Source organism: Streptomyces sp. NPDC047049 (genome assembly GCF_040643995.1).
In the GTDB taxonomy this organism is placed as follows: Bacteria; Actinomycetota; Actinomycetes; order Streptomycetales; family Streptomycetaceae; genus Streptomyces; species Streptomyces mooreae.
In genome coordinates this window covers 225,722-283,109 of the sequence record NZ_JBEYVM010000004.1, presented here as the reverse complement: position 1 = coordinate 283,109, position 57,388 = coordinate 225,722, and the positions used below count along the sequence as shown (strand labels likewise).

The following is a 57,388-nucleotide window of genomic DNA, read 5'->3' as shown; positions in this document are numbered from 1 at the left end:
CGCGGCTGATGGACGCCCCCGTCCTGGTCGTCGTCCAGGCGGGCCTGGGCACCCTCAATGCCACCGCGCTGACCGCGCTGGCGCTCCGCTCGTACGGGCTCGACTCCCCGGGCGTCGTCGTCGGCAGCTGGCCGGCCGAGCCCGACCTGGCATCCCGCTGCAACCTGGCGGATCTCCCCGACGCCGCGGGCGCACCGCTCCTCGGCCTGGTACCGGAGGGGTCGGGCGGGCTCTCGCCGCGGGACTTCCGTGCCGCGGCCCCCGGCTGGCTGGCGCCGGTGCTCGGCGGATCGGGTGCGTTCCGCATTCCTACCTGACGACGGAGGGCGTCCGGAGGGAGTGCGGAGGGAAACGCGGCGCTGCCGGGGCGCCCTTCGCTCCCGACGCCGGCCCGTACAGATTTCCGGACTCCGACCGAGGCGGCTCTTTGCGGCTCCCGGCCCGCGCAGTGGGGAGACTGACAGCGGGAGCGGGCATCGTCGGCGAAAGGGTCCGTCATGTGGCAGGGCAGGAGAGTTCCGCACGTTCCACGGGTTCCGCGAGTATCGAGGGTTCCGCAAGGCAGCGTTCATCACCCGGTGTTCGCCCGCTTCTACGCGAGCTGCTGCGGTCCGGCCGCGGACGCGCGGGCAGGGGTCGCCACGCTCCGGAAGGAGTTGCTGGCGGGCGCCACCGGCCGGGTCATCGAGGTCGGCGCGGGGAGCGGGCTGAACTTCGCGCACTATCCGGGCACGGTCTCGGAAGTGGTGGCGATCGAGCCGGAGGCCACTCTGCGGGAGGTGGCCAGGTCGGCGGCGGCGCGTGCCGAGGTCCCGGTGGATCTGGTGCCCGGAGTGGCGGAGGCCCTGCCGGTCAAGAGCGAGGCATTCGATACGGCGGTGGCATCGCTGGTGCTGTGTTCCGTCCGCGAGGTGCAGCGCGCCCTGACGGAGCTGCGGCGGGTCCTGCGTCCAGGCGGTGAACTGCGGTTCTTCGAGCACGGGCGGGCCGCGGGGCGCGGGCTGGCGGCCGTGCAGTGGTCGCTGGACCGGACGGTCTGGCCCCTGCTGATGGGCGGCTGTCACACCGGCCGGGATCCGCTGGGCGAGATCCGGACGGCCGGGTTCGAGGTGCTGCGGGTGCGCCGGCTGAAGGTGCCGGAGCGCGGACCGACACTGCCCACGTCGCCGGCGGTGCTGGGCACGGCGCGGCGGCCGGGCGGCTGATGGTCCCGGGGTGGGCGGGCGGCTGATGGTCCCTACGGGCGGAATGCCGACCGGGCGGCCCCCATGGCGGGGCGGGCGGCTGACCCCAGCCGCCCGGCGAGCTCCCGGCGGCCTTCGGGCGCCCTCCGGCAGGCGGCGCTCACACCGTCCAGGTGCGCAGCTCGTCCGCGATGGTGCGGACGTCGGCCGTGCCCTCCTTGACGAGGCGGGCGAGGTCACGCACCTGCTCGGGCGAGATGGTGATCTTCAGCCCGCTGGCGACGAGGTAGCCATAGGCGACGGCGGTCGCGAACATGGCGTTCGAACGCTCCAGCGCCGGTACCTGGAGCAGGAGTTGCAGGAGGGAGGCGGCACGGTCCTGGGGTGCGGTGTAGACGGGCACACCGAATATCTCGGCTTCATGGCGGCTGACGGCAGCCACCAGCGCGCCCCAGTCGGTGACCTGGGGGTCTCCGGGTGTGTGCTGTTCGGCGATCAGAAGGAGCCAGGAGAGGTCGATGCGCAGCGTCACGTGGTGCCCGGCAGTCCTTCGTGGTGGGTGGCGGTCGCGACGCCGTCGGCGCCGCCCGGTTCCAGGCCGAATTCCTCGGCGAAGACGCGCTCGTACTGCTTCATGAAGTCGGAGGCGGCCTCGACGAAGGTCTGGCCGACCTCACCGGCGTCCTTGAGGACGAGCTCTTCGATATAGCGGTTCATGCTCACTCCCCGCTGCAGGGCGCGCTCCCGCGCCGCTTCGGCGGTGGCCTCATCCACACGGACGTTCAGCTGTGTCTTCGCCACCCCTCCAAGCTAGCGCGCATCCGCTAGCAGCGGCAAGCACGGGTCGGCCCGGGGCAAGTACTGGATGGTCCGGAGGGCGGGAAGGAGGGGGACGGCAGGGAGGGGAAAGCGGCGGATCCGCCGGAGACGAACGGGGCGCGCGGGAGACCGGCGGAGCGCACGGGAGACCAGCGACGTACCGGAAGATCGCCTTCAGGACGGCCGGACCGGGGCCGGCGACGCGGCCTTCACCCCGGCCGCCCCTCGCGCACCAGGCACCGCCCACCGGATGCCGTGCAGCGCGGTCATCAGGCGGGCGGCGCCCCGCGGGCCGGCGTTTTACTTGTAGCCGAAGTCCTGGGTCCAGTAGGCCCGGAGCTTGCCGCCCAGGGCGACGCCTATGCCGGTGCCCTTGGAGTGGCAGCTGAGGATGTTGGCGCGGTGGCCGGGGCTGTGCATCCAGGCGTCGAACGCGCCCTGGGGAGTCCTCGGCCAGGCGTCGATGTTCTCCCCGGAGGCGTCGTCGTAACCCTGTGCCTCCATTCGCTCCTTGGGGCCCTTGCCGTCGGGGCCGGTGTGCGCATAGAAGCCGTGGGCCGCCATGTCCTGGCTGTGCAGCCGGGCGGCCTTGTCCATACGCGGGTCGCGGTGCAGTGGCTCGCAACCGTGCTTCTTCCGGGCGTCGTTGACGAGCCGGTTGATTTCCGCCTCGTAGCGGTCGACCTTGCCGGTGCCCCGCTCGGTGGCGGCCGGCGCGGACGCGGGAGCGGAAGGCCGCTCGCCCGGGGTGGCCGTGGCGGCACCTGAGGGCGCGGCCGGCGGGAAGGCCTCGCTGGCCTTCGCGTTGCCCTGGGAGTGGAAAACGGCCAGCGATCCGCCAAGAACGCCGACTGTGGCCACGATACCGAGCGGAATCATCCTGGCCCTGCGCCGGTGTGCACCGCGCGACTCACGCTTCGGCGAAGAGAATTTCACGTTCAACTAAATCTTCTCCATGGGGGATACGGAAGGCAAGGGGACGGGCACACGGAAGGCACCCATTCTCCCTCGCAGGCTCGCCCGGTGAACCGAACTGCCCTTCCGAGAGCGGGATTACCGTAACAAAGCAATTACCCCCCTGGACTCCCGGCCAGCGTTGTGTGACTCCCTGCCCGGTCCGGCCGTAATGCGGGAACACGCCCGCTTTTCACCACACTTCGAAGGCCTGACGCTTCCCCCTCCCCGACCCGGCCATCTGCCTGGAAGACGTCAACAACACCTTTGCACGGGCGAGTTCACCGACTACGCCGCCTTGGTTGCCCGATATGCACAAGTAGGCCCGTGGGTTCATCGCCGAAAGACCGCCGCCACTACGCCCTTACGCGAAAGATCTGGCACCCCCCGTGCCTCCGGTCCGAGAAATCCAACCACCGAGAAGCTGCCTCCCCCTCGCCAGGGAAAGGAAATTGCGGCCCAGCCACAGAAAACCTACGCCTGGGGGCAGCGCGGGACCCCGCGCGGATATCGGGGTCTGCTCTCTGGTATTCCGGAGGCTATTTTTCGGCGCGCCGCCGCCCGTCGGGGCCGTTGACGGCAGGCCGCATCAGCCGGGCCCGCACCAGCCGGGCCCGGGCCGGCACGTGCGGGGTCCTCATGCGCCTGGCACCCGGGGAGGTGCAGTCAGTGCGGTGTTGGCGGTGTCATAGCCGCTGCGATGCCCGCGCCCCGGCTCCCCGGCCCGCCCCGCTACCCGAAGGCCTTCAGGGCGTCCTCCCCCTGGGTCCACCGGACACCGAGCCTCTGGCGCGTCAGGAGCCAGCCGTCGGGGCCCCGCCTGAACTCCCAGTCGTACGGTCCTCCCATCGCGTAGGGGGAGGAGGTCTTCGCGGCTTCGGTGACGGCGACGAACCACATGTAGCCGATGCCGGTCGCCCGGTCACCGTCGATGTCGAAGTGCATGTTCAGGAGGTGATGCTGCATGCTCGGATACGGCGATTCCGCTGCTTCCACCGTCGCCCGGATCGCGTCCCTCCCGTGGATTTCCTCCCACGGCCCGAACTCCAGCACCGCGTCGTCGGTCCAGCAGGCGATCCAGGTCCGCCAGTCCTTGCGGTCGAGCGCCCGCCACCCCTGGATCATGAGGGCGCGCAGGGCTTCTTTGTCCTCCAGGTCCCGCAGTCTTCGTACCAGGCTGTCGTAGTCGGCGGCAGTGGGTGGCATACCCGCTCCTTTCCTTTCGGGGTGGGTCACTGGGCACTTGCGGTGGGACGGACGACGATCTCGTTCACGTCGACCTGCGGCGGCTGTGCAAGGGCGTAGGCAATGGCCTCCGCGATGGCCGATGCGGGCAGTGCCACGGCGCGGTAGGTCTTCATCGCCTCTTTGGCCGCGGGGTCGGAGATGCTGTCCGCGAGTTCGGACTCGGTCACGCCGGGAGAGACGAGGGTGACCCGGATGTCCCCTGCCGACTCCTGGCGCAGCCCTTCGGAAATCGCGCGGACGGCGAATTTGGTGGCGCAGTAGACGGCGGCGGTGGGCGAGACCTCGTACGCGCCGACGGAGGCGATGTTCACGAAGTGCCCGCCGCCCTGTGTGCGCATCGCGGGGAGGGCGGCGGCGATGCCGTGCAGGACTCCCCGCACGTTCACGTCGATCATGCGGTCCCACTCATCGGTCTTGAGCGCTTCCAGCGGGGAGAGGGGCATCACCCCCGCGTTGTTCACCAGGGCATCGATCCGGCCGTACCGGCGCAGCGCCGCCTCGACGAACGCGCGCATGTCTGCCGCGTCGGTGACATCCAGCTCGGCGAAGGCGGCGGTGCCACCCTCCTTCGTGATCTCTTCGACCAGGCGCTCCAGCCGGCCGGTGCGGCGCGCGCCGAGAAAGACCCGGTGTCCGTCCGCCGCCAGACGGCGCGCGGTCGCCTCACCGATACCGCTGCTCGCGCCGGTGATCGCGACGACCTTGGGGGGTGTGGGCATGTCGTTGGCTCCTTGTAGAGAACGGGCGGGTGGTCCGCTCTCCGGAGCCTGGACGCCAGTGGAAGGAGCAACCAGGACAGGCTGTTCCTGGGTACCGCGCACCCAGGAACACTCCCGGCCGGTCCGTCTGCCTGTTTGCTTGCCTGTCTGTCTGTCTGTCTGTCTGAGGCGTTCTATGACCGTCGCCGTGTGAACCTCGCACGCGCCGCGTCGTGGGCCTCGTGCAGAAGCCGCACCACCGTGTCCGTGGTCCGCTCCCCCGCGTTGACGACAGCGAGCCAGCCGAGTGGCCCGTACACCGGGTGCGGCATCACGCTGTCGGTGGCTGCGTAGTCGCGAGGCCGGGTGAGACGGCGTGGCTCCTCCCCGGTGAGCTCCCGGAACGTCGCTGGGCCGACGTGGATGTTCACGCGCCACCGGTCCGGAGCGTCAAGGGCGGAAGCGGCGTCGTCGGGGTAGTTCTTGACGACGATCGTGCCGTAGGGCTGGACGTTCTGCGGCAGCTGACCGCCGGGGGCGAAAGAGAAGAAGGCACTCCCCCACGTGAACTCGGGGAAGTCGCCGCCGGGCTCCGGGCTGACCACGAGCGCGCCGTCGAAGCCCCGTACGGCCGTGAGGATCTGTTCCATACTCATGGGTCAAGCATCACCTTCAAGTGCTTATGTGGGGTTGGCCGATGGGCAAGCCGGCGAGCGGTGCGCCGCGGGTACTGCTGCGGACCGTCGACGTGGCCAGGGAGTCGGGGTACTCGGTGCAACAGGTGCGCGACCTGGAACGGCTGGGGGTCATTCCCGCAGCCGCCCGATCGGGCAACGGCTACCGCTCCTACACACCGCTTCACGTGCATGCTCTGCGGGCCTACCGGGGACTCGCGGGTGCCATGGGGCCTGCCGCAGCCCGGCAGATGCTCACACGGCTGCGAACGGAGACGGTCGCGGAGGCGGCCTCGGCGATCAATGCGGTCCATGTCCGGCTCGCTCGGGAACGTGAGGAGGCGCTGCGCGCCCAACAGGCGTTGCGGGCGATCCAGGCCGAAGCGGAGGCAACCGCGTTCGAGCACGAGAGCGACGCGATGACGATCACGGAACTCGCCGAAGCGCTCCGCGTACGCCCCTCGACCCTGCGGTTCTGGGAGCAGGAAGGGCTTGTCGCCCCTGAGCGGGTGACATCTCTGCGCGCACGTCGCTACGGCCTGTCGGCCATCGGAGCAGCGCGCATCGTGACCGCTCTCCGCAGCGCCGGCTACGGCATTCCCGCCGTGCGCGAGGCCATGGACTCCCTGGGGCAACTCGACGGCCCGGGAGAGGCCCAACGCATCCTGCAGCAGCGTCTGGAGCAGATCGCCGCACGCACCGTGGCGCTCCTCCGAGCGGGCGCCGACCTGGCCGTCGTCGTCGAGTCGGCCGGGGGATAAGAGCGCATCCGGGATATCGCTTCCCCCTTCCCTCTTCCTGTTCCCCGCATCCCCGCTTCCTACGTCCCGTCACGGCGTTCCAGGAAGGTGTCGTTCCCGCAGGTCAGATGGTGTACGAGCGTTCCGGCGTCCCGTTTTCGGCGTCGGCCGTGGCGCCCGGGACAGAGGGCGCCGCAAGCTGAGGCCGGCAAGCAACCACGGCCGCATGCCGCATAGCTCAGGCCTCCACGGGCCTCTGGTCTCAGGCCGTCCGTATGCCGCATACCGAAGGGAGACACCGTGCGGACACGCTTCCGACTCCGCCGGCTCGGCGGTGCCGACATCACCGACGCGGTAGCTGTCGCCGTGTTCGTCGCATCGGCTGCGACCGTCTTCCTCCTGCTCGTCGACCGTCTCTGACGGCACGCATTCCGACCCCACGCAACCGAACAGAAGGCATCCACTCACCATGCGCACCACCCGTCGCGCCACCCAGCTCGTCGCCGCTACCGCCGTCCTGACGGCAAGCCTGGCGCTGACCGCCTGCCAGAACGACACCACCAAGAACAACGGCAGTCAGGCCCCGACCGCGTCCTCCCGGCCCCTGAACGGCGGCCAGGATGCTCAGTCCCCATCGGGCGGCGACGGCGACAGCAATGGCAAGGACAGCGGCCCCGCCAAGAGCGGTCACGCGTCCAAGGCCGCCCTGTCGTCGGGCGCCTCCGGCGGCGGGAACACCGGTAAGAACGGCTCCGGTCAGACCGCCGGACAGGCCAACGGCAGCCGGGTGACGACCGCCGCCTGCACCGGCGCGCACGTCAAGGTCACCGTGACCAAGGTCCGTCGCCCCGTCAACCACATGCTGCTGACGGCCACCAACACCGGCTCCGTGCCCTGCAACGCCTACGGCGCGCCCTACCTCCGCTGGGACGACGGGCAGGCCGCCACCATGTTCCTCGAAGCCTCCAAGCCGCAGGCCGTGGTGACCCTTGCGCCGGGCGAGTCGGCGTACGCGGGAATCATGTACGAGTCCGCTGACGGCTCGGGCAGCGAGGGCCACACCGCCCGTACCCTGGGCGTCCTGTTCGGCAACCGGGCGGGCGATGGATCCACCGGCCCGTCCGTGCGCCTCACGCTGCCCAACGGAGGGGTCCACACCGACAGTTCGGCATGGGTCACCTACTGGCAGTCCCGTTCCGAGGACGCGCTGACCTGGTGAGCGAGCGCCGCTGATCCGGTCGGAGGCGCCCGGCCCGGTAACCGGTCGCGGCCCGCGGCCGGCAGCGGTCGGGGCGCCGCGGCCGGGCTCAGCCGTCCTCCTTCGGGGCGGGGATCCATTTGCTGCCGCCCAGCGGGTAGTCGTACTGCGGCCGGCCCTCCATTCCACTGGTGTGGAACGGCTCCCCGTTGTCGTCGATGCGGAGCGTGCCGTGCCGGTTTCCGCTGGACCACTCCAGTTCCAGGTACCAGCGCACCGCGCGGACCCCGGCGTGCGCGGTGATCTTGAAGACCTCGGGGTCCCGCTCGCTCACCTTGTAGGGGAAGTCCCGCTGTCCGCCCTGCGGCGCGATGCTGGGCTGCGGCGCGTCCAGGGAAACCCCGAACGTCTTGGGGGTGATGCCGCCGCCGCAGCCCACGCCCATGCTGTAGGCATTCCAGGCGGGCGGCGCGGCACTGCTCACCACCCGCACCCGCAGCCCGTGCAACACCACGGTCTTGTCCCCCGTGCCCTGCACCGAGACCTCCACCAGCTGGCTGTCCGCCGAGACCGCGCCCAGCGACGAAATCCAGCCCCGGGCGTCCTGTTCGGAGGGCGGCGGACCCATCGTGCCGGGGTCCCGGTCGACCAAGTAGCGCTGGCTGCACGGGCTCTCCCAGCGGTACGGGCGGACATCCACACTCACCGGGAGCCCGGCCCGGTCGTCCGTGTCCGGCCCGTTCGCCTCTCCGCCGCCGGCCGTACGGGACGGGGAGAGGGAGAGGAACGGGGAGGGGGACGGGGACGGGCCCGTGCTCCCCGTAGCGGGCGGCTGCGCGGACGCCGAGGGCAACCGGCCGCCCTCGGCCCCCACCGCCCCGTTGCCGCTCTCCGCACTTGCGGTCCGCTCGGCCGCCGCCTCGCGGCCGTGCCTGTCCTCGCCGGCGACCAGTCCGGCGGCAAGCGCGGCGGAGACGGCTACGGCGGCCACGGCAATCCCGGCCGTCAGTGCGATACGCCGGCGGCGGCCCCCGGGCACCGCCTGGGTCACGGGCCGCCCCGCGACGCTGATCTCGGCGACCCGGGCGGAGGCGGAGGCTGCCGCGGGGTGAGCCGGTGGTGGCACGGCCGCGGCGCCGGAACCGGCCCCGCGGCCGGCCCCGGGCTCGGTTGCGATTTCCGTTCGGGACTCGGTTTGGGGCTCGGTATCGGTATCGGGCTCGGATTCGGGCCCTGCCCCAGCCCCACCCCCGTCCTCAGCCCCGGCCCCAGCCCCCGCCCCACCAACCGTCTCCCCCTCCACGGCAACAACCGCCGTGGCCCTGCCTGCTTGTTTGCGGTCTCGCTCCCGGCGTCGCGCCTCGTCCGCCAGGATCCAGCGCCGGTGCAGCTCCACCAGTTCGTCCGGCGTCGCCCGGCACAGTCGTGCCAGCCGCTCCAGCGGTGCGTACTCCGTCGGCACCGCATCGCCGTTGCAGTAGCGGTGCAGCGTCGACGTACTCATGTGCAGCCGCTTGGCGAGCGCCCCGTAGCTGTGCCCGGAGTGGTCCTTCAACTCCTTGAGCAGTGCCGCGACCCCGGATGTTTCCTCGACCGCCCCCACTGTCACTCCCTCCCCGCCGGCGCACTCCGCGCACGGACCGTTCACCCAACACGGCCGCCCGAGCCGGACCGCCCCGCCCCACCCCGCACCGACATCGCCAATTCCTCTGCCGGTACCGGATTCCCGGTACTGGATTCTGCAGGGCGCCGGCCCACTTTGCGCGCCGACACGGTCATCGGCACCGGTTCGGCGGAGCTCAAGGCCGGTCCGTCCAGTACCGCTTGAATACTTCCAGTTGCAAGGAGCACTCCAGGGAGGTGACTTCCTCGCTGCCCTCGAAGCCGCCGGTGAGGAAGTCGGCAAGGTGCTCCTCGTCGCGGTAGACGCCTCCGTAGGTGAAGACCGAAGAGGCCGCTGTAAGGGCGAGGAATCGCGTCGCGGGGTGATCCGCGAGGGAGGCGGCGAGGCGCTGTACGGCGGCCGGGCGGCAGCCGAGGCTCAGCACCACCTCGACCGCGTAGCCGATGTCCCGTGGATCCACCTCGACGCGGGGACGCAACAGGCCTGATGCGAGCAAGGCGGCGACGGTGCGGCGGGCGCGGGACTCGGTGATGCCGAGGGTGCGGGCCAGGGTGGAGAAGGGCATCCGGGCGTCGTGGCGGAGTGCGGCGACGGTGTCGCGTTCCAGGCCGCTCAGCGGTGTGTCGCGTGGGCGGGCGACAGACTGGACGGTGTTCTGTCCGGTGAGCGCGGCGGTTTGATCGGACGTCAGGCGAGGCAGTCGCCAGGCCGAAGTGCTGGTGAGCCGGCGCAGCATCCACTCGGTACGCAGCGTGCGGATCCCCGGCAGCGCGGGCAGCGCGGTGGTCAGGGCCCGGGTCGTATCGGCCCGGGTGGGGCCGTGCAGCATGCAGAAGACGTCTGCCGCTCCGGACGCGAGCGACACGAAGGGGGTGTCGGCGCGCGCGGCGAGGGCGCGTGCCACCTCGGGGGCCCGTCCGGGGTCGGTCCCGATCCACACCGTGGCGGGCAGGCCTTCGGCCAGCAGCGACCACTCGATTTCGCAGATCACCCGCATCAGCCCTTCGTCGACGAGGCGGGCGTAGCGGCGGGCGACGGTCCGGGACGAGCTGTCAAGGACGCGGGCCAGTACGTCGAAGGACGCCCGGGGGGCGGTCTGCAGTGCGGCGATCAGATCGAGATCGATGTCGTCGATCACGGTGTCCTCCCTCGTGCGCTCCTGGCGCAGCGTCGTCCACGGCCGTCGCCCGTCCTGACCGGCCGTGCAGCCCCTCGCCACCCGTCGCTGGGCCTGCCGAGCCACACCGACTGCCTTCGACTGTCGACCCTAGCCGAGCGACTGCCGGAATCCGGCACCGGGAGGAATGTTGCGCGGGGATACGGCATCGATGCAGCGATCACTGCTGGATCACGCCACACTTCCGCCCGCATCGCGCAGACTGCGTGCTAGCGTGAAGGAATACGGCGCATACCGCACGCTGCACGCATGAAAACAGCACGCCGCGCCTGCCCCGCTCGCACCCGCCGCCCCCCCCGCCCCTGAGGAGAACCCATGAATCCGATCGCCCTTGGACACGTATCGGTGCTGCGGACGGTGGAGTACGAGGGCACGACCCGACCGCCGGAGGAGATGTTCGGCGACCTCCCCCGTGAGGCCTGGGAATCTCACCGGAACTGGCTCGCCCCCGATTTCCTGGATGCGCGAACGGGACTGCTGAAGACGTGTGTGCAGACCTGGGTGCTGCGCAGCGCCGGCCGGACGATCCTGATCGACACCGGGGTGGGCGACGCCAAGGAACGCCCCGCCCTGCCGGCCTTCCACCGCCTGAAGACCGGCTTCCTCGCGCGGCTCGCGGCGGCCGGGGTGGCACCGGAGGATGTCGACGTCGTCGTCAACACCCATCTCCACGCCGACCACGTCGGCTGGAACACCCGCCTGGTGGACGGGGAGTGGGTGCCCACCTTCCCGAACGCCCGCTACCTCATCCCGCGTGCCGACCACGACTTCTGGAACCCCGCCAACCACCACACCCGCCGCATGGAAGAGGCCAACCGCAACGTCTTCGAGGACAGCGTCGAACCGGTCGTCCGCGCCGGCCTGGCGACACTGTGGGAGGACTCGTTCGTGATCGACGAGAATCTGACCCTGGCCCCGGCGCCCGGCCACACCCCGGGCTCGTGCGTGGTGCTGCTCTCCTCCGGCCAGGACCGTGCCGTCTTCACGGGAGACCTGCTGCACAATCCGGTGCAGGTGGTGGAGCCCCGGTGCAACAGCTGCTTCTGCGAGGACCCTGCGGGCGCACGCGACTCGCGCCACCGGGTCCTCGGCGAGGCGGCCGACACGGGGCGGATCGTCTTCCCGGCCCATCTGCCCGGTGGGCGGCCGGGGATGCGGGTCGAACGGTCCGGCAGCCGGTTCGCCATCCGCTCCTGGGCGTCGCTGGAGGCCACGGTATGACCGGCAGCGACGGCATGACCGGCGGCCGCGGCACGACAGAGGGTCACGGCACGACGGGGAGCCAGGGTGCGCCTGGGGACCACGGCATGACCGGGGCCCCTCGCGTCACCTACCGGCCGGAGCCGACCCGCCGGGGCACAGCACCAGCGCCCGACGCACAGCGTGGTCCCGTCGTGCGCACGACCGGCGGACGGGTACGCGGCCTGCACCGGGACGGGGTGCAGGTGTTCCACGGAATCCCGTATGCCGCCACACCCGTCGGCGCGGCCCGCTTCGCCGCGCCGGCCCCCGCCCCCACCTGGCACGGTGTCCGGGACGCCACCCGGCCCGGCCCCACCGCTCCGGCCCCGCTCCGCAGGGGTTTCGGAGGAACGGACCTCACCCCGATCACCGGCCCACCACCGACACCGATATCGACACCGACCCCGACCCCCATGGCGGGCGACGCCTACCTCACCGTCACCGTGACCACACCGGACCCGGGTGCGGGCGGGCTGCCCGTGCTGGTCTTCGTCCACGGCGGCGGCTTCCTCTCCGGCACCGGCCAGGCGGCCGTGTACGACGGAAGGCCGTTCGCACGCAACGGAGTGGTGCTGGTCACCCTCAACTACCGCCTGGGCATACCGGGTTGGCTCAGCCTGCCCGGCGCTCCGGAGAACCGCGGCCTGCTCGACGTCATCGCCGCACTGCGCTGGGTCGCGGACAACGCCCCGGCCTTCGGCGGCGATCCGCAGCGCGTGACGGTGGCGGGCCAGTCCGCCGGCGCGATGATCGTCGCCGCCCTCCTGGCCGCTCCGCCGGCCACCGGACTGTTCCGCCGGGCCATCAGTCAGAGCGGCAACGGCCTGTGCGCCGTCCCGGCCGGCCACAGCCTCGCGGTCACGCGCCAGGTGTGTGCGACGCTCGGACTGCCGCCCCGCGCCGAGGCGTTCCACGGTGTGGACGACGCCCGGCTGACCGCCGCGTTGCACGCCGTGCCGCCCACCGGTCCCGACCTCACCGGCCACCTCGATCCGTCCCTGGGCACCAGCCCCTTCAAACCCGTGATCGACGGCGTCCTGCTGTCACAACAGCCCGCACGCGTTCTCCGTACGGCGGGCCCTGACGGCCCGGGGCCCGTGACGGCACGAGAACTCCTGATCGGCACCACCACGGACGAGGCCGCGCTCTACACCGTCCCCAGCGGTGCGATCAGCTCGATGACCACCCGCACGCTGGACGCCATCGCGGCACGGCGCTCGGCCCGGCCCCGGGCTCTGCTGGCCCGCTACCGCACCCGGCTCCCCGGTGCCGGGCCGGGCGAGTTGGCAACCCGCCTGATGACCGACCTGTACGCCGCCGGCAGCCGCGCGCTCGCGGACGCCCACAGCACGCTCCCGGGCACCCGGACCTTCGCGTACACCTTCGGCTGGCGGTCCGCGGCCTTCGACGGCCGCCTCGGCGCCTGCCACTGCGTCGAGCTGCCCTTCGTCTTCGACCGCACAGACCTCCCCGCGCTGTACGGCGAACACGCCCTTCTCGGCCCCGGCCTGCCGGACCGGGAGGTCGCGGACCTAGCGGCCCGCACCCACGCCGCCTGGGTCGCCTTCGCCACCCACGGCGACCCCGGCTGGCAGCCCTACGACACCGACCAGCACGCCACCATGCACATCGACCGCAGCTGGCGCCTGCACCACGAAACCCCCGCCTCGGCCACCACAGGAGAACCGGCATGACCCGGACCTCCCGCCCCGGCACGGACTCCCCGACCTCCCCTTGACCTCCCCTCCCCCGCTGCGGCACGGCAGGGAAGCCGCAGGTCAGGCGCCCGTGTCACATTCTGCCGCGCTGTTTCGTCATCAGGGTGCAAGCACCGATAACGAACGCAAGTGCCACAACGCCAGAGGAGATCACCATGAGTGCCCGACTTAACGCCTTCGGCAGCCCGACCATGAGCAAGGTCTTCAAGCACATCATCGCGGCAGGCAAGGTGCTGGATGACTCGACGCTGCCGGCCGCGACGCAGGAACTGGTGAAGCTCCGAGCCAGCCAGATCAACGGATGCGGTGCGTGCACCGACATGCACAGCAAAGATGCTGCCGCGGCCGGTGAGACCTCGGTACGCCTCAACCTGGTCGCGGTGTGGCGGGAAGCGACGGTCTTCACCGAGGCCGAACGGGCCGCGCTGGAACTGACGGAGCAGGGCACCCGCATCGCGGATGCGGCCGGTGGGGTCACGGACGAGGCCTGGGCGAACGCCGCCAAGCACTACGACGAGGAGCAGTTGGCCGCCCTGGTGTGCACGATCACCCTCATCAACGCCTTCAACCGGGCGAACGTCCTCATCCAGCAGCCCGCCGGCGACTACCGGCCCGGCCAGTTCGCATAACCCGGGGCCCGGGAGCACGACACGCCCCTCGCCGCCCTCATGAAGAGGAGGGTCCCGCACCGAAGAGACGGCGAAGCCGTGCCCACCGGGGGGCCTCCGGGGTGTTCCCAGGGCCTTGGCCTTGGCCTTGTCCATGGCCCTGGGCTTGGCCCTGGGCTTGGCCCTGGCCGTGAGGGCGCCGGGCATCTTCGTGGCTGGGTGGTGTCGGTCAGCGTGCCTTGCTGGAAGTACGGACGCCACCCTGCCGCACTCCGAGAGTGGATCTCGGCGAAGACCGGTCATGTCTACCGGGAGAGTGCGATCTGGCGCGTCGTCAGGGGTCACGGGCCGGAGCCGTTGTCCCCTCGGCATCGGGAAACCGCGCCATCAGCGCGTTGCAGATGGAAAGCTGGGGACATTCACATCTGCGTAACGGGGAGCATTCTCGGCATGGCTGTCATCCACCACACCCGCCTCGTACCGACCAAGTTGGAGCTCCTGGCGTCCTGGCTCCCCTCCCGTCCGTGGTACGGCGACGGCAGTACGGGGGAGCCGGAGTTGGCCAACGCGGGTGGCTTCCGGCTGGACGACCCGCAAGGCGAGGTCGGGATCGAGTTCATCGTGGTCACCGACGCCCGCGGCGCTCTCCCGGCCGCCTACCTCGTTCCCCTCACCTATCGCGGCGCCCCGCTCGACGGGGCCGGGCACGCGCTCGTCGGCACCATGGAGCACGGAGTGCTGGGGCGGCGCTGGGTCTACGACGGCTGCCACGATCCGGTGCTGATCGGCCAGTTGCCGGCTCTCATCGAGGGCCGGGCACAAGCCCAGGACCAGAACACCACGGGCACCCCGGCCCGGGGCATCACCTGCGCCTATACCGGCGACGGCCCCCTCCCCACGGACTTCGCCACGGCTGCCACCGACACCCGGGAGAACACGGAACTGCCCACGCTGAACGGCATGGTCCTCCGACTGCACCGGGTACTTCGGCCCACTCCGGAGGCGTCTTCCCTCGCCCCGCGGGGAACGGCCGGCCACATCGCCGGCTCCTGGCGCATGCCGGACGGCAGCCGCGCCGCGGGACTGTTCGCCACCTTGCACACCGGCCTTCGAAGCTGAGGCCTGCTTTCAACGGCCCGTCGTTCGCCCGCAGGAAGGCACAGGGCGGGCAGACAGGCGCGCAGGAGATCATCCACGGGTTGCCGTCGGATTCAGCCCCGTCCCGGCCGGTATTCTCTGCGGTCCTGATCCGGCGTGCGTCGCGAACTTCCCACCGGGGCGGCCGGCTTCGTCCGGAAGCGTCCCGGGCGGGCCTTCGTGGCGGACAGGTGAGCGGCCTGCCGGTCGTCGGTCCACCGGTGGTGAAACCGTTCGCCGGAGAGGCCGATGTTCTGTTTGGCTCGTCGCATGAACGATCTACAGATCCGCTGCGCCGGTCTCTCGGACATCGACACCGTGTTGCAGTTCTGGCGCGAGGCCGCGGAAGGAACGAGCATCAGCGACGACCGCGACGGAGTGGCCCGGCTTGTCACCCGGGATCCCGAAGCGCTGCTCCTGGCGGAGCGCGACGGCGTCCTCGCGGGGACCGTGATAGCCGGCTTCGACGGATGGCGCTGCCACCTCTACCGGCTGGCCGTGCATCCCGGGCACCGCAGGCAGGGCATCGGCGGTGCGCTGCTGGCGGCCGCCGAGGAGCGGTTCCGTGCGCTGGGCGGGCGGCGCGGCGATGCGATGGTGCTGGACCGCAATGAAACGGCGCAGCATGCGTGGCGCGCGGCGGATTACGCACCCGAGCCGCAGTGGAGCCGCTGGGTCAAGCATCTCGACGGCTGAGCGCCCGCCCCCCGACGCACCGACGCACCGACGCACCGACGCACCGACGCACCGACGCACCGACGCACCGACGCACCGACGCACCGACGCACCGACGCACCGACGCACAAAGAGCCCGGCCCGGCCCCGGTACGGGGCGGGCTCGCGCTCGACCGGCTACTTTGCTGATCCTTTACCATGGAGTCTCCTCCTCCCCCGAGTGAAAGGTGTGTGAGCGTCCGGCCATGGACGAGCCTCCCAGTTGCCGATCATCCATTCGACAGAGCGCGAACCTCCCGATCCTGTTCGATCATGGGACGGAGGTGACTCGATGACCGACCTGCTCTTTCTGGGCGTGGCACTCCTTCTGACCCTGGCCTGCGGGGTCTTCGTCGCCGCCGAGTTCTCCCTGACGACCGTCGAGCGCAGCGACCTCGAACGCGCCGCCGAGCGCGGCGACCGGGGCGCGGACAGCGGGCTGAAGGCGGTCCGCAGCCTCACCTTCCAGCTCTCCGGCGCGCAGCTCGGCATCACCGTCACCGGCCTGGTCATCGGCATGCTGTCCAAGCCGGCGATCGCCACCCTGCTGGCGGGACCGCTGGACGCGATGGGCCTGCCGCATTCGGTGGCGGAATCGGCCGCCCTGGTGCTCGGCACGGCGATCTCGACGGTCGTGCTGATGGTCGTCGGCGAGCTGGTGCCGAAGAACTGGGCCATCTCCGACCCGCTGGCCATCGCGAAGCGGGTGGCCACCGCCCAGCGCGGCTTCAGTGCCGCCTTCAAACCGCTGATCCGGCATCTCAACAATGCCGCGAACCACATGGTCCGCCGGATGGGGCTGGAGCCCGCCGAGGAACTGGCCTCGGCCCGCGGTCCGCAGGAGCTGGTGGCGCTGGCGCGGCACTCCGCCAGGGAAGGCGCGCTGGAGCCCGACACCGCCGAGCTGTTCGTCCGCACCCTCAACCTCGCCGATCTGACCGCGGAGAACGTCATGACCCCGCGGGTGCAGGTGATCGCGCTGGAGGTGCAGTCCACCGCGGAGGACGTGGCCAACGCGACCCGGGCGACCGGACTGTCCCGCTTCCCCGTCTACCGCGGCAGTCTGGACAGCGTCGTCGGGGTGGCGCACATCAAGGACGTCCTCGCCGTCCCGGCCGAACGCCGGCCGCGGCACCCGGTGTCCGAGCTGGTGCGCGAGCCGCTGCTGGTGCCCACGACGCTGACCGTCGACCGGCTGCTGGACCGGCTCTCCGGCAGGCGCACGATGGCCGTGGTCATCGACGAGTACGGCGGCACGGCCGGCGTGGTGACGCTGGAGGACATCGTCGAGGAGGTGGTCGGCGAGGTCCGCGACGAACACGATCCGATGGAGACCCCCGACCTGGCGCCGGCCGGCACCGACGCCGAGGGCCGCAGGGTCTACCAGGCCGACGGCTCCGCCCGCACCGACCAGCTGCAGCGGATCGGCCTGTGGCTGCCCGAGGGCCCGTACGAAACCCTCGCCGGACTGGTCGCCACCGAACTCGGCCGGATACCGGTCGCCGGCGACACCCTGGAGGTGGCCGGCTGGCGGATGGATGTGCTGGACGCCGCCGGTCATCGTGCCGCGCGGGTGCTGTTGCACGCCCCGCTCCCGGGCAGCCATGACGAGCAGGACGCGGAGGCCCGCCGATGATCGGGTTGCAGCTTTTCGTGGGCCTGCTGACGCTGGTCGTCAACGCCTTCTTCGTGGGGGCCGAATTCGCGCTGATCTCGGTGCGCCGCAGCCAGATCGAGCCGTACGCGGAGCGCGGTGACCGCCGGGCGACCAGCGTGCTGTGGGGGCTGCAGCATGTCTCGGCCCTGCTGGCGGCCGCCCAGCTGGGCATCACGCTGTGCACCCTGGTGCTGGGCGCGGTCGCCGAGCCGGCCATCGCGCACCTCCTGGAGCCGGTGTTCCACGCGGTGGGGATCTCGGACACGCTGATCCACCCGATCTCGTTCGTGATCGCGCTGTCGCTGGCCACCTACCTGCACATGCTTTTCGGCGAGATGGTGCCGAAGAACGTCGCACTGGCCGAACCGGTCCGCAGCGCCCTGATGCTCGGGCCGCCGCTGGTCGCGCTGACCCGGGCGCTGCGCCCGGTGATCTACGCGATCAATGCGCTCGCCAACGCGCTGCTCAAGCTGCTGCGGGTGGAGACCAGGGACGAGGTCGCCGCGACCTTCTCGGACGACCAGCTGGCGAAGATGGTCGAGGATTCGCGGGCGGCCGGGCTGCTCGACGAACGCGCACAGGAGCGGCTGCGGGACGCCCTGGAGCTGGGCCGCCGCCCGGTCAGGGATGTGGTGCTGCCGGCCGAGAAGGTCGTCTCCGCGCGGATGGGGGCCACGCCCGAAGAGCTGGAGCAGCTGGCCGCCGAGTCCGGCTTCTCCCGCTTCCCCGTCGTCGACGACACCCGCCGCATCCTCGGCTATCTGCACGTCAAGGACGCGCTGGACGCCGCCCCGCGCGATGTGCCCTTCCCGGTGTCCGCGCTGCGCCCGATCGCCCGGGTCAAGGCCTCGACGCTGCTGGACGACGTGCTGGCGGCGATGCGCGGATCCCGTACGCATCTGGCCGCGGTGATCGGCGAGGACGGGCGGCTGGCCGGGCTGGTGACGATGGAGGACGTGCTCCGGGAGCTGGTGCTGCAGCGGCCCGGGGCCTGACGAGGGGCGGCAGCCCGAGCGTCTGACCGATCGGTTAGATTGTTGACCGATCGGTCAGACGCGTGCGCGCTCAGCCGTACTGCGCACTCAGTCGTGTGCGCGCCCGCACCGGTCGCCATCGCATCCGACGCGACGAGGGGGCAGGGGCATGGATCGCACCAGGTGCTGCATAGCGGGCGGGGGACCCGCCGGGATGATGCTCGGACTGCTGCTGGCCAGGGCCGGCGTCGAGGTGACCGTCCTGGAGAAGCACGGCGACTTCCTGCGGGACTTCCGCGGGGACACCGTTCATCCGTCGACCCTGCGGCTGCTGGACGAACTGGGCCTCGGCGAGGCGTTCGCCCGGCTGCCGTTCACCAAGCTGGAGGAGATGCGGGCGCAGGTGGGCACCACCACGGTGGTACTGGGACAGATGCGGCACCTCCCGGGCCGGCACAAGTACATCGCCATGGTCCCGCAGTGGGACTTCCTCGATCTGCTCGCGAGGGCGGCCGCCGAGGAGCCGCGCTTCACCCTGCGGATGCACACCGAGGTGAGCGGACTGCTGACCGAGAACGGGCGCGTCACGGGGGTGAGCTTCCGCGACGAGCACGGAAAACCCGGCGAGCTGACCGCGGATCTGACGGTCGCGTGCGACGGCCGGGACTCGCGGGTGCGGCAGGCGGCCGGGCTCCGGCAGCGGCTGTTCGAGGTTCCGATGGACGTCTGGCAGGTACGGGTGGACGCTCCCCCAAGCTCTCCACTGCTCGCCCACTCCCGGCTTCGCCCGAGCGGGGGGACCCCCATGCGCAGGGGGGACTCCCCTCCCGGCGACCTCAAGAGCGGCCGGGTCTTCGCGCGCTTCGGCGGCGGCCAGGCGGCGGTCACCATGGACCGCGGCACGTACTACCAGACGTCCTATCTGATCAAGAAGGGCCGGGACGCGGAGCTGCGCGCCCACGACATCCAGTGGCTGCGTGACCGGCTCGGGGCGCTGTTCGACTGGGACGACGAGGTGACCGGCGCCATCGGTTCGTGGGACGACGTCAAGCTGCTGGAGGTGACCTTCGGGCGGCTGCGGCGCTGGTACCGGGACGGCCTGCTGTGCATCGGGGACGCGGCGCACACCATGTCGCCGGTCGGGGGCGTGGGGGTCAATCTGGCGCTGCAGGACGCGGTCGCGGCGGCCCGGATCCTGGCGGCGCCGCTGCGCCGCGGCACGGTCGGCGTGGCCGATCTGGCGCGCGTCCAGAAGCGGCGGCACCTGCCGATGGCCGTGGTGCAGAAGTCCCAGCAGGCCGAGCACACGATGATCCGGTCCGCGCTGGACGGCACGCTCGACGCGGACCGGCTGCCGGTGCCGATGCGGCTGTTGCGGCGGGTGCCGCCGCTGCGGACGGTGGCCGGCTATCTGGGCGGGTTCGGGGTCCGCCCCGAGCGGGCTCCCGCCTTCGCCCGGGTCATGCCCGGGGCTCGATCGCGCTGAGGGTGAACTCCTCCAGCTCCGCGGCCGCGGCGTCCAGGTCGAGGTCCGGGTGGACCAGCCAGTGCGCGATCACCCCGTCGATCGCCCCGCCGATCGCCAGGGCAACGACCTGGACATCGAACTCCCGGAAGGCACCCGCCTCCTGACCTCCCGTCAGCAAAGCGGCGAGGGCCTGCCAGCGGCCGTGGGTGTCGTGCGAGCCGGGCGTCTTGAGCCGGGTGCCTCCCTCGTCGTCGAGCAGCATCTCGGTGATCACGCGCACCTGGCGGCGGTGGGCCTGCTGGTAGCCGATCATCGCCCGCACGTAGGCGACGATCGCGTCCCGCGGGCCGGCCGCCCGCGCCACTCGTTCGCCGACGTGCGCGCGGAACTGCTCCATCACCTGCTCCAGCGCCGCCCGGGTCAGGTTGTCCTTCGAGGAGAAGTGGTAGAGCACCGCGGCCTTGGACAGCCCGGCGCGCTCGGCGATCGCCGACAGCGAGGTGGCGGGGTAACCGCGGGTGGAGATCAGGTCGATGGTGGCCTCGATGAGCTGTTGGCGGCGGCCCCGTTCGGTGAAGGTCAGCGCGTCGGGTCCGGCCTCCCGGCGAGCAGTCATCGCGTTTCCACCTGCACCTTTCCTCGCCCTGACGACGACTTCAGACCGTACACCGCAGGTGCCGGGCGCACCGCCGCGAACCTCGCCATACCGCGCGGTATGGCGAGCGGTAGGATCACCGCGCCATGGGAATGAATGCTCACTACACCAGTTTCGTCGCGGTCGGCGACAGCTTCACCGAGGGGATGTCGGACGGGCTGCCGGACGGCTCGTACCGCGGCTGGGCCGATCTGCTCGCCGCCCGGCTGGCGGCCGCCTCGCCCGGCTTCCGGTACGCCAATCTCGCGGTGCGCGGCAAGCTCATCGGGCAGATCGCCGACGAGCAGTGCGGGCCGGCCGCCTCGATGGGCGCCGATCTGGTCACGCTGGTCGGCGGGCTCAATGACGTTCTGCGGCCGCGGTGCGACGTGGACCGGGTGTGCGCGCGGTTCGAGGAGGCCGCGGCCCTGCTGGCGCGGGGCGGCGGGCGGCTGGTGCTGATGCGCAGTCCGGGACGGCAGGGGCCGGTGCTGGAGCGCTACCGGCCGCGGATGGAGCAGTTGTTCGCACGGATCGACGCGACGGCCGCGCGGCACGGTGCGGTGGTCGTCGACCTGTATGCGTCGCGGGCGCTGTCCGACCCGCGGATGTGGGCCGAGGACCGGCTGCACCTGAACGCCGAGGGGCACCTCCGGGTGGCGGAGGCCGTCTGGCAGGCGCTCGGGCTGCCCGCCACGTCGGACTGGGACGCACCGCTGCCGGCCGCCCCACCGCCGGGCTGGGGTGCGCGGCGGGCCGGGGACCTGCGCTTCGCGCGCGAGCATCTGGTGCCGTGGATAGGCCGGCGGCTGACCGGCCGCTCGTCGGGCGACGGCCGCCCGGCCAAGCGCCCCGAGCTGCTGCCGTACGAGGGCTGAGCTCCCGCTCCCGGCCGGGAAGCCGGGTACCGCACCCGGCGTCCCGGCCCGGGGAATGCCCGGGAGAATGCTTGGAGGAACGTACAGCCGGGACCGGGCCGCCGGCCTGCGCAAACCGCCAGTAGACTCTCACCACGTGACTGCTGTGTCTGCGAAGCCTCGCATCCCCAATGTCCTGGCCGGCCGCTACGCCTCCGCGGAGCTGGCCGTGCTGTGGTCCCCCGAGTACAAGGTCAAGCTGGAGCGGAAGCTGTGGCTCGCCGTGCTGCGCGCGCAGAAGGACCTGGGGGTGAAGGTCCCCGAGCAGGCGCTCGCCGACTACGAGCGGGTCCTGGAGACCGTCGACCTGGCCTCCATCGCCGAGCGCGAGAAGGTCACCCGGCACGACGTCAAGGCCCGCATCGAGGAGTTCAACGCCCTCGCCGGCCATGAGCAGGTCCACAAGGGCATGACCTCCCGCGACCTGACCGAGAACGTCGAGCAGCTGCAGGTGCGGCTGTCCCTGGAGCTGATGCGGGACCGTACGGTCGCCGTGCTGGCGCGCCTGGGCTCGCTGGCCGGCCAGCACGCCGAACTGGTGCTGGCGGGCCGCTCGCACAATGTCGCCGCGCAGACCACGACGCTGGGCAAGCGCTTCGCAACCGCTGCCGATGAGCTGCTGGTGGCGTACGGCCGCCTGGAGGACCTGCTCTCCCGCTACCCGCTGCGCGGTATCAAGGGCCCGGTCGGCACCGCTCAGGACATGCTCGACCTGCTCGGCGGTGACGCCGCCAAGCTCGCCGATCTGGAGCAGCGGATCGCCGCGCACCTCGGCTTCGGCCAGGCCTTCACCTCCGTCGGCCAGGTCTACCCGCGCTCGCTCGACTACGACGTGGTCACCTCGCTGGTGCAGCTGGCCGCCGCCCCGTCCTCGCTGGCCAAGACCATCCGGCTGATGGCCGGGCACGAGCTGGTCACCGAGGGCTTCAAGCCCGGCCAGGTCGGCTCCTCGGCGATGCCGCACAAGATGAACACCCGCTCCTGCGAGCGCGTCAACGGTCTGATGGTGATCCTGCGCGGCTACGCCTCGATGACCGGTGAGCTCTCCGGTGACCAGTGGAACGAGGGCGACGTGTCCTGCTCGGTGGTGCGCCGGGTCGCGCTGCCGGACGCGTTCTTCGCGCTGGACGGCCTGCTGGAGACGTTCCTGACCGTGCTCGACGAGTTCGGCGCCTTCCCCGCCGTCATCGCCCGCGAGCTGGACCGCTACCTGCCCTTCCTCGCCACCACCAAGGTGCTGATGGGTGCCGTACGCGCCGGGGTGGGCCGCGAGGAGGCACACGAGGCGATCAAGGAGAACGCGGTCGCATCGGCGCTGGCGATGCGCGAGCAGGGCGCGGAGCGCAACGAGCTGCTGGACAAGCTGGCCGCGGACGCGCGGATCCCGCTGGACAAGGCGCAGTTGGACGCCCTGATGGCGGACAAGCTCTCCTTCACCGGCGCGGCGGCCGACCAGGTGGCGTCCGTCGTCGCCCGGATCGAGGAGATCGCCAAGCAGCACCCGGAGGCCGCGGCCTACACGCCCGGCTCGATCCTCTGACCCGAGGACCCGTGCGCTTCACCCCCGAAGAGCTGGAAGCCGCTCGCGACCGCCTCGTCCCCGACGTGGCCGCGAGCGGCCTTCGCGTGCTCTTCTGCGGAATCAATCCCGGGCTGATGACGGCGGCCACCGGCCACCACTTCGCCCGCCCCGGCAACCGCTTCTGGCCGGCCCTGTACGCCGCCGGATTCACTCCGCGCCAGTTCCGGCCCGCCGAGCAGGAGGAACTGCTCGCCCACGGCCTCGGCATCACCAATGTCGTGGCCCGGGCGACCGCCAGGGCCGATGAGCTGACCGCCCGGGAGTACCGCGAGGGCGGCCGGCTGCTGGCCGAGAAGGTGGCCCGGCTGCGTCCGCGCTGGCTCGCCGTGGCCGGTGTCACGGCCTATCGCGTCGCCTTCGACGACAAGCACGCGAAGATCGGCCCGCAGGAGCGCACCCTCGGCGACACCCGCATCTGGGCACTGCCCAACCCGAGCGGGCTCAACGCCCATTGGACGCCGGCGACGCTGGCCGAGGAGTACGGCAGGCTGCGCGCCGCGGCGTTCGCGGCGGACGACGGCGCATAAGGTCGTCCCCCGTTCGGCCGTCGGCCACCTTGAAGGCATGTACATGCCTACCCGACGGCTCTACTCTGACGCCGCCCGCGCAGCCCCCACTCCCGTAGGGAGACCCCTGTGCCTGCCCTCTCCGCGTCCCCCTCCGCCGCAGCGTCCCCCTCCTCCTCCCGCATCCGCCGCTCCCGCCGCCGCAAAGTCACCGCACTCGCGGGGGCGTTCGCCCTCGCCGGCACCGGGCGTGCTCCTGCGACAGCGACGGGTCCTCTTGCACCGTCCGCGGACAACTTGCGTGCGCCGTCTGTGCGCTCCCCTGCACCCTTGTTTTCACGTGTGCGTGTCGGAAGGCTGCGTACAGCGCCCTTGTGGTCCCCTCCACATGAGCCGGGCGGATAGGACGCGGACGGGAGCGGTGATGCCAGCACCTGAAGATCGGACGTCCGCGAAGGAGCGGCGGGCGATATTCATTTCTTATCGACGTTCGGACTCGGCGCCGTGGACCGGACGACTCGCTGCCGACCTGCGGAGGTATTTCGGGAAGGAACGTGTCTATCTGGACATCGACTCGAACCTGCCCGCCCGGGACTACGTAGTGGAGTTGGAGCGGGCGTTACTCGCGTCTCGCGCGGTGATCGCGGTCTTAGGGCCTGACTGGCTGAGTAGCTCGAATGACCAGGGGCAGCGGCGGCTGGATGAGTCGGCCGACCTGGTACGCGTTGAGTTGGAGACCGCTCTCCGGCACGGCAAAGCTCTCATACCGGTGCTCGTCGGAGGGGCAGTGATGCCACCAGGGCATGAACTACCTCCCTCGCTCGAGACGCTTTCACGCCTGCAAGCCGTCAGACTCGCTGATTCGGACTGGCCATACGACTTCGGCCGGCTCCTGGAGACGCTTGAGGGGCACGGAGTATTTCCCGCCTCTGAAGCAGACACAGCTTCTCCCGGCGAGCCGAAGCTCCTGACCACCAGGCGCTACGAGCGCCGGTTGCAGGCTTCCCGGCGTCGGGCATTCGACGCACTGACGGGAGCCGTCGAGTTGCTGCGTTACCCAATCATTGAGGTGAGGCCGGAAGCTGCGATGGTGACCTTCAACGCTCGCCGCGGCGGCGCGGTTTCCGCGGAGGTGGTCGACGCCGATCCGGGTCATTCCACCGTGGTGTTGAAGCTGCCATCTGTCAAGACTGGGGCGGTTGCCGGCGTTTCTGTTGGGCTGGCGGTTCTTACCAACGGCGTCTCTCTGGCAGCCGTACCGGCCCTGTTGGCCTGGCAGCGGCGTTTCGCCGTCGGCTTTTTCAACAATGTTGAGGGCGTCTTGGAGGGGCGCGGGGTCGGCGAGGACTCTGCGCTGCTGCCGGGCGTCCATGCGTGGCGCAACAGGCACCGAGAAGCCTGAGAGCCGCCGTCCCTACCGAGCGAATGGGCGGCGTCGAACACGAAGGCCGGTGTCCCCGTTGAGATGGCGCTTCCTCAGGTTCGTCCGGGAGGTCGGTCTGCTGTTGGCCGCTCTGCTGTTCGTCCCTCCTCTCGCGTACGTCCTTCTCGACCAGCAGGCTGGGAGTGAGAAGGTGCTCGAATCGATCGCCGGGATCTGGGGTGTTACCGTCCTACCGGTTTTCGCCCTCGGCTTGGGTAGTGGCCTGCGGTGGTGGTTGCGGTACAAGCGGCTCCACGAGAGCCTGGACTGCGCCCAGGTCATCGACTCTGTACTCGCGTCGGATGCCTCGTACTGTCTGATGCTGCGGACATTCGGCGGCGATGGCAAAGTGCTACTCCCCACCCATCCCCAAATCGGCTTGTGGTCACCTGCCTTGACCTTGGAGCAGGTGACGGCGCGGGCTCTGTTGCGTCATCACGACATGGCGGCCTACACGTTGGTGGATGCCGCTGTGCGGTATTCGCCGCCTGGTCCGGTCTACCTGCGTTCACCTGACGAGGACTGGCAGGATCATGTTGCCGCACTAGTGGGGCAAGCCGCGCATATCGTCCTGCTGCTCGCGCCAGGGCGCGAGATGCGTCCCTCCCTCGCGTGGGAGATCGAGTTGATCCGCAGATGCGGCCTCCAGCACCGCGTGACGATTGCTTTCCCACCCTGTGGCAGGAAGGGCACATACGACCCGTCGCATCTGACCGCACGCAACAACGCTGAGCAGATCCTGGCGATGCTGGAGCTGACCTCCGTCGATGTACGGTCCGTGGCGAAATTGATGCACCATGCGTTGGTCGTGCGAATTTTGGAGGAAAAGGATGACCAGCGGCGGACCGTGCACGCGGTCAAGGTGTGGTCGACCGTCCTGACTCCTCGGGGCGTCATCGCAACGAAGCTGTACGACCGCGCTCTCGCGCAGAGTCTGATCGCGTCCCGCGCCCCCTAGGGACTGCTTGGTGTTACTGCCTTGTCGAGCCCGGTGGCCAGATGATGCGGACGTCCATACCTCGCTGCCGGGCATAGGTCACGATATCGGCGGTGCCGCCTTTTCCGCCCGCCGGTCTGCCGTCCCAGACTGCCAGCAGGATATCGCTCTGATCAGCTACCTCCTGCCCTGCGGCCAAATATGCGTCTTCACCAGCCGTAGAAAAGTCCAGCTCTGAGCGGGAGGTGGCAAGCTGGAGTAGAGAGTTGTAGACCGATCGCGTTTCGTTGCTTTGGAAGCTGTTTTCGTAATCTCTACTCGGGATGACAACATGCAACTGTCCTCCGCGGGCAAGCATGGCCAGCGCGAAAGCCTGATCTGCCCCCTCCGCGAGGCACGTCACCCCCAAGATTTCTTCCTTCATGTCGCTTAGCTCAGCCAGCATGACGTCCACGACATGCCGTCTTGTGGCGACGCTCAACGTCTGGTGTCCGGTACACCCGATGCGTTTCATAGCACCTTTCGTTTGGCCAGCTTCCAGAAGTACTGGGCCATGGGAGTCAAGTAAACCTCTCCGCTTTCCATGGCTACCCAGTAGTGATCACGTTGACCGTCCGTGGTGACAAGATTGGCGTTGCGCAGCCGTCCGAAATAGTCGAATTGCTGCTGTTTTGGAGTGCCTAAAGTTCCCGGAGGCAGAGGCCTCCCTTCGCCCTCGTGCTCTGGGCTCAGACGTACTCGACTGTCTGCCTCAGGAAAGTGTTCGGGCAACTTTCGCAGCATGGCGGCGTCCAGCCATGGCGGACCGATGCGCAGAACAACGGGCTCGGTCAGGTTCGCCTTGAAGACCGGGCGCTGCTGCCACGCGTCAAAGGCTGGGCTTATGTATCCGTAAAGGCTGAGCGCAGTGACCTTACCCAGGTGGTCGGTGGCTCCTCCTTCGAGTCCGTCAAGGAGGACGCGGGTAAAGGCGCCGTGTCCGTCTACCTCCTGCGATGTCTCGATTCCGCGGCTTGCGGCCAGGATGGTGACGTTCTCCCGCAGAATGCTCTTGTTCAGGCGGAAGTTCTCTGCAACGGCTGCGGCTTGCTGCCCTGGTGTATTTCCCAGATCTCCACTGAAGCAACAGTCGAGTATCAATGTGACACTGCGGGCAGGTGAATCGTTGGCCAGGGTGATCAGGTCATTCATCGATACGCCCAGCGTATGGTCTGTAGCGTCCTGGGTGACCAGATCAGCGCCCCAGAGCGTCTGCGCCCCGTGGCCGGCGAAGAAGAAGAGTAAATCCGTGTCACGAGCATTGGCGAACAGTTGGGTGAGGGCGTGACGCAGGCCGTCCCGCGTTACCTCAGGAACGCCCTCCTCTCCCGTGATCAATTGAGTGCGCCAGTTCGGGCTGCCATCAGCGTTGGCAGAAAGCAGCTTGTCGAGCGCTGTCGCATCTGCGACGCAACCCCCCAGGGATTGACCGTCCGGGTAGTGGTCAATGCCTACGATGATGGCCCGCTTCACGCGTTCTTGCCCTCGCCCATCATTTGCCGCACCGCCAGAGCGATGAGTTCCCACTTCCATGCGATGGTGCGGTTCCGCGGCAGGCCGACGGGCAGTGGGCTGCTGGGTCCGGCGCCGTCGACATAGACGCCGAAGGCGGGGACCAGCAGTTCCTTGGCCATGGCGATCTCCTTGGCCACACCCGTGGCGGTCGCCATGTGCCGGCCCACCAGAACGATGCACATGCGGGTGTTTGCGATCTTCTTCTTGATGAGGGCTTCCCACTGGCTTTGGGGCAGCGAGGTCTTGCTCGACCAGTCTTCGACGGTGAACGGCGCGGGTGAGTCGCTCACCGCCTGGCCTGCGAACATCTTCTTCTGAAGCTCGTTGTGATCAAAGTCGAAGCTGAGGAACGCGCGCGGATTTACCATCGTCTTCCTTGCTCCCGAGCAGGACCGGTGGAGCCTCACACTAGGCGACAGGTCTGGCAGCGCGGTGGCGTTTTGTGACTTTGAGCTGCCCGGGGGAACCGCTGGCTTCCAGGCGCGATACGCGGCTTCCACGTTTCGGCCTCGCCCCTCGATGGGGCATTTGCAGCTCTGTAGGCTCTTCGCAGGGAAGGTCCTGAGCGTTGTCGCGGCAATCGCCAGGACGTGTATGTCCGGGAAGGATGCGCCATGGTTGATTCGCCCAATACGCCCGGTTCAGGCGGCCAACCGCAGACGAAGCCATCGGGTTCATCCGATACGCGTGGTCACAAACCTATGAGGCAGCCGGGGCGGACCCCTGCGTCGCCGCCTCCCCCGCCTCCTGCTCAGGGTCGGGGTAACTGACGAACATGGTCACGATCCGGCGGGCCGAGATGCATGCCGCCCCCCATGGGAAGTGCTGTACCTCGGTCGCGCCGGGCGCGCGATACTTCAACGGTTCCACCAGCACCAGGTCCCTGTCTGGGGAGTCGTCTGAGCTGACGTTGAACGACGCCTGCCGCCCCTCGATGTAGGAGCCATCTTCCAGCACGCAGCCGACGATGGGGTCTTCTCCGGGGTACCAGCGGTCGAACATGACCCACCATGCCGACGTGACGGATGCATGGGGCCGCTTACCTGTGAGGGCTGCGGCCGCGGCCGCCAGAGCGCATGAGAACAGCAATAGACCGCCAGCCCACCAGCCAAGTTGGACATATTGATCGCGCGCGTAGCTACCGCCTTCGCGCACGAGGCGACCGACGTCTGGCGTCAGACTGGGCATGAGGCCGCGCGCTGCCGCGAAAAGCGCGAGTGTCACCAGTTCGGTGAGAACGCTGCAGAACACCACGGTTCCGGTCTCCCGGAAGGGCGTAGGCCGACGCTCGCTTCCCTGACGCTCGCGGACGACGACGAACGTCAGCCCTGGCAGTAGCAGGACGACCAGCAGCATGAGACCGGTGAACGTAGTGGGCACGGCGGGTCCTTCCTGCCGTAGACGAACAACGACAGTCGGCCACCGTACAAGCTTCCATGTGCGGTGAGGACTGTCACTGGGAGAGGCGACTGCCATCAAATGGTGCCGTCAAAACGGCCCGGACCATGATCGGTCGGGGCCGTTTGCGCTGGTGCCCCGGCAGGATTCGAACCTGCGACACCCGCTTTGGGGGAGAGGCTGGGGAATCTGCGGGCTGAGCTGGGGCTTCGCCAGCCGAGGAAGCAGGCGGCTACTCGACCGCGGGCACCGGTGTTGACCGGGCTGACCCCTGCATCTGGCACGGTTGTGGCACGAACCCCAGCCGACGACAGTCGGCTACGACGGCGGGTGCGCCGATCGATCAGGCGCACCTGTGGCTCGCTGCACCCCCCAGTGTGGATACGTTCATTTACCACCTTCGTGCGGTGTCGGCTTACTTGTTTCATGTCGATGTCCGAGCAAGAGCCCCACTCCGGTGTGACGCGCTACGTGTTACGACGCTCAGGAGGCACCGGGGTGCGATACGCCATCGTGATCTTTGTCGCTTTCTGCGCCCTTTTCAGGGGGTTCGCCTCCGTCGGACGGGTGTTCGACGGAGGGTTTCACTGGAGGATGGTGCTCTGCTCTCTCGCCTGGTTCGCCCTCGCCGCGTTCGGGCTGTCGGCGGCCGGGCCGATCGGGCGGACCTTCGCGATGCGTATCCAACCCGTCCTGGGCTTGCCGGCGGACCTCCCGACCATGACATTCGTCCTGTTCCTGCGCTCTTTCGGGATCGACCGGGAACTCGCCGATCCGAGGAGGGCGTTGGGCGCGAGATTCTGGCTGTCGAACGGGGAAATCCTGGGCCATAACGTCGACAACGCCGCGGCCACCGAAGAAGAGAAGGTCGCTCGCTTCTTCCGCCGCTTCGGCAAATTGTTTACGATCGGCCACCCCGGCGACAAATACCCGTTACTCGGTATTGATCGGTCCTACCTCAAAACGGATGACAAAACGGATGAATGGAAATCCGAGGTGAGCGAACTGATCCGACGTGCACGCCTGGTTCTCCTGGTGGCCGGAATCTCGCATGAAAAGGAATCCGCACAGGGCACGCTATGGGAGTTCATGGAGGCCGTGAAGACCCTGCCGCCGGCCCGTCTGCTCCTTCTGGTGTGCACGGGACCGGACGAGTACCACCGATTCCGCGACGCCGCCGGGGAATATTTCGCCGAGCGGGGTGAGGAGTTGCGCCGGGAAGGGGGGGCGTCGTCACGTATGCCGGCACTGCCGGACTATCCGCCCCTGCGGTCGCCGCGGCTGCGGAGAGGGCGACATCCGCTGCGCGGGGTGATCAGGTTCGCCGACGACTGGACCCCGGAGTTCGTGCTGTTCGACCCGACCGTCGAGCGCGGCCGGACCGCTCGGCGCAGATGGCGCGCCACGGTCAGGGCGCAGGTGGACCCACTCCTGGGGCGGCTGGAGGAACGACTGCCGGGCCAGGCCGTGCAGCCTGACACCTTTCGCCGCGGATTCGTACTGGCCTTGGCCGCGATGGCCGCTTCGCCGATCACGGTGCCGATCTACGTCATGAGACATGCTCCGGTCACCGTGCGCGGCGCGGTCCTCGTCCTTGCGGTGCTGTTCGCTGTGGGATTCATCCGGACATTCGTGTCGCTGGAGCGAAACAGAGTCGCGCACGATGTCAGGGTTCTGGTGACTCCCGAGGAGTAGAGAACATACCATGCCGGGTACTCGGCCCAGTCTTGGCTGGAGAAATTGAGTGGCGAATTCGCCTTCTTCGCCGCCGACATCTTTTTCTGCGTCTTCTGGGGCGCGCTGTGCGGCACGCTCGCCCAGGTTGTCGTCTTGCATCGAATGCAGCACGTCGATGACCGCTATGCGGTGGTCGGCGCTGCATTGGGCGGCCTGTTCGGATTCTTTCGGCAGTTGAGGAGGAGCTCCTATCGTGTCCATCGCGCGTTACGATCCAAGCCGGTGCAGCTCAGGTCCGCCATTGTCGCCGCCCTCCTCTGGCTCAGCGTCCTGGGCGCCGCGGGCGGCGGTCTGATTATTACTCGTGTCAGCCATCATGCCTATATCGGCATTTATGCTGCGGTGCTGATCGGCGTGCCCTGCATCTCTCTGTGGACGAAGCTCCGCATGCCGCACGCCCCGGCACCCTGACTCCCGGTAGCCAGGTCTGCGCCCCGGGGAGCCGTGCCGCCTACCTGGACTTATGTACGCCCCTCGCCATCACGTGTACTTCGCCATGATGGGGACTGCATCGGCTTCGTCTTGGCCTGGGGGGTCGTGCGCATCTGGTCCGTCCCCGCCGCCGTGGGCATGTGTGTTGTGGCCATGATCATCCCCCCGGCTTGCCGCGATGGTCGCCAACCGCCGGGGTCGGCCGGATGCTCGCTCCGGCCCCGGCCGAGCGGCGCATCCAACCCGTCGATGTACGGGATGTAGCCCGCTTCGCTCTTGATCAGGCGGCGGGCTCCACGTCCGGCGCGTACAACGTTGCCCACGCTGAGGGCATCACATTCGAAAACTTCGTGACGGCGTGCCTGGAGGTGACCGGAGGCACGGGGCGCCCGGTGTGGACGCCTGCGAGCCGCTTGGTCGAGCACAACGTCCGGCAGTGGACAGAGCTGCCCCTGTGGCGCACGCACGCAGGGGTGTGGGCTGTGGACTCGGCCAAGGCCGTTGCAGCAGGTCTGCGGTGCCGGCCGGTGCGCGAGACCATCTCGGACACTTGGGCGTGGCTGCGTGCGGACGGCCGGCCTGTTGCTCATCCGCGCTGGGCGAATCACGGAATCGCCCCCGAGAAGGAGGCGAAGATCCTCACTTCCGGGGCCGATCGACCTCAGTGAAGCGGATCAGCCCTTCAGGGCGGCCAATGGCCCCGCGCCGGGCCCGAGTTGGTGGGTATCGGATATGCGGGTGAAGTCCTCGATTCGCTCAGCCACTTCGATTGCCTGAGGAGCGGTCCTGTACGGGGTGGCGGTCAACGCTCGGCGGACTCGTGCGGTGCGGGCCAGGATGCCGGGTGATCGCTGCCCCCGCGGGACGTCCCACATGGGGTTCAGGGCCGCGATAGCGCCATCCAGGTCACCGCGGAGGAGCCGCGCCATGGCCAGGTCAGTGGCGGCGCCGCCGACAATCTTGACGGCCCGGCCGGCTGCCGGCCTGGCTGCCGCAAGCTCCAAGGATCGCTTGGCTGCGGCTTCTGCCCCTTCAGCGTCTCCTATGAGCAGGCAGGTTGAGCTGTTCGACATGGCTAGCCGTTCGGCGCTGAACCCGAACTCGCCTGCTACTTCGTCATGCAGATCATCGGTCAGGCCCGGTCCCTCGTGTCGTGTGACGTCCAGCGCCCTGCGCGCGGAGAGAGCATCGCCTACGTACCCGAGCGCGCGGGCTTCGATGGCTGCCAGGCGCCGGCGAGCGACGTCGCCGAGGCCGGTGAAGGCTTGGGCGCGTCGTGCGAACCTGGCGCCCTCTGCCGGCTGGTTTTGGTAGTAGGCGATGTAGGCGAGGGTGCCTCCGGCGAACGCTTGCAGCGGGTCGAATCGAGCAGTTTCTCCGTACAGCGCGGCGGCACGGGAAAGGCGGCGCGCGCTGCCGAGGGCACCGAGGTCGAAGGCGGCCGTTGCGAGGAGTGCGCATGCCTGGCCCGCGAGGATGAGGAGCTGCTGCTTCTGCGCGGGCACCTGTGTACGGTCCCGCTCCGATTCGGCTTCCTCTCGAAGCTCCTTCGCCCAAGCGTTATCTATAGCTGTCAAGTCTTGGCCCAGGTAGAGGCGCTGTGAAGCGTTGAGGGACATTAGGCACGTTCTTACGCGACGGACGGAGACGGACAGCCGCCCCGCGCACGTCGGGGGTCGCAAGCGCAGGGGCGGCCTGATCGGGGGGTCAGCGAAGGGCCTGGGCTATGTGCTGCCGCGGTGCTGTCGCTGATGCTGTGGGCATCGCGCCAGGCGGCGTCGGTGACCTCTTCGTTTGGAGCTGGCGGACGTCGGCGTCGGTGCAGAAGAGGAACCGGAAGTCGAAGTGTTGGTGGTTCGTCTCGCCCTTGGCGTTCGTTCGCGTCGACGGGGTGAAGGTCGATGTGGATCGGCTTGTCGCTCAGCGGGGTGACGGTGCTGCTGGGGATGCCGGTCTCCTCGGCGAGCTCGCGCAGGGCGGCTTCCAGGAGGGTGCTGTCCGAGGATTCCAGGTGGCCGCCGTTAGGAACAGTTCACGCCGTGGCGGCGGTCGTAGACCGTGTCGGCCTCGGCATCACCAATGTCGTGGCCCGGGCGACCGCCAGGGCCGATGAGCTGACCGCCCGGGAGTACCGCGAGGGCGGCCGGCTGCTGGCCGAGAAGGTGGCCCGGCTGCGTCCGCGCTGGCTCGCCGTGGCCGGTGTCACGGCCTATCGCGTCGCCTTCGACGACAAGCACGCGAAGATCGGCCCGCAGGAGCGCACCCTCGGCGACACCCGCATCTGGGCACTGCCCAACCCGAGCGGGCTCAACGCCCATTGGACACCGGCGACGCTGGCCGAGGAGTACGGCAGGCTGCGCGCCGCGGCGTTCGCGGCGGACGACGGCGCATAAGGTCGTCCCCCGTTCGGCCGTCGGCCACCTTGAAGGCATGTACATGCCTACCCGACGGCTCTACTCTGACGCCGCCCGCGCAGCCCTCCCCCCTTGTACGGAGACTCCCGTGCTCGCTACGCCCGCGTCACCTTCCCCCGCCGACTCCCCCGCCTCCCACCGCGGCCGACGCTCGGGCCGCCGCAAAATCACCGCCCTCGCCGGAGCTTTCACCCTCGCCACCACCGGTCTCGGCGTCTGGGCCGGCAACGGCTTCGGTGCCCAGCCGGCCGCGGCCGCGACCGCCGTGCCCACCCCCGACCACGTGGTCGTGGTCGTCTTCGAGAACCACGCCTACGACCAGGTGATGGGCAGCTCCAGCGCCCCCTACATCAACTCCCTGACCTCCGGCGGCGCAAGCCTGACCGCGTCCTACGCCGAGACCCACCCCAGCCAGCCCAACTACTACGCCCTCTTCTCCGGCGACACCCAGGGCGTCACCGACGACAGCTGCGTCGACCCGGGTTTCAGCAGCGCCCCCAACCTCGCCTCCGAGGTGACGGCGGCCGGCAAGTCCTGGGCGAGCTACAACGAGTCGCTGCCGGCCGAGAGCTCGACCACCTGCAAGAGCGGCAACTACGCACAGAAGCACAACCCGTGGTTCGGCTTCAGCAACGTCTCCACCAACTCGGCCCACACCTTCGACGCCTTCCCCATCGACTTCTCGAAGCTGCCGACCGTGTCCTTCGTCGTGCCGAACCTGTGCAGCGATATGCACGACTGCTCGGTCTCCACCGGCGACACCTGGCTCAAGGACCACCTCAAGAGCTATGCGGACTGGGCCAAGACCCACAACAGCCTGCTGCTGCTCACCTTCGACGAGGACAACCGGCTCAGCGGCAACCGGATCCCGACCGTGCTGTACGGCCAGCCCGTGCAGCCGGGCTCCACCTCGGCCACCACCTACAACCACTACGACGTGCTGCGCACCCTGGAGGACATGTACGGCACCTCGCACGCGGGCCACGCCGCCGATGCCAAGGACATCGACGGAATCTGGGCCGGCTGACCCGTGTATCTCACAGACGGCCGCCCGGCATCCTCCACCTCGGGAACGCCGGGCGGCCGGCGCACCGGCAGAATCCGCCGCGGCGGAGCCGCCGTACCCTCCACGGTGCTGGTCCTGGGCACCGTCAGCCTCATCACGGACATCTCCTCGGAGATGGTCACCGCCGTGCTCCCGCTCTACCTCGTCGCCGAACTCGGCCTGTCCCCTTGGGGGTTCGGGGTGCTGGACGGGGTCTACAACGGGGTGAGCGCGCTGGTCCGGCTGGTGGGGGGCCGGTTGTCGGACCGGGGCGGGGGTGGCGGCCACAAGACGGTGGCCGCGGTGGGGTACGGGCTCTCCGCGCTGTGCAAACCCCTGTTGCTGATGGTGCACTCGTTGCCGTTGATCGGGGCGGTGCTGGCGGTGGACCGTACCGGCAAGGGGCTGCGGACCGCGCCGCGGGACGCAATGATCTCCCTGGCCGCCGAACCGGCCGTCCGGGGGCGGGCGTTCGGGGTGCACCGGGCCATGGACACGGCAGGCGCGCTGTGCGGGCCGCTGGTGGCGTTCGTGCTGCTGCGGGTGGCGGCGGAGGGATACGACGCGGTCTTCACGGTCAGCTTCTGTGTGGCCGTGCTGGGTGTGGTGGTCCTTTTGCTGTTCGTCCCGCGCCGCCTCCCGGATGCCGCGCAGGCCACCGCCGAACGGGCCCCGGCCGCGCCCCGGACGCCGGTGCGCGCCCTGCTGGCACGGCCGGAGGTGCGCCGGCTGACCGGGTGTGCGGTGCTGCTGGGGCTGACCACCGTCAGCGACTCCTTCCTGTACCTGACCCTGCAGCGGCGGCTCGATCTGCCGACGGGCTGGTTCCCGCTGCTTCCGCTGGGCACGGCCGCGGCGTTCTTGCTGCTGGCGGTGCCGTTGGGGGCCGTCGCCGACCGGATCGGCCGCCGGCGGCTGTTCCTTGGCGGGCATCTGGCGCTGCTGGGCGCCTACGGGCTGCTGCTGGTGCCGTCGGCCGGCGGGGCGGCCCTGGTCGGTGCCGTGCTGGTGCTGCACGGCTCGTTCTATGCGGCGACCGACGGAGTGCTGGCGGCGGCGACCGCCGATGCGGTGCCCGAGGAGGCCCGCGGCAGCGGTCTGGCCGTGGTGCAGACCGGCCAGACCGCCGCCCGGTTCGTCTGCTCCCTCGCCTTCGGCGCCGCCTGGACGGCCTGGGGTGACCGCACCGCCGTCCTGACCGCCGTCATCGGCCTGGCGCTCGCCGCGGCCGTCAGCACCTTCCTCCTGCGCCGTGCCGTCCCGGCGCCGGCCTCGGACTCCCCCGCAAAGGACGCACGGTGAGCCGTATCCCCTGGAGCCGTACTCCCCTGAGCCGCGGCGCACGCCTGTCCCTCCTGCTCGTCACCGTGCTCGTGCTCGGCGGGGTCGCCGTCGGCGCGACGCTGCACGCCGCGGGGCGCGCCGCCCGCAAGGAGCACACCCAGGCGGGCGGCCCCGCGGTGGCCTCCGGAGCCGTCCGCCTGGACGACCCGCACCGCAGCCTCTTCCGCACCATGGCCTGGGGCCCGCACCGCGACGAGATCACCGCGGTCCCGGCCGGCCGGCTCACCGGTCCGCGCACCGCATCCGGCGTCCGCTGCCTGCGCTTCCACGCGGCCGCCGGCACCGGCCTCTGCCTCCAGGCGGTCCACGGCACGCTCCGCGACACCTACCGGGCCGTGATCCTCGACAAGCGCCTGCGCCCGCTGCGCCACTACGGCCTGGCCGGCACCCCCACCCGCGCCCGGGTCTCCCCCAGCGGCCGTACCGTCGCCTGGACGGTCTTCGTCAGCGGGGACTCCTACGCGGGTACCGCCTTCTCCACCCGCACCTCCGTCGTCGACACCCGCGGCCGGCGGCTGGACGCCAACCTGGAGGCCTATGCCCTGACCGTCGACGGGCGGCCGGTGCACGCGGCCGATGTGAACGTCTGGGGCGTCACCTTCGCCGACGACACCCACTTCTACGCCACCGCCGCCACGGCCGGAAGGACCTACCTCGTCCGCGGCAACCGCACCACCCGCATCCTCCAGGCCCTGCACCCCAACGTCGAATGCCCCTCGCTCTCCCCCGACGGCACCAAGCTCGCGTACAAGAAGCGCGTCAAGGGCGCCGACCCCAACGCTCCGTGGCGTTTGTACGTCCTCGATCTGCGCACCTTGCACGAGAGGGCGACCGGCGAACACCGCAACGTCGACGACCAGGCCGTCTGGCGCGACGACCACACTCTCGTCTACTCCCTGCCGGGCGACTTCGGCTCGGACCTGTGGACCGTCCCCGCCGACGGCACCGGCGCGCCGCACCGGCTCGTCACCGCGGCGCTCGCCCCCGTCTTCCCCCGCTGACACCGCAGCACGGTATCCGCGTCCGCAGCCGCGTCACCTCCCTTCCCCCACCGCCACCAGCAGTTGGAAGGGCAGTTCCCAGTCGCCCTGCCCCACGCCCACCCCGATCCACCGGCCCCGCACCCGCCAGCCGTGCATCCGCGGGACATATCCGCACAGCGTGTCCAGCGGCGGCGGGACGGGCAGGCCCCTCGCCGACCGTTCCAAGTGGACGGCGAGGTCGAGCGTTTCGGGCGGGCCCCACCGTAACGACAGTGCCCGCACCAGCACCGTCAGCTCGGCCTCGAACTCCTCCGCGGCCTCGGCCACCTCGGCGAGGTCCGCGTCCCAGAAATCCTGGCTGACCCGCAGACCGGCTATGTGGAATCCCGGCCCGCTCTCGACCGTGGCGGACCGGGCCCGGACGGCGGGGAAATCCCGGAGCCGCAACCGGTCGATGGTGGCCAGATACGTGTCAGTGGTCATGCCGTCAGTAAACCGCCCGGGTCTGACAATTGACTCTGCCGCGCCGTGCGGCCCGCGGTGGGGCGCCCCGGCGGGAGCGCCGGTGCGGGGGTCATGTCGCCGCCGTAAGACCGTTGATCATGCGGTCGAGAAGGCGGTCGAAAGCGGCTTGCGGGGCCGGGTCGTTGCCCGTCGCCTCCAGCGCGTCGGCGAGATGGGGAAGGCTGTCGGCGGCGGCAGCGGACTTGAGGTAGCGGGCCTGGGCATCGAGGAGTTCGCCGGAGGTGCGGCCGGCCGCCTCGACCGCCCGCTCCTGGGCGAGTTCGTACAGGACGTGGCTGGCCACGAAGCCGGTGAGCAGGCTGAAGGTCTCCAGCCTCGCCCGGGCATCGAGGCCGGCGGGGGCGAGGGCGGCGAGGGTGTACTCCCATACGGCGAGGGTGTTCGGGCCGAGCGTCTGCTGCGCGGGCAGGGCGCCCGGCAGCCAGGGGTGGCGGTGCATGATCGCGCGCTGCTCGTGGGCGATCCGCCGGAGGTCGGCGCGCCAGTCGCCGGAGGGCTCGGGCGGCAGCCGGTGGTCGCCGCCGACCTGGTCGATCATGAGCTCCAGCAGCGTCTCCTTGTTGGGGACATAGCTGTAGAGGGACATCGTTCCCGCTCCGATCCGGCCCGCGACCGCGCGCATCGTGACCGCGGCGAGCCCTTCGGCGTCGGCGAGGGCAACGGCCTCGGCGGTGATCGCGGCGCGGTCGTGCGCCGGGGGCCTGCCCCGTCGCGGGCGTTCGGCGCGCGACCAGAGCAACTCGGGATCCACACCGGCACGACGCCCTGACGAGCCTCCTGTACGGGCCACGGCAACCTCTCCTCTGTCCTGGTGCCATCCCACCACACGCTATTCTCGTACAACGTACTGGAAATATGGCGGAGCCCGCTCCAGGAATCGAGGCACCATGACGACGACCACGCACCACGCGTCCGCGAAGCAGCCACCCCTGCGCGTTCGCGCCCTGCGACGCACCTTCCGGGGGCTGCCGCCCAAGCTCCACGACATCGCCTACGAGCCCGGCCTCGTGGTCCCCGCGGCCGACGGCAGCGCACTGCTGACCGACCACTACTTCCCCCTGGCCGAGGGCGACTTCCCCACGCTCCTGGTCCGCTCGCCGTACGGCCGGGGCTTCCCCTGGGCGCCGATGTACGGCGTGCTCTTCGCCGAACAGGGCTTCCACGTCGTCCTGCAGAGCTGCCGCGGCACCGGAGGGTCGGGCGGCACCTTCGATCTGTGGCGCCACGAGGCCGCCGACGGCCGGGCCACCGTCGACTGGCTGCGCGGGCAGTCCTGGTTCACGGGCGCGCTGGGCACGATCGGCGCCAGCTACCTGGGCTACGTCCAGTGGGCGCTGGCCGCGGACCCGCCACCGGAACTGCGCGCGATGGTCATCCAGGTCGGCCTGCACGACCTGCACGGCTACTTCCACCCCGGCGGCGCCTTCGCGCTGGAGCGCACCCTCGCCACCTCCATGGGCATGGTGCATCAGCACCGGGGCATGCCGAGGTTTCTCCAGGCCGCACTGCGGCTGCAGCGCCACTTCCGCACGATCACCCGCACCCTTCCGCTCGGCACTGCGTATGTGTCCGGCCTGGGCGGAAGGGTGCCGTTCCTGGAGGAGGCGATGGCCCGCCCCGAGCCGCAGGACGCGCACTGGCACGGGGCGGACCTGGGGTCCGTGGCCGAAAACCTGAGGGTGCCGACCAGCCTGATCACCGGCTGGCACGACGTGGCCCTCGACCAGACGCTGCAGCAGTACGACAGGCTGCGGCGGGCCGGCTGCGACCGCAGCCTGCTCGTCGGCCCCTGGACGCACAACTCCGCCATGGAGCAGGGCTGGCCCGAGGTCTTCGCCGAAAGCCTCGGCTGGCTGCGGGCCCACCTGTGCGACGATCCGAGCGGCCCGCGCACCACGAAGGCGCGGGTGCACGTGGCCGGCCGGCAGGCATGGCAGGACCTTCCCGACTGGCCCCCGGCGACGACGGCCCACCACTGGTACCTCGACGGCGACGGCACCCTGCGCCCCCGGATGCCCGAGAACGCCCCGGCGCCGGTGTCCTTCCGCTACGACCCGGCCGATCCCACGCCCTCGGTCGGCGGCCCCCTGCTGTCCGGCAAGACCGGGTATCAGGACAACACCGCGCTGGAGGCCAGGGACGACGTCCTGACCTTCACCACCGCACCGCTCACCGAGCCGGTGCACCTCCTCGGGCCGGTCGGCGTGGAACTACGGGTCACCACCGACACCGGTCACGCCGATGTCTTCGCCCGGCTCTGCGACGTCGACGACCGCGGCCGCTCGACCAACATCTGCGACGGGCTGCGACGCCTGCGGCCCGGCCCCGCCACGGACACCACCGGAGCCACCCCGGCCGCCGTCACGGTGCCGATGAGTTCCACGGCCTACTCCTTCCCCGCCGGACACCGGATCCGCCTGCAGGTCAGCGGCGGCGCCCACCCACGCTTCGCCCGCAACACCGGCACCGGCGAGCCTCCGGCGACGGCCACCCGGCTCCTGCCGGCCGAGGTCTCGCTCCACCACCCGTCCCGGCTCGTCCTTCCGGTCGCGGGCGAAGAGTCCACCGGCACCGACGGTACCGACAGTGCCGACCCTGAACGCTGACGGTGCACCGGCGCTTCGCCTCCTGCCTCCTCCGTTGCCGCCCTACCGGTGAAGGCGCCCCGCCTCCGATCCCTCCCGGGCGCGCGCCGGGCCGGGCTCCCGTGTCCGCCCGGCCGCCCCCGTGGGACTCGCCGCCCCTCCGGTGACCGGCTACGATCCGCCCCACACGCGAAGTGAGGGAGACGGACGTTGGGGCGGCTCACCGGCGGGGACCCCTCCCTGCTGCGACGGATCAACTCCGCCGTGGTGCTGCATGCGCTGCGCGCCGCGGACTCCCCCACACTCACCCACCTCGTCCAGGTGACGGGCCTGTCCCGGCCGACGGTCGAGGGCGTGGTCGAAGGGCTCATCGAGACCGGCCTGGTGGCCGAGGCCGCAGCCGAGGAAGGCGGAACCCGCCGCCAGGGACGGCCGGCCCGCCGGTTCCGGTTCCGTACGGAGGCCGGGCATCTGCTGGGCATCGAGATCGGCCCGCACCGCGTCGCGGCCCTGCTGTCCGATCTGAGCGGCCGGGTGCTGGACACCGCGCAACGCCCCGTGGAGGAGAGCGCACCGCCCGACGAGCGGCTGGAGCGGGTCCGCGCCGTGGTGGCGGAGCTGCTGCGCCGCACGGGCGTGCCCCGGTCCTCACTGCGGGCCGTCGGGGTGGCCGGCCCCGGCATCGTGGAGGCGGACGGCACCGTACGGCTGAGCACGGCACTGCCCGGCTGGACGGGTCTGCCGCTCGGTGAGCGGCTGCGGCGCTCGTTCCGCTGCCCGGTGCTGGTCGAGAACGACGCGAACGCCGCCGCGGTGGCCGAACACTGGCAGGGCGCGGCCATCGGCTCCGATGACATCGTTTTCGTGCTGGCCGGACTCAGCCCGGGAGCCGGCTCGCTGATCGGCGGACGCCTGCACCGCGGATTCGGCGGGGCGGCCGGGGAGATCGGCGCCCTGCACCTGCTCGGCCGTGAAGCGACACCGGAGAGGCTGCTGTCGACGACCGGCACGCCGCTGCACCCCCTGGACGAGGCACAGGTCGCGGCGGTGTTCGCGGCGGCGCGGGAGGGGGACGCTCAGGCCCGCGAGGCGGTCGACCGTTTCCTGCGGCGGCTGGTGCACGATGTCGCGGCCCTGGTATTGGCGCTCGACCCCGAACTGGTGGTGATCGGCGGCTGGGCGGCGGGGCTGGACGGCGTACTGGAGCCGCTGCGCGCGGAGTTGGCGCGCTATTGCCTGCGCCCGCCGCAGGTCACCCTGTCCCGGCTGGGCGAGGCGGCGGTCGCCACCGGGGCGCTGCGGCTCGCGCTCGACCATGTGGAAGGTGAACTCTTCGCGGTGGAGGGCACGGTGACGGAACGTCCCCCGCGCCGCGACGCGGTACCGGGCCGCCGCTGACCACCACTGACCAGTACTGACGAACCGCCGGCCGCCGCGGCCTGTACGGCACACCGCCCGGCCCGCGGCGCACGGCCGGCCCTCTCCCGGCCGCCGCCCGGCGTACGGCCGCACGCACACGGGCTCCACCGGACCGCGGCCCGGCAGAGCCCGTACCTCAGCCGTCGAACGGCTCAGCCCGGGAGCAAGGCGACCGCGTCGCTCTCCCCGAAGGTCAGACGGCAGGTGTCCGCCCGGTAGGTGGAGACCGCAACGGCGGCCGTACGGCCCCCGGAGACATAGCGGGTGGTGACCACGAGGACGGGCGCGCCGGGGAGCCGGTCCAGCTGCCTGGCGTCCTCCGCACGCGCCGAGCCGAGCTCGACGGTACGGTCCTGGGCGTCCAGCTCCAGCGTCTGCAGCGCGTGCAGCACCGCGCGGGCCCGGTCCGGGGCGCCGAGCGAGCCGGCCGGCGCGCAGTCCGGGAGCGCGGCCGCCGGGACGTACAGCAGCTCGGCGGCCACCGGCCGGCCGTGCGTGACCCGGCTGCGGCGCACGATGTGCACCGGGTCGCCGGAGGCGGTCGCCAGCAGTCCGGCCACCGCGGCCGGCAACGTGTCGCTCACGACGGCGTCGAGCGGCTGCCAGTCGTCACCGGCGGCGCCGGGCCAGGTGTGGCGGACGGGGTCGACGGCGACGCCGATCCTCGGCGGTGCGACGGTGGTGCCCACACCGCGGCGGCGCTGGAGTCTGCCTTCCAGCTCCAGCTGTTCGAGCGCCTGCCGCAGCGTGGCCCGGGCGACGCCGAACCGCGCGGCCAGCTCACGCTCGTTGGGCAGAATCTCGCCGACCGCGAACTCCGAGTCCAGCGCCTCGCTGAGCACGGTCTTGAGGTGCCAGTACTTCGGCTCCGGCACCGTTTCGAGCTGCGTGGTCCCCACCCTGTCCTCCGCACTGGCCGCTACCGGGGCTGCGCCCCGTGTGGGGCTCGGGCCCACCCCCGAGGCGCCGCCTTCGCGAGCCCGCCGGCGCGCCCGCTTCTCCACGGGCCGCCTGCACGCCCGATAATGAGCGCTTCTTTATGAAAGGTTGTTGCAGTATCCCGACGATATGGCCGCCCCCACCCTTGGTCAAGACCAATCCGGCATCCGTTTCGGACCGGGACAACCACCCGTAGCAGCCGCCTGTACCGGCCACCCCGGCCGTGTGGCCTGCGGTGTCTCGCCTACTCGTCCCGGCGGCCCCATACCGCGCAGTAGCCACACCTGGCATCGTGTCAGCGCACGCCCGGGACCACCGCACGTACCGCACCCCCGAGGAGTTCTGATGGCCACCCCGGTCTCCTTCGCCCGTGTCACCCCCGAGGACCGGCCGCCGTTCACGGTCGCCTACGAGCGCAAGGGCGCGGGCGACCCCGTCGTCCTGTTGCACGGTATTGGCCACCATCTCCAGGCCTGGCGCCCGGTGTGCGACATCCTGGCCGCCTCCCATGAGGTCATCGCCCTCGATCTGCCGGGCTTCGGCGCCTCCCCCGCGCTGCCCGGTGGTTCCTCCTACGCGTTGCCGTCGGTCGTCCCGCTGCTCATCGCGGCGTTCAAGGAGCTCGGGGCCGACCGCCCGCATGTGGTGGGGAACTCGCTGGGCGGGCTGCTCGCCCTGGAGCTGGGCCGCGCGCGGGCCGTACGGTCCGTCACCGCGCTCTCGCCCGCGGGCTTTTGGACCCCGGCCGAGCGGCGGTACGCCTTCGGCGTGCTGCGCGGTATGTACGCCGGGGCGCAGGCGCTGCCCGAGCCGGTGGTGGAGACCCTGGCCCGCAGCGCACTCGGCCGGGCCTCCCTGACCGGCACCATCTACGCCCACCCCGGCCGTCGTTCGGCCGCGGCCGTCGTGGCGGAGACCCGGGCGCTGCGCGAGGGCCCCGGCTTCGCCCCGACGCTGGCGGCCGGCCGGGAGGTGCGGTTCACCGCCGATGTGCCGGACGTCCCGGTGACGATCGGCTGGGGCAGCCGGGACCGCCTGCTGCTCCCCCGCCAAGGCATACGCGCCAAGCACACGATTCCGGGCGCGCGGCTGGTACGGCTGCCGGGCTGCGGACATGTGCCGATGCACGACGATCCGGCGCTGGTGGCACGGGTCATCCTCGACACCGTGGGCCAGGGCGCCTCCTAGGGGGTGTCTCTCCGATCCGGCCTGATCGGAGGAGACGCCCCTGGCGAGTCCGCCGGCTGCCCGTGGCCCGCGACGGCGCGTACCCAAGCCGTAAACGTCCCTGCGACATCCTGGCGATCGGCCGGGGGGCTTGCGACCATGGCCCGGGTCCGGTGGGTCGCAGAGCCGCGACCGGATACCACCCCGCGGCAGACGGATCGCGCGGCCGAACGGGCCGCTGTTCACCGTCCGTTCGGCTGCCGGGCACCGGACAGCGATACGAACGGGGCGGCAGTGAAGTCGGGCGAGGCATGGAGGTTGGAGATGGCGCAGGGATCCGGCGACGGCTTCGGACGGCGGTCGCTGCTGCAGGGCGCGGCGGCCGGCTCGGCGGCACTGGCGCTGCCCGCACTCTCCTGCGCCGCACCGGCGCAGGCCCGCGGCGGGCGGCCGAGCGCCGACTGGGGCGTGCAGGTCGGGGATGTCACCACCTCGTCGGGTCTGGTGTGGGTACGGTCCGACCGGCCGGCCCGGATGGTGGTGCAGACCGCGGCCACCGAGTCGTTCCGTAACGCCAGGACCTGGCACGGCCCGGTGACCGGGGCGGGGACGGACTTCACCGGTGTGACCTCGCTGCACGGCCTGCCGCCCGGTGAACAGATCCACTACCGGGTGCTGCTCGCCGACCCGGACGATCCCCGGCGGTCCGGCGAGCCGGTCACCGGCACCTTCCGTACGGCGCCCGCGGGCCGCACCTCCACTGACGCCGGGAGAGATTCCGGCCGGGTCGGTGACGGGCGGCGGGAGGGGGTGCGCTTCCACTGGTCCGGTGATCTCGCCGGGCAGGGCTGGGGCATCAACCCGGACCGCGGCGGCTACCGCATCTATGAGGACATGCGGCGCCGGAATCCGGACTTTTTCCTGTGCAGCGGCGACAACATCTACGCCGACGGTCCGATCCCCGAACGGGTGACGCTGCCGGACGGCCGGATCTGGCGGAATGTGACGACCGAGGAGAAGGCGAAGGTCGCCGAGACGCTGGCGGAGTTCCGCGGCGCGTTCCGCTACAACCTGCTGGACGACCACCTGCGCCGCTTCAACGCCCAGGTGCCGACGATCACCCAGTGGGACGACCACGAGGTGCACAACAACTGGTATCCGGGGCAGCTGCTCGACGACGACCGGTACACCGTGAAGGAGACGGATGTGCTGTCCGCGCGCTCGCTGCGCGCGTTCAGCGAGTATTTCCCGATCCGGACGCTGCGGCCCGACCGGGGTGGCCGGGTCTACCGCGTGGTGCACCACGGCCCGCTGCTCGATGTGTTCGTACTGGACATGCGCCGCTACCGGAACGCCAATTCGCCGGACCGGCAGACCGACGACCCGCAGGGCATTCTCGGGGCCGAGCAGCTGCGCTGGCTCAAGCGCGAGCTGTCCCGCTCGTCCGCGGTGTGGAAGGTGATCGCCTCCGATATGCCGCTGGGGCTGGTCGTGCCGGACGGCAAGACCAACTTCGAGGCGGTGGCCCAGGGCGACCCGGGCGCTCCCCTGGGGCGCGAGCTGCAGCTGGCCGAGCTGCTGCGGCACATCAAGCACGCCCGGGTGACCGGCACCGTATGGCTGACGACGGACGTCCACTACACCGCGGCGCAGCACTACGCGCCGGAGCGGGCCGCTTTCAAGGACTTCGCGCCGTTCTGGGAGTTCGTGTCCGGCCCGCTGAACGCGGGCGGATTCCCCGCGGTGAAGCTGGACGGAACATTCGGGCCCGAGCAGCCGTTCATCAAAGCGCCGGACCGTGCCAACACCTCTCCCGCGGAGAGCCCGCAGTACTTCGGCGAGATCGATATCGACGGGGGAAGCGGGGAGATGACGGTGCGGCTGCGTCAGGAGGGCGGTGAGGTGCTGTTCAGCAAGGTGCTGCAACCGGGACAGGTAGGACAGTAGAGGCCAATGCGTCGATTGCGTCTTTTACCCGTCGGACACAAGGTGTTGGCGATCAGGCAACACCTGTGCGCAAGGCTGGTGTGCATGACTGAAGCATCCTCTGCCCGTGCCACCCGCCGTCATCACTGGCGGCGGGACATCGTCGAGCTGGCCGCCCTCTTCAGCGCCGTGGCGGTGGCCGACGTCCTGGCCCACACCATCGCGCACGACCCGTCGGGCCCCGCCATGCTGTGCTCCGCCGCGGTCGCCCTCCTGGCCATGGCCGGCTTCCACGTCTGGTGGTCACGACGCCACGAAAACGCCCCGCCGCCGACCGATACCGGCGCCACGGCGGCGTCCCCCACCGGACCGGCCCCCGGGGCCGGCGGTCAGGAGACGGTGCTGTGGCGGATGCGGACCACGGTCCGGGACGAGCCCGGCAGCCTGGCCGTGCTGTGCACGGCACTGGGCGCGCGGCGGGTGGACATCCTCAGCCTGCAGACCCACCCGCTGTCCGAGGGCACGGTCGACGAGTTCCTGCTGCGCGCGCCCGCCGCGCTGACGTCCGCGGAGCTGACCCGCACGGTCAGCGAAGCGGGCGGCACGCACAGCTGGCTGGAGCGGGCCGATGCGCACGACCTCGTCGATGCGCCGACCCGGATGCTGGGCCTGGCGACCCGGACCGCCCTGGACTCCTCCGAACTCCCCCTGTCACTACGCCAGTTGCTGGGACGCTGCACGATTCGTTCGGTGCCCGCCCGCTGGCTGCGCGGTCAGCCGCTCGCGGAGCAGGTACCCACGGAGGGCGTGCTGGAGAAGCACCGCATGAAATTCCGCGACCCCTCCGGGGGCTCGCTCACCATTGAAAGGCCGCAATTGCCGTTCACCCCCGCCGAGTTCGCCCGGGTACGCGCCCTGGTCGACCTGGACGCCAGACTCGGCCAGCGGGTGCCCCCGCGGCGTGATGTGCTGACGCTGCCCGAGGGCAACGAGATCACGGTCCGCCGCGCCGACACCTCCGATCTGGCCGCGGCCCGCGAGATGCACGACCGCTGCTCCCCGAAGACCCTGGGGCTGCGCTACCACGGCCCGGTCGGTGACGCGGACCGCTACCTCGGCCATCTGCTCAGCCCGCGGTTCGGCCGCACCCTGGCGGTGGAGACCGCCTCCGGCCGGCTGGTGGCGCTGGGACACCTGCTGTGGGACGGCGACGAGACCGAGGTCGCCCTGCTGGTCGAGGACGCCTGGCAGCAGCGCGGCATCGGCTCCGAGCTGCTGCGCCGGCTGGTGACGATGGCGGCCGAAACCGGCTGCGAGAGTGTCTATGCGATCACCCAGTCCTCCAACACCGGCATGGTGGCGGCGATGCGCGGACTCGGGCTGCCGCTCGACTACCAGATCGAGGAAGGCACGCTGGTGATCACCACCCGCCCCGCGGACCTGCCCGCCCGGCAGGAGACCCCGCAGAGCGTATGGATCCAGGACGGCACGGGGCGCCGCTGAGCTGCACCCCGTAGCGCCCGGCCGGGCGTGCCGACGCCCGGCCGGCGCCCCCGCAAGCGGACCTCCCGCAGGGACCAGAGCGCAAAGCGTCAGCGACGTACCGTCTCTCGGTGGTGACGCGGCGGGGTCATCCGTACGAGGATGGACGCATGTCCCACACCACTACTTCCGGGGGCGGTCCGCTGCCCCGCCAGGTCGCCGATGCCCATGTCGACGCCCTCGTCGACCTGGACCCCATCACCGGCACTTTCCTCGGCATCGCCGAGAGCTCCGGCAAGCTCCCCGACTTCTCCCCGACGGGCCAGGAAGCGGTGGCCCAGCTCGCCCGGACGACGCTGGAGAAGCTGGCCGAGGCCGAGTCCCGGCCGGGCGCGGAGCACGCCGCCGAACAGGTCTGCGCCCGGCTGCTCCGCGAGCGGCTGACCGCCGAGCTGGCGGTCCACGAAGCGGGCGAGGGGCTGCGCACGGTCAGCAACCTCAGCTCGCCGCTGCACCACGTCCGTGCGGTCTTCACGGTCACCCCGGCCGAGACGCAATCGGACTGGGCGGCGATCGCCCAACGGCTGCGGGCCGTACCCGCCGCGCTGGAGGGCTACCGCGCCGCACTCGACGCCGGCCTGAAGCGCGATCTGCCCGCCGGACCGACCCAGGTCCGCACCGTCATCGGCCAGTTGGACGAATGGATCGGCACCGACCGCAGCTGGTTCGCCGAGTTCACCGACCCCGGCCCGGACACCCTGCGCACCGAACTGACCGAGGCCGCCGGCGTGGCGACCGGCGCCCTGGTGGAGCTGCGCGACTGGTTCCGTGACAGCTATGCCCCGGCCGTCGAGGGCGCACCGGACGTGGTGGGGCGGGAGCGCTACGCCCGGCTCGCCCGCTACTTCAACGGCGCCGACCTCGACCCGGACGAGGCGTACGCGTACGGCTGGTCCGAGTTCCACCGGCTGCTGGCCGAGATGGAGACCGAGGCCGAGAAGGTCCTGCCCGGTGCGAAGACCCCGTGGGAGGCGCTGGCCTGGTGCGATGAGCACGGCGAGGCGATCGAGGGCGTCGAGGAGACCCGCCAGTGGCTCCAGTCCCTCATGGACGAGGCCATCGACGCGCTCGACGGCACCCACTTCGAACTGGCCGAGCGGGTGCGCCGGGTGGAGTCGCGGATCGCCCCGCCCGGTGGCGCCGCCGCCCCCTATTACACCCAGCCGTCGCTGGACTTCTCCCGGCCCGGCCGGACCTGGCTGCCGACGATGGGCGAGACCCGCTTCCCGGCGTACGACCTGGTCTCCACCTGGTACCACGAGGGTGTGCCCGGCCACCACCTCCAGCTGGCGCAGTGGGCGCACGTCGCCGACCAGCTCTCCCGGTACCAGACGACGGTCGGCATCGTCAGCGCGAACGCCGAGGGCTGGGCGCTGTATGCCGAACGGCTCATGGACGAGCTGGGCTTCTTGACCACCGCAGAACGGCGCCTGGGGTATCTCGACGCGCAGATGATGCGGGCGGTCCGGGTCGTCATCGACATCGGGATGCACCTGGAGCTGGAGATCCCGGCGGACTCCCCCTTCCATCCGGGCGAGCGCTGGACGCCGCAGCTGGCACACGAGTTCTTCGCCCGGCACAGCAGCCGTCCGGCCGACTTCGTCGAGAGCGAGATCATCCGCTACCAGGGCATGGCCGGGCAGGCGATCGGCTACAAGCTCGGCGAGCGGGTGTGGCTGCAGGGCCGGGAGGCGGCCCGTGCCCGGCACGGCGCGGACTTCGACCTCAAGGCCTGGCACATGGCGGCGCTGTCGCAGGGCTCGCTGGGCCTGGACGATCTGCTGGCCGAGCTGTCGGCGCTCTGATCCCGGCCCGGTGTACGGCGGCCGGCCACCACATCGGTGGGGTGGCCGGCCGGCACACCGGGTGTTGTGGCCGGCCACCACCGTCCGTAGGGTCCGCTGACATGACAGTGGATCCCGCGGCGACCCGTCCGCTCCTTCTGCTCCCCGGCGACCCGCTGCGTCCCCGGCGCCCCGATCCGCACTTCGCGGGCGAGGCCGCCGCGGCGCGGTCGGCCGGCGCGGTGACCGCGCTGCTCGGCCACGAGGCACTGGTCGCCGGGGACGCCGAGGCGGCGGTGGCGCGGGTCCCGCGGGATGCCGGACCGGTCTGGTACCGCGGCTGGATGCTGCCCGCCGGCCGATACGCCGAGCTGTCCGCGGCGCTCGCCGGCCGCGGCTGCCGGCTGCTGACCTCCCCTTCGGCATACCGGCGCGCCCATGAGCTCCCGGGCTGGTACGAGACCTTCCGCGCGCTCACCCCGCACAGCGCCTGGCTCCCCTGCGCGCCCGGCCGGGCGCCGGAGCGGGCGGCGCTGGCAGGACTTGCCGACGGGCTCGGCGCACCGGGCCGGCCCCGTCCGCTCGTCGTCAAGGACTGGGTCAAGTCCCGCAAGCACGAATGGGACGAGGCCGCCTTCGTCCCCGACGCGGACGACACCGAGCAACTGGCCGCGGTCGTCGGCCGCTTCCTCGCCCTCCAGGAGGAGTTCTTGACCGGGGGCGTGGTGCTGCGCGACTTCGAGTCCTTCGAGGCGGTGGGCGAGGCGCGGGTGTGGTGGGTGGACGGCGAGCCGGTGCTGACCGGCCCGCACCCCGACACCCCGGGCCTGCGCCCGGTCCCCGATCTCACCCGGGTGACGCCCGCCGTACGGGAGTTGGGGCTGCGCTTCGTCACCACGGACCTGGCGCTGCGCACCGACGGTGTGTGGCGGGTGGTGGAGGTCGGCGACGGCCAGGTCAGCGGTCTGCCCGCGGGGGTGGACCACCGGCCGCTGTTCGAGGCGCTGGTCACCGTGGGCGCCGGCTACCCGCTGGTGCTCAGGTCCGGCCGGGTGGCGCTGCGGGCACTGCTGCCGGCCACCGCCGCGCGGGTCGCGGACGGCGAGCCCGCGGGGTTCGACTGGATCGACGGCACACCGGCCGCGGCCACCGCGGGCGGCGCCGGTATCGCCGTACGGGCCGCCGCGGCCGGCCACTACCGGCCCGGCTGGGGCGTCTTCGTCCTGACCGACGCGGCCTCGGGGACGGCGCTCGGCAGCATCGGCTTCCACGGCCCGCCGGACGCCGAAGGCTCCGTGGAGATCGGCTACGACCTCTCCCCGTCCGCCCGCGGCGCCGGCTGGGCGACCGACGCCGCGCGCCTGCTCGCCGGCTGGGCGGCCGCTCACCCCGAGGTACGGACGGTGTGCGCCCTCACGGAGCCGGAGAACGTCCCGTCCCAGCGGGTGCTGGCACGGGCGGGATTCCGGTTCTCCGGGGAACGCGAGGGACTGTACGCCTACGAGAGGGACGGGTCCGCGACCACGGCCGGGGCCGAGGCCGCTGTCGGGGACCGGACCGGTGCCGGTGCCGGGGTCAACGGCGGAAGCCGCCCTCGGAGTTGATGACCTGGCCGGTGATCCAGGCCGCCTCGTCGGTCGCGAGCCAGGCGATCAGCCGGGCCGGGTCGTCGGGCGCGGCCCATCGCCCGCCGGGGAAACGCCCGGCGACCTGCTCGCGCAGCGCCCCGACCGCGTAACCGGTGTCCACCGGGCCCGGGTTGACGGTGTTCACGGTCACCCCGAGCTCGGCAAAGGTGGTGGCGAGACTGCGGGTCGCCAAGGCCGGCGCCCCCTTGGCCAGGCCGTAGGCGATCTCGTCCGGCATGCCGTCGCCCAGGTCCTGGCCGGAGGTCATCAGCACGATCCTCCCGCCCGGCAGCCCTGGTGGGCGCCGGCGCGCATAGGCCTGGGCGAGGAGGATCACCGAGCGGGTGTTGACCGCCCAGTGGGCGTCGAGCATCGCCGCGTCCAAGGCGTCGAGGGGGCCGTCACTGCCGCTGAGGGCGTGGTGGGCGACGAGGATGTCCAGCCTGCCGCCCAGGGCCTCGGCCGCGGTGTCGAGAAGACGGGCGGGGGCCTCCGGCCGGGCCAGATCACACCCCCGCCCGGCAGGCTCAGGCCGCTCAGCCCCGTACGCGATGCCGGACCGTCGACCCCGACCGGTCCTTGACGACCTCCAGTTGGGCGGGGATCCGCGCCTTGAGGTCGGCGACGTGGCTGACGATGCCGACGCTGCGGTCGCGTTCGCGCAGGGAGTCCAGGACGTCCAGCACCTCGTCCAGGGTCTGTTCGTCCAGGCTGCCGAACCCCTCGTCGATGAAGAGGGTGTCCAGCCGAGTGCCGCCCGCCTCGTCGGTGACCACATCGGCGAGGCCGAGCGCCAGCGCGAGCGAGGCGAAGAAGGTTTCGCCGCCGGAGAGGCTGGAGGTGTCCCTCTCGTGCCCCGTCCAGGCGTCGATGACATGCAGGCCGAGGCCGGAGCGCCGGGCGCCGCCGGCCCGTTCGTCGGAGTGGACGAGGGTGTAGCGGCCGCCGGACATCCGCTGCAGCCGGGCCGTGGCGGCGGCGGCGACCTGTTCGAGCCGGGCGGCGAGCACATACGACTCCAGGCGCATCCGCCGCTCGTTCTCCGTGGACGTACCGGAGGCGAGGGCGGCGAGGCGGGCGATGCGCTCGTAGCCGGCGCGCAGCGGGGCCAGCGCGCGGGCGTCGGCCTCGGCGCGCGCGGAGAGCCGGTCGAGCTCGGTGCAGCGGTCCCGGGCCGCGGCGTGGGTGGCCGAGGCGCTACGCAGCCGCGCCCCCGCTGCCTGGTGCGCGGTCTGCGCTGCGCCCGGATCGGCGGGCGGCAGCGCCGCGGCGGCGCTCGCCCCGGGATCGGCCAACTCCGCTTCCACCGCGGCGGATTCGGCCTGCCAGTCGTCGAGTCGCTGCTGCAGCTCCCGCCATTCGCCGTCCCGCAGCAGGGCCTCGGTGGCGGCCTGCGGGGTGTCGAATCCGGCGCGGTGGGCGGCGTCGGACAGCCCGGCCTCGGCGTCCTGCAGACGCTGGGCGCAAGCGCCGGCCGTACGGGCCGCCTCCACCGCCGCGGCGAGCAGGGCGACCTGCCGCTCCAGCCGCGCTGCCCGCTCGGCCACGCTCGGGGAGTCGCCGCGCGCCCGGGCCAGCTCCTCTTCCAGGGCGGCCCGTTCGCGGTCCAGCGCCTCGCGCCGGGAAGTACGGGCGGCGACCCGGCGCTCGGCCTGCTGCTGACCGTCGCGGCGCCGTTCGTACTCCCGCTCGGCGCCCCCCAGCGCCTCACGGGCGGCAGGAAGGCCGTCGGCGAGCGCACCGGCGCGGGCGAAGTCGGCTCGCAGCTCCTCCACCTGGGCGCCGAGTTCACCGGTCGGCGTACTGCCGGCCGTGGCGGCCGCGGCGGCCAGCGCCTCCTTGACCGACTGGCAGTGGGCCTCGGCCTGCTGCCGCGTCTCGTCGGCCCGGCGGTGCGCCGCCAGTGCGGCTTCCTCGGCCGTCCGGTCGACATGGCCCGCCCCGGGGCGGGCCGGGGCGGGGTGCTCGGTCGCCCCGCACACCGCGCACGCCTGTCCGTCGCGCAGCCCCTCCGCGAGCTCGGCGGCGATCCCGCGCAGCCTGCGGTCCTTGAGTTCGAGCCAGTGCTCGTGGGCCGCCGCGGAGTGCTCCCTGGCGACGAGCAGTTCCCCTTCCGCCGACCGCACATCGTCGGACAGCCGGTCGCGGCGACGGGCCGCTTCCCAGCGTTCGGCGGCCGGTGCGATCCGGGCTGCGAGCTGGTCGGCCCGGGTGGCGGCCTCCTGGGCCGTGTCGATGCGCTGCTGATGGGCGCGCCGGGCATCACCCCATGCGGCAAGCCACTCGGCGGCGTCCCGCAGGGTCTCGTCATCGGCGCGCGCCTCCCGGTCGAGGGCGGCCCGCTCGCGGCCGAGGTCGGCGGCGCGCCGCTCGGCCCGGCGGGCCGCACCGAGCGAGCCGAGATCTTCCCTCGCCTGCCGTTCCTTCGCAGCGAGGTGGTCGCTCTCGGCGTCGGCGAGGGCGGCCGGCAGCGGGCTTCTGGCCTGGCGTTCGGCGCGCTGTGCGGCGTCCAGTTCGTGCCAGGCGGCGTCCCGCAGGGCGAGAGCGGGCGCGACTTCCGCGGCAGCACGGGCCCGCTCCAGCCGCTCCCGGGTGTGTGCCCGTTCCCCGGCACGGGCGTCGAGCCGGGCGGCCCGTCGCCGGGCCTCCGCGTACCGCTGCTGGAGCCGGTCGCGCTCGCGGGCCTCTTCCCACTCCCCGGCCGCCCGGTGCTCGGCGGCCTCTGCGGCGTGCACCGCCAACTGCGCGACCGCCAGCCGCTCCCTGGCACTCACCCGGGCAACGGCCGCCCTGACCAGCACCGCTTCCGCGAACCCCGGCTCGCCGGGGCCCGCTGCGACCCGGCCCTCCCCGGCCGCGGCACGGCCGGTTCCGCCCCGTCCGCCGCTCTCCACCGGCCCGGCCTGCCCCGGCACGGTCGCCCGCGCCGTTGAGGCCGCCGCCCGCCCGCGTCCGCGTGCCGGTGCGCCCGGTGCCGCCGCCCCGGCGCGGTCCGGCGCCGGGACGGACGGATCGGTGAGATCGGCGCTCTCACCGGCCGCCTGCGCCATCCGGTGCGCCAGCGCCAGCAGCCGTTCGTCGCCTGACGTCACCGTGTCGGCGGCGGCCTTGCGGCGCACGTTCAACTGCTCTTCGAGGGCGGCGAACCGCCGGGTGTCGAAGAGCCGGCCCAGCAGCCGGGAACGGGCCTCCGCATCGGCCCGCAGAAAGCGCGCGAAGTCGCCCTGCGGCAGCAGGACCACCTGGCAGAACTGCTCCTTGCTCATCCCGAGCAGCTGGCCGATCTCCTCACCGATCTCCTGGTGCGAACGGCTCAGCGCCTTCCAGTGGCCGCCCGGGCCGTCGCCGTCCGCCGCTCCCCCTCCGCCGGCCGCCGGCACGAATTCCCGCAGCCTGCTCTGCGCCTTCTCCTTCGTGGTACCACTGCCGCGCTTCTTGGGGCGGGGCTGCTCGGGAAGCCGGGTGATCTCCAACCGGCGCTGTGCCACGGTCAGTTCGAGCACGACCTCGGTGAGGGTCAGCGGGTCGGCCAGATCACTGCGCAGGGCCTGGCCGCTCTGCCGCGCCCCGGGCACCGACCCGTACAGCGCGAAGCACACCGCGTCCAGGACCGAGGTCTTGCCCGCACCGGTCGGGCCGTGCAGCAGGAACAGGCCGTCCCGTGACAGCCGGTCGAAGTCGATGGTCTGGGTGCCGCCGAAGGGTCCGAAGGCGGTGAGGGAGAGCCGGTGCAGCCTCAACGCGCCACCTCGGCCACCATGTCGTCCACCCGCACCTCGTCGATCGCCGAGCGCAGCTCGGTCCGCTCCTGCTCATCGACCGCCCGGCCGGACCGGACGTGCTCCACGAAGTCCTCGGCGATCTCCTGGTCGCTGCGCCCGCGCAGCCGCTGCGCATACGAGGCGGCCGAACGGCCGGGCCCCTCGTCGGGGTCGAAGACCAGGCTGACGATGTGCGGGAAGCGCCGGGCGAGCCGGGCCATGGGCTCCTGCGGCCGGACGGTGTCGGTGAGCGTCGCCTCGACCCAGGACTCCTCGTGCCGCGCCTGTTCCGGGTCCTCCAGCAACTCCTCCAGCGGCCCGCGGATCCGTGCCAGCGGCCGCGGCACCGGGCAGTCCACCCGCTCCGCCTGCACGGCGCCGCCCGCGTCGAGCTCGACGATCCATGACGACTTGCGGTGACCGGCCTCGGAGAAGGAGTAGGCGAGCGGCGATCCGGAGTAGCGGACCCGCTCGGTGAGGGTCTGACAGCCGTGCAGATGCCCGAGGGCGGCGTAGTCCACCCCGTCGAACACCGGGACCGGAACGGAGGCGACCCCGCCGACGGTGATGTCGCGCTCGCTGTCACTGACCGCACCACCGGTGACGAACGCATGCGCCAGCACCACGGAGCGGGTCCCGGCGGGCCGGCCGGCGAGGTCGGCCCGCACCCGCTCCATCGCCGCGCCCAGCACCTCCGCGTGGTCGGCCCGCTGCGCGCCGAGGGTGTCGCGCACCATGGCGGGTTCGAGATACGGCAGGCCGTAGAGCGCCACCGGGCCGTGGGCGTCGGCGAGCAGCACGGGGGTGCCACAGCCTGCCGGGTCGGTCCGGAGATGGATCCCGGCCTGCTCCATCAGCCCCGCACCGACCCCCAGCCGGCGGGCGGAGTCATGGTTGCCGGAGATCATCACGGTCGGGACCCCGAGGGCGGCGAGCCGGTGCAGGGCGTCGTCGAAGAGCTCGACGGCGGCGAGCGGCGGCACGGCACGGTCGTAGACATCGCCCGCGACCAGCACCGCATCGATGTTCCGCGCGCGCACCGTCTCGACGAGATGATCGAGGAAGGCGCGCTGTGCGGAGAGCAGGCTCACGCGGTGGAAGGACCGCCCCAGATGCCAGTCGGAAGTGTGCAGAAGCCTCACGTGGCGGCTCCGACCAGCATGTTCTTCCCCTCCGTGGACTACGCGTCGGCACGGCCGGCGTGCGCTTCGACAACCACCCCGCCCGTCACGGACCTCATTCTCGCACCCGCGGTGGGGGCGGACGGGCCGGTCGGCCGGGTCGGTCGGCAGCGACATGCGGCTCCGATGCGGCCGTACAGCTGCCGCACCGGAGCCCGGACTCCGCGGCCCCGGCTCCCAGCAACACGCGCCCCAGCAGACGCTTTACACATATAAGGCACCATTAACCACATTTTTCACTCGAAAGCGTGAAACCATCCCAGGTTTACTCATGTTGCGGCCGCATACGCCGAAGGGAAGTAACAGGAAGCGGCAGTGAGCCGCTTGGATCGATCGGGAGATTTGTTATGTCACGGATCACGCGGGTGGCTGCTGTGGCCGCTCTTGCGGCAGGTACCGCCCTGGGGGGCGTTACGGCAGCGTTCGCAGACAGTGGCGCGGCCGGCGGCGCGGCCAATTCACCGGGAGTGGTTTCGGGCAATGCGTTTCAGATCCCGATCCACATTCCGATCAACGTGTGCGGCAACACCGTTAACGTCGGGGGTCTGCTGAACCCGGCCTTCGGCAACACGTGCTTCAACGGCAACGTCGAGCGCCGGGTGATCGTGAACCGTCACGTCACCAGGCACGTCACCAAGCACGTCATCAAGCGCGTCGTAAAGCACCACAAGAAGCACTACCCGGCCGGTGGTATCCACACCGGCGGCGGCGGCCTGATGCGCTAGCCCCCTCGATCCGTCCCGGGTGCGACCGGTCACCACGGCCGCACCCGGGACGGTCACCGACACACGCATCACCAGGCCCGGGGCCGGGCCGTTTGCACCGACAGCCCTTCCACCTTCATCGGAGCGGACGACCCGGCCCCGGGCTCTTTTCTGCCCTCCGGCCCCCGGAGGGCTCCGCGCCGTGGAGATACTCCTCGCTGATCCGCTTCGGCCCGAACGGCCACTCCTTCTCGTAACGGGCCCAGGCCAGGAAGGCCACGACACCCGCGCCGACCCAGGCCAGCGACCATTCGATGGGGTGCCTGCCGGGCGAATTCCGGTCCGCGTAGCCGTAGATCACCAGCCAGCCGACCAGCGCCACGACGCCCGGCAGCGGATAGAGCCACATCCGGTACGGGCGGCGCAGCCCCGGCTGACGGCGGCGCAGTACGGTCACCGCCGCAATCTGGGCCAGCGACTGCACGAGCACCATGACCGTGGTCAGCAGTTGGATGATGGTCGCCAGGTCGGTGTGCCGTCCGATGAGGAAGCCCACGGCCATCACGGCTCCCATGGTCAGCAGGCCCAGTACGGGGAAGCGGTGACGAGGGTGCAGTGTGCCGTACGGGCGGAAGAAGACCCGGTCGCGGGCGGCGTCGTAGGGGACCCGCGAGCCGCCGAGGAGGCCGGTGAAGACGGAGGCGACGGCGGTGATGAGGATGAGCACCGTGACGGTGTCGGCTGCGCCCTTGCCCCAGGCCTTCTCCAGCACGGCGGAGGCGACGGAGGAGGACGCCGTGGAGTGCGGGTCGAGCATGTCCTTCCAGTCCACGACGCCCAGGGTGCCGATCTGCAGCAGCAGATAGATCGTCATGATCCCGAGGATCGAGGTGATCACGGCGCGGGGGATGGTGCGTCCCGGCTGTCTGATCTCGGCGCCCATGTACGCGATGGTGTTGTAGCCGAGGTAGTCGTAGATGCCGATCGTCAGGCCGGCCGCAAAGCCGGCCCAGAAGTGACCGGACGTCACCTCAAAGGCATGGGCGGGGTAGGTGAAGGCGCGCTCGGGGCTGAAGTGGGTGAAGGCCGCGGCGATGACCAGCAGGACGGAGGCGATCATCACCGTCCACAGGACGACGGTGAGCTTGGCGATGTTCTCCACCCGCCGCCACAGCAGCGCGATGATGCCCACCGTGACGACGAGGCCCACGACGTCGCCCTGCGCCGGGCTCATGTCCGGCCACACGTAGCCGAGGTACTGCACGAAGCCGATCACCCCGGTGGACATGCCGAGCGGAATGAACAGCATGGCCGTCCAGACGAACAGAAACGGCATCAGCTTGCCGGTCCGGTACTGGAACGCCTGCCGCAGATAGACGTAGCTGCCTCCCGCACCGGGCAGTGACGCGCCCAGCTCGGCCCAGACCAGTCCGTCCGCGAGCGCCAGCACCGCCCCGGCCAGGAACCCGGTCACGGCCTGCGGCCCG

50 protein-coding genes, 1 tRNA gene and 4 pseudogenes (2 of these 55 cut by a window edge) are annotated in these 57,388 nt (G+C 71.1%); 32 read left to right on the top strand and 23 right to left on the bottom strand.

Features of this window, described 5'->3' with window-relative positions:
* Together bioD and ABZ851_RS12725 are read left to right on the top strand one after the other, a co-directional pair.
* Positions 1-317: the final stretch of a dethiobiotin synthase gene (gene bioD / locus ABZ851_RS12730; protein WP_361125391.1), read on the top strand. 385 nt of this gene lie to the left of the window's left edge; only the last 317 of its 702 coding nucleotides appear in the window; its start codon lies beyond the left edge, outside the window; the stop codon is at positions 315-317.
* Positions 318-497: 180 nt separating this feature from the next.
* Positions 498-1,205, top strand: a complete 708-nt coding sequence (locus ABZ851_RS12725; protein ID WP_361125389.1) for a class I SAM-dependent methyltransferase — start codon at positions 498-500, stop codon at positions 1,203-1,205.
* A gap of 139 nt (positions 1,206-1,344) precedes the next feature.
* On the opposite strand, the gene ABZ851_RS12720 is transcribed toward ABZ851_RS12725, so the two are convergent.
* The 6 genes from ABZ851_RS12720 to ABZ851_RS12695 all read right to left on the bottom strand — a co-directional run bounded on the left by ABZ851_RS12720 (position 1,345) and on the right by ABZ851_RS12695 (position 5,553).
* On the bottom strand, positions 1,345-1,716 hold the full coding sequence (locus ABZ851_RS12720; RefSeq protein WP_311625537.1) for a fic family toxin-antitoxin system, toxin component: 372 nt from the start codon (positions 1,714-1,716) through the stop codon (positions 1,345-1,347).
* Entirely contained in the window at positions 1,713-1,985 is a 273-nt protein-coding gene (locus ABZ851_RS12715; protein WP_088801450.1) for a toxin-antitoxin system HicB family antitoxin, read from the bottom strand. Before ABZ851_RS12715 ends, ABZ851_RS12720 begins: the two co-directional genes overlap by 4 nt.
* Before the next feature lie 318 nt (positions 1,986-2,303).
* On the bottom strand, positions 2,304-2,864 hold the full coding sequence (locus ABZ851_RS12710; RefSeq protein ID WP_361125386.1) for a CAP domain-containing protein: 561 nt from the start codon (positions 2,862-2,864) through the stop codon (positions 2,304-2,306).
* A gap of 825 nt (positions 2,865-3,689) precedes the next feature.
* Positions 3,690-4,163, bottom strand: coding sequence for a nuclear transport factor 2 family protein (locus ABZ851_RS12705; RefSeq protein ID WP_361125384.1), 474 nt, complete (start codon positions 4,161-4,163; stop codon positions 3,690-3,692).
* Between the two features lie 26 nt (positions 4,164-4,189).
* Positions 4,190-4,924, bottom strand: a complete 735-nt coding sequence (locus ABZ851_RS12700; protein ID WP_361125382.1) for an SDR family oxidoreductase — start codon at positions 4,922-4,924, stop codon at positions 4,190-4,192.
* 173 nt (positions 4,925-5,097) lie between these two features.
* Positions 5,098-5,553 carry a DUF6194 family protein gene (locus ABZ851_RS12695; RefSeq protein WP_361126233.1) on the bottom strand — a complete coding sequence of 152 codons (456 nt, stop codon included), beginning with the start codon at positions 5,551-5,553 and terminating at the stop codon, positions 5,098-5,100.
* Between the two features lie 47 nt (positions 5,554-5,600).
* Here ABZ851_RS12695 and ABZ851_RS12690 point away from each other — a divergent pair, with 47 nt between their 5' ends.
* A complete protein-coding gene (locus ABZ851_RS12690; RefSeq protein ID WP_361125380.1) occupies positions 5,601-6,338 on the top strand; it encodes a MerR family transcriptional regulator in 738 nt (245 codons plus the stop codon).
* A gap of 448 nt (positions 6,339-6,786) precedes the next feature.
* The gene (locus ABZ851_RS12685; protein WP_361125378.1) at positions 6,787-7,536 is read left to right on the top strand and encodes a DUF4232 domain-containing protein; all 750 of its coding nucleotides are present in this window, start codon (positions 6,787-6,789) and stop codon (positions 7,534-7,536) included.
* 88 nt (positions 7,537-7,624) lie between these two features.
* Here the strand turns inward: ABZ851_RS12685 and ABZ851_RS12680 are convergent, their stop codons facing one another.
* Together ABZ851_RS12680 and ABZ851_RS12675 are read right to left on the bottom strand one after the other, a co-directional pair.
* Positions 7,625-9,118: a helix-turn-helix transcriptional regulator gene (locus ABZ851_RS12680; RefSeq protein ID WP_361125376.1), complete on the bottom strand. Its 1,494-nt coding sequence runs from the start codon at positions 9,116-9,118 to the stop codon at positions 7,625-7,627.
* Between the two features lie 196 nt (positions 9,119-9,314).
* Positions 9,315-10,277 carry an Lrp/AsnC family transcriptional regulator gene (locus tag ABZ851_RS12675; protein WP_361125374.1) on the bottom strand — a complete coding sequence of 321 codons (963 nt, stop codon included), beginning with the start codon at positions 10,275-10,277 and terminating at the stop codon, positions 9,315-9,317.
* Positions 10,278-10,631: 354 nt separating this feature from the next.
* Here ABZ851_RS12675 and ABZ851_RS12670 point away from each other — a divergent pair, with 354 nt between their 5' ends.
* The 8 genes from ABZ851_RS12670 to ABZ851_RS12635 all read left to right on the top strand — a co-directional run bounded on the left by ABZ851_RS12670 (position 10,632) and on the right by ABZ851_RS12635 (position 19,852).
* Positions 10,632-11,537: an MBL fold metallo-hydrolase gene (locus ABZ851_RS12670; protein WP_361125372.1), complete on the top strand. Its 906-nt coding sequence runs from the start codon at positions 10,632-10,634 to the stop codon at positions 11,535-11,537.
* Positions 11,538-11,623: 86 nt separating this feature from the next.
* Positions 11,624-13,252: a carboxylesterase family protein gene (locus ABZ851_RS12665; protein ID WP_361125370.1), complete on the top strand. Its 1,629-nt coding sequence runs from the start codon at positions 11,624-11,626 to the stop codon at positions 13,250-13,252.
* A gap of 179 nt (positions 13,253-13,431) precedes the next feature.
* The gene (locus tag ABZ851_RS12660) at positions 13,432-13,905 is read left to right on the top strand and encodes a carboxymuconolactone decarboxylase family protein (protein ID WP_361125368.1); all 474 of its coding nucleotides are present in this window, start codon (positions 13,432-13,434) and stop codon (positions 13,903-13,905) included.
* Positions 13,906-14,334: 429 nt separating this feature from the next.
* Entirely contained in the window at positions 14,335-15,003 is a 669-nt protein-coding gene (locus ABZ851_RS12655; protein ID WP_361125366.1) for a 1,4-alpha-glucan branching protein, read from the top strand.
* A gap of 288 nt (positions 15,004-15,291) precedes the next feature.
* On the top strand, positions 15,292-15,717 hold the full coding sequence (locus ABZ851_RS12650; protein WP_361125364.1) for a GNAT family N-acetyltransferase: 426 nt from the start codon (positions 15,292-15,294) through the stop codon (positions 15,715-15,717).
* A 310-nt stretch (positions 15,718-16,027) separates the two neighbouring features.
* Positions 16,028-17,371 carry a hemolysin family protein gene (locus ABZ851_RS12645; protein WP_336049633.1) on the top strand — a complete coding sequence of 448 codons (1,344 nt, stop codon included), beginning with the start codon at positions 16,028-16,030 and terminating at the stop codon, positions 17,369-17,371.
* On the top strand, positions 17,368-18,387 hold the full coding sequence (locus ABZ851_RS12640; protein ID WP_361125362.1) for a hemolysin family protein: 1,020 nt from the start codon (positions 17,368-17,370) through the stop codon (positions 18,385-18,387). Before ABZ851_RS12645 ends, ABZ851_RS12640 begins: the two co-directional genes overlap by 4 nt.
* Before the next feature lie 148 nt (positions 18,388-18,535).
* Positions 18,536-19,852, top strand: coding sequence for an FAD-dependent oxidoreductase (locus ABZ851_RS12635; RefSeq protein WP_361125360.1), 1,317 nt, complete (start codon positions 18,536-18,538; stop codon positions 19,850-19,852).
* On the opposite strand, the gene ABZ851_RS12630 is transcribed toward ABZ851_RS12635, so the two are convergent.
* Positions 19,827-20,450 (bottom strand): TetR/AcrR family transcriptional regulator, encoded by a 624-nt coding sequence (locus ABZ851_RS12630; protein ID WP_361125358.1) that lies wholly within the window; start codon positions 20,448-20,450, stop codon positions 19,827-19,829. The genes ABZ851_RS12635 and ABZ851_RS12630 overlap by 26 nt on opposite strands.
* Positions 20,451-20,575: 125 nt before the next feature.
* Between ABZ851_RS12630 and ABZ851_RS12625 the strand changes: the two genes are divergently transcribed.
* The 5 genes from ABZ851_RS12625 to ABZ851_RS12605 all read left to right on the top strand — a co-directional run bounded on the left by ABZ851_RS12625 (position 20,576) and on the right by ABZ851_RS12605 (position 25,854).
* Entirely contained in the window at positions 20,576-21,346 is a 771-nt protein-coding gene (locus ABZ851_RS12625) for an SGNH/GDSL hydrolase family protein (RefSeq protein ID WP_361125356.1), read from the top strand.
* A gap of 145 nt (positions 21,347-21,491) precedes the next feature.
* A complete protein-coding gene (gene purB / locus ABZ851_RS12620) occupies positions 21,492-22,925 on the top strand; it encodes an adenylosuccinate lyase (RefSeq protein WP_361126230.1) in 1,434 nt (477 codons plus the stop codon).
* A gap of 11 nt (positions 22,926-22,936) precedes the next feature.
* The gene (mug, locus tag ABZ851_RS12615; protein ID WP_336049628.1) at positions 22,937-23,494 is read left to right on the top strand and encodes a G/U mismatch-specific DNA glycosylase; all 558 of its coding nucleotides are present in this window, start codon (positions 22,937-22,939) and stop codon (positions 23,492-23,494) included.
* Between the two features lie 403 nt (positions 23,495-23,897).
* Positions 23,898-24,875, top strand: coding sequence for a toll/interleukin-1 receptor domain-containing protein (locus ABZ851_RS12610; protein WP_361125353.1), 978 nt, complete (start codon positions 23,898-23,900; stop codon positions 24,873-24,875).
* Positions 24,876-24,978: 103 nt separating this feature from the next.
* Positions 24,979-25,854, top strand: coding sequence for a hypothetical protein (locus ABZ851_RS12605; RefSeq protein WP_361125351.1), 876 nt, complete (start codon positions 24,979-24,981; stop codon positions 25,852-25,854).
* A 13-nt stretch (positions 25,855-25,867) separates the two neighbouring features.
* Here the strand turns inward: ABZ851_RS12605 and ABZ851_RS12600 are convergent, their stop codons facing one another.
* The 5 genes from ABZ851_RS12600 to ABZ851_RS12580 form a co-directional block, all read right to left on the bottom strand.
* Positions 25,868-26,287, bottom strand: a complete 420-nt coding sequence (locus ABZ851_RS12600; protein ID WP_361125349.1) for a hypothetical protein — start codon at positions 26,285-26,287, stop codon at positions 25,868-25,870.
* 56 nt (positions 26,288-26,343) lie between these two features.
* Positions 26,344-27,345, bottom strand: a complete 1,002-nt coding sequence (locus ABZ851_RS12595; protein WP_361125347.1) for a caspase family protein — start codon at positions 27,343-27,345, stop codon at positions 26,344-26,346.
* The gene (locus tag ABZ851_RS12590) at positions 27,342-27,755 is read right to left on the bottom strand and encodes a TIR domain-containing protein (protein WP_361125345.1); all 414 of its coding nucleotides are present in this window, start codon (positions 27,753-27,755) and stop codon (positions 27,342-27,344) included. The genes ABZ851_RS12595 and ABZ851_RS12590 overlap by 4 nt, the downstream gene beginning before the upstream one ends.
* A gap of 331 nt (positions 27,756-28,086) precedes the next feature.
* Positions 28,087-28,767 (bottom strand): DUF6338 family protein, encoded by a 681-nt coding sequence (locus ABZ851_RS12585; protein ID WP_361125343.1) that lies wholly within the window; start codon positions 28,765-28,767, stop codon positions 28,087-28,089.
* A 149-nt stretch (positions 28,768-28,916) separates the two neighbouring features.
* Positions 28,917-28,993, bottom strand: a tRNA-OTHER gene (locus ABZ851_RS12580).
* Between the two features lie 290 nt (positions 28,994-29,283).
* On the opposite strand from ABZ851_RS12580, the gene ABZ851_RS12575 reads away from it, so the two are divergent.
* The 3 genes and pseudogenes from ABZ851_RS12575 to ABZ851_RS12565 form a co-directional block, all read left to right on the top strand.
* Positions 29,284-30,480 (top strand): hypothetical protein, encoded by a 1,197-nt coding sequence (locus tag ABZ851_RS12575; RefSeq protein WP_361125341.1) that lies wholly within the window; start codon positions 29,284-29,286, stop codon positions 30,478-30,480.
* 45 nt (positions 30,481-30,525) lie between these two features.
* Positions 30,526-30,933, top strand: a complete 408-nt coding sequence (locus tag ABZ851_RS12570; RefSeq protein WP_361125339.1) for a hypothetical protein — start codon at positions 30,526-30,528, stop codon at positions 30,931-30,933.
* Positions 30,934-30,985: 52 nt separating this feature from the next.
* Positions 30,986-31,153 (top strand): annotated as a pseudogene (locus ABZ851_RS12565) (DUF3099 domain-containing protein); the annotation flags it as partial.
* Positions 31,154-31,628: 475 nt separating this feature from the next.
* Here ABZ851_RS12565 and ABZ851_RS12560 read toward each other — a convergent pair.
* On the bottom strand, positions 31,629-32,459 hold the full coding sequence (locus ABZ851_RS12560; protein ID WP_361125337.1) for a DNA-binding protein: 831 nt from the start codon (positions 32,457-32,459) through the stop codon (positions 31,629-31,631).
* A 125-nt stretch (positions 32,460-32,584) separates the two neighbouring features.
* Positions 32,585-32,929 carry a hypothetical protein gene (locus ABZ851_RS12555; RefSeq protein WP_361126227.1) on the bottom strand — a complete coding sequence of 115 codons (345 nt, stop codon included), beginning with the start codon at positions 32,927-32,929 and terminating at the stop codon, positions 32,585-32,587.
* An 88-nt stretch (positions 32,930-33,017) separates the two neighbouring features.
* On the opposite strand from ABZ851_RS12555, the pseudogene ABZ851_RS12550 reads away from it, so the two are divergent.
* From ABZ851_RS12550 to ABZ851_RS12535, 4 genes and pseudogenes are all read left to right on the top strand, one after another.
* Positions 33,018-33,347 (top strand): annotated as a pseudogene (locus ABZ851_RS12550) (mismatch-specific DNA-glycosylase); the annotation flags it as partial.
* Positions 33,348-33,534: 187 nt separating this feature from the next.
* A complete protein-coding gene (locus tag ABZ851_RS12545) occupies positions 33,535-34,395 on the top strand; it encodes an alkaline phosphatase family protein (RefSeq protein WP_361126224.1) in 861 nt (286 codons plus the stop codon).
* Positions 34,396-34,398: 3 nt separating this feature from the next.
* On the top strand, positions 34,399-35,715 hold the full coding sequence (locus ABZ851_RS12540) for an MFS transporter (protein ID WP_361125335.1): 1,317 nt from the start codon (positions 34,399-34,401) through the stop codon (positions 35,713-35,715).
* Positions 35,716-35,741: 26 nt separating this feature from the next.
* Positions 35,742-36,758, top strand: coding sequence for a TolB-like translocation protein (locus tag ABZ851_RS12535; protein WP_361126222.1), 1,017 nt, complete (start codon positions 35,742-35,744; stop codon positions 36,756-36,758).
* A gap of 33 nt (positions 36,759-36,791) precedes the next feature.
* On the opposite strand, the gene ABZ851_RS12530 is transcribed toward ABZ851_RS12535, so the two are convergent.
* Together ABZ851_RS12530 and ABZ851_RS12525 are read right to left on the bottom strand one after the other, a co-directional pair.
* Positions 36,792-37,223: a hypothetical protein gene (locus ABZ851_RS12530; protein ID WP_361125333.1), complete on the bottom strand. Its 432-nt coding sequence runs from the start codon at positions 37,221-37,223 to the stop codon at positions 36,792-36,794.
* A gap of 91 nt (positions 37,224-37,314) precedes the next feature.
* The gene (locus ABZ851_RS12525; protein WP_361126219.1) at positions 37,315-38,016 is read right to left on the bottom strand and encodes a TetR/AcrR family transcriptional regulator; all 702 of its coding nucleotides are present in this window, start codon (positions 38,014-38,016) and stop codon (positions 37,315-37,317) included.
* A gap of 136 nt (positions 38,017-38,152) precedes the next feature.
* Here ABZ851_RS12525 and ABZ851_RS12520 point away from each other — a divergent pair, with 136 nt between their 5' ends.
* Entirely contained in the window at positions 38,153-39,871 is a 1,719-nt protein-coding gene (locus ABZ851_RS12520) for a CocE/NonD family hydrolase (protein ID WP_361125331.1), read from the top strand.
* Positions 39,872-40,060: 189 nt separating this feature from the next.
* Complete coding sequence (locus ABZ851_RS12515) at positions 40,061-41,248, top strand: ROK family transcriptional regulator (RefSeq protein ID WP_361125329.1); 1,188 nt, start codon at positions 40,061-40,063, stop codon at positions 41,246-41,248.
* 173 nt (positions 41,249-41,421) lie between these two features.
* Here ABZ851_RS12515 and ABZ851_RS12510 read toward each other — a convergent pair whose 3' ends face one another.
* Entirely contained in the window at positions 41,422-42,168 is a 747-nt protein-coding gene (locus ABZ851_RS12510; protein WP_361125327.1) for a GntR family transcriptional regulator, read from the bottom strand.
* Between the two features lie 385 nt (positions 42,169-42,553).
* On the opposite strand from ABZ851_RS12510, the gene ABZ851_RS12505 reads away from it, so the two are divergent.
* The 5 genes from ABZ851_RS12505 to ABZ851_RS12485 all read left to right on the top strand — a co-directional run bounded on the left by ABZ851_RS12505 (position 42,554) and on the right by ABZ851_RS12485 (position 50,231).
* Positions 42,554-43,396: an alpha/beta fold hydrolase gene (locus ABZ851_RS12505; protein ID WP_361125325.1), complete on the top strand. Its 843-nt coding sequence runs from the start codon at positions 42,554-42,556 to the stop codon at positions 43,394-43,396.
* 303 nt (positions 43,397-43,699) lie between these two features.
* On the top strand, positions 43,700-45,322 hold the full coding sequence (locus tag ABZ851_RS12500) for an alkaline phosphatase D family protein (protein ID WP_361125324.1): 1,623 nt from the start codon (positions 43,700-43,702) through the stop codon (positions 45,320-45,322).
* Between the two features lie 84 nt (positions 45,323-45,406).
* Positions 45,407-46,804, top strand: a complete 1,398-nt coding sequence (locus ABZ851_RS12495; RefSeq protein WP_361125322.1) for a GNAT family N-acetyltransferase — start codon at positions 45,407-45,409, stop codon at positions 46,802-46,804.
* A 149-nt stretch (positions 46,805-46,953) separates the two neighbouring features.
* A complete protein-coding gene (locus tag ABZ851_RS12490; RefSeq protein WP_361125320.1) occupies positions 46,954-48,648 on the top strand; it encodes a DUF885 domain-containing protein in 1,695 nt (564 codons plus the stop codon).
* A gap of 101 nt (positions 48,649-48,749) precedes the next feature.
* Entirely contained in the window at positions 48,750-50,231 is a 1,482-nt protein-coding gene (locus ABZ851_RS12485) for a GNAT family N-acetyltransferase (protein WP_361125318.1), read from the top strand.
* Here ABZ851_RS12485 and ABZ851_RS12480 read toward each other — a convergent pair.
* The 3 genes and pseudogenes from ABZ851_RS12480 to ABZ851_RS12470 all read right to left on the bottom strand — a co-directional run.
* Positions 50,203-50,763, bottom strand: a pseudogene (locus ABZ851_RS12480) (SDR family oxidoreductase); the annotation flags it as partial. The gene ABZ851_RS12485 and the pseudogene ABZ851_RS12480 overlap by 29 nt on opposite strands.
* 28 nt (positions 50,764-50,791) lie before the next feature.
* Entirely contained in the window at positions 50,792-53,995 is a 3,204-nt protein-coding gene (locus ABZ851_RS12475) for an SMC family ATPase (RefSeq protein WP_361125316.1), read from the bottom strand.
* A complete protein-coding gene (locus tag ABZ851_RS12470) occupies positions 53,992-55,158 on the bottom strand; it encodes an exonuclease SbcCD subunit D (RefSeq protein WP_361125314.1) in 1,167 nt (388 codons plus the stop codon). Before ABZ851_RS12470 ends, ABZ851_RS12475 begins: the two co-directional genes overlap by 4 nt.
* 386 nt (positions 55,159-55,544) lie before the next feature.
* Here ABZ851_RS12470 and ABZ851_RS12465 point away from each other — a divergent pair.
* Positions 55,545-55,781, top strand: a pseudogene (locus tag ABZ851_RS12465) (chaplin); the annotation flags it as partial.
* A gap of 256 nt (positions 55,782-56,037) precedes the next feature.
* On the opposite strand, the gene ABZ851_RS12460 reads toward ABZ851_RS12465, so the two are convergent.
* A protein-coding gene (locus tag ABZ851_RS12460) for an APC family permease (protein WP_361125312.1) crosses the window boundary here: on the bottom strand, positions 56,038-57,388 show its 3' portion. 134 nt of this gene lie beyond the right edge of the window; only the last 1,351 of its 1,485 coding nucleotides appear in the window; its start codon lies beyond the right edge, outside the window; it ends in the stop codon at positions 56,038-56,040.

Excerpts from the sequence above, each read along its gene's own strand:
- ABZ851_RS12725 (WP_361125389.1), top strand. The coding sequence starts at position 498 with ATGTGGCAGGGCAGGAGAGTTCCGCACGTTCCACGGGTTCCGCGAGTA.
- ABZ851_RS12705 (WP_361125384.1), bottom strand. The coding sequence starts at position 4,163 with ATGCCACCCACTGCCGCCGACTACGACAGCCTGGTACGAAGACTGCGG.
- ABZ851_RS12700 (WP_361125382.1), bottom strand. The coding sequence starts at position 4,924 with ATGCCCACACCCCCCAAGGTCGTCGCGATCACCGGCGCGAGCAGCGGT.
- ABZ851_RS12695 (WP_361126233.1), bottom strand. The coding sequence starts at position 5,553 with ATGGAACAGATCCTCACGGCCGTACGGGGCTTCGACGGCGCGCTCGTG.
- ABZ851_RS12690 (WP_361125380.1), top strand. The coding sequence starts at position 5,601 with ATGGGCAAGCCGGCGAGCGGTGCGCCGCGGGTACTGCTGCGGACCGTC.
- ABZ851_RS12685 (WP_361125378.1), top strand. The coding sequence starts at position 6,787 with ATGCGCACCACCCGTCGCGCCACCCAGCTCGTCGCCGCTACCGCCGTC.
- ABZ851_RS12670 (WP_361125372.1), top strand. The coding sequence starts at position 10,632 with ATGAATCCGATCGCCCTTGGACACGTATCGGTGCTGCGGACGGTGGAG.
- ABZ851_RS12665 (WP_361125370.1), top strand. The coding sequence starts at position 11,624 with ATGACCGGGGCCCCTCGCGTCACCTACCGGCCGGAGCCGACCCGCCGG.
- ABZ851_RS12660 (WP_361125368.1), top strand. The coding sequence starts at position 13,432 with ATGAGTGCCCGACTTAACGCCTTCGGCAGCCCGACCATGAGCAAGGTC.
- ABZ851_RS12655 (WP_361125366.1), top strand. The coding sequence starts at position 14,335 with ATGGCTGTCATCCACCACACCCGCCTCGTACCGACCAAGTTGGAGCTC.
- ABZ851_RS12650 (WP_361125364.1), top strand. The coding sequence starts at position 15,292 with ATGAACGATCTACAGATCCGCTGCGCCGGTCTCTCGGACATCGACACC.
- ABZ851_RS12645 (WP_336049633.1), top strand. The coding sequence starts at position 16,028 with ATGACCGACCTGCTCTTTCTGGGCGTGGCACTCCTTCTGACCCTGGCC.
- ABZ851_RS12640 (WP_361125362.1), top strand. The coding sequence starts at position 17,368 with ATGATCGGGTTGCAGCTTTTCGTGGGCCTGCTGACGCTGGTCGTCAAC.
- ABZ851_RS12635 (WP_361125360.1), top strand. The coding sequence starts at position 18,536 with ATGGATCGCACCAGGTGCTGCATAGCGGGCGGGGGACCCGCCGGGATG.
- ABZ851_RS12630 (WP_361125358.1), bottom strand. The coding sequence starts at position 20,450 with ATGACTGCTCGCCGGGAGGCCGGACCCGACGCGCTGACCTTCACCGAA.
- ABZ851_RS12625 (WP_361125356.1), top strand. The coding sequence starts at position 20,576 with ATGGGAATGAATGCTCACTACACCAGTTTCGTCGCGGTCGGCGACAGC.
- ABZ851_RS12610 (WP_361125353.1), top strand. The coding sequence starts at position 23,898 with ATGCCAGCACCTGAAGATCGGACGTCCGCGAAGGAGCGGCGGGCGATA.
- ABZ851_RS12590 (WP_361125345.1), bottom strand. The coding sequence starts at position 27,755 with ATGGTAAATCCGCGCGCGTTCCTCAGCTTCGACTTTGATCACAACGAG.
- ABZ851_RS12530 (WP_361125333.1), bottom strand. The coding sequence starts at position 37,223 with ATGACCACTGACACGTATCTGGCCACCATCGACCGGTTGCGGCTCCGG.
- ABZ851_RS12520 (WP_361125331.1), top strand. The coding sequence starts at position 38,153 with ATGACGACGACCACGCACCACGCGTCCGCGAAGCAGCCACCCCTGCGC.
- ABZ851_RS12505 (WP_361125325.1), top strand. The coding sequence starts at position 42,554 with ATGGCCACCCCGGTCTCCTTCGCCCGTGTCACCCCCGAGGACCGGCCG.
- ABZ851_RS12500 (WP_361125324.1), top strand. The coding sequence starts at position 43,700 with ATGGCGCAGGGATCCGGCGACGGCTTCGGACGGCGGTCGCTGCTGCAG.
- ABZ851_RS12495 (WP_361125322.1), top strand. The coding sequence starts at position 45,407 with ATGACTGAAGCATCCTCTGCCCGTGCCACCCGCCGTCATCACTGGCGG.
- ABZ851_RS12490 (WP_361125320.1), top strand. The coding sequence starts at position 46,954 with ATGTCCCACACCACTACTTCCGGGGGCGGTCCGCTGCCCCGCCAGGTC.
- ABZ851_RS12485 (WP_361125318.1), top strand. The coding sequence starts at position 48,750 with ATGACAGTGGATCCCGCGGCGACCCGTCCGCTCCTTCTGCTCCCCGGC.